The 57,671-nt window shown below is 38.2% G+C and carries 57 protein-coding genes and 1 riboswitch (1 of these 58 running past the window's edge); of the genes, 25 read left to right on the top strand and 32 right to left on the bottom strand.

Annotated elements, in window-relative coordinates:
* Positions 1-200 precede the first annotated feature (200 nt).
* The 6 genes from EXE09_RS12635 to EXE09_RS12660 all read left to right on the top strand — a co-directional run bounded on the left by EXE09_RS12635 (position 201) and on the right by EXE09_RS12660 (position 4,984).
* Positions 201-1,160, top strand: a complete 960-nt coding sequence (locus tag EXE09_RS12635) for a VacJ family lipoprotein (protein ID WP_130117522.1) — start codon at positions 201-203, stop codon at positions 1,158-1,160.
* A gap of 124 nt (positions 1,161-1,284) precedes the next feature.
* The gene (gene gigA, locus EXE09_RS12640; RefSeq protein WP_068973326.1) at positions 1,285-2,253 is read left to right on the top strand and encodes an RsbU family protein phosphatase GigA; all 969 of its coding nucleotides are present in this window, start codon (positions 1,285-1,287) and stop codon (positions 2,251-2,253) included.
* 113 nt (positions 2,254-2,366) lie between these two features.
* Positions 2,367-2,891 carry an anti-anti-sigma factor GigB gene (gene gigB / locus EXE09_RS12645; protein ID WP_068973325.1) on the top strand — a complete coding sequence of 175 codons (525 nt, stop codon included), beginning with the start codon at positions 2,367-2,369 and terminating at the stop codon, positions 2,889-2,891.
* Positions 2,892-2,927: 36 nt separating this feature from the next.
* A complete protein-coding gene (locus tag EXE09_RS12650) occupies positions 2,928-3,752 on the top strand; it encodes a carbon-nitrogen hydrolase family protein (RefSeq protein WP_130117523.1) in 825 nt (274 codons plus the stop codon).
* 107 nt (positions 3,753-3,859) lie between these two features.
* Entirely contained in the window at positions 3,860-4,447 is a 588-nt protein-coding gene (locus EXE09_RS12655; RefSeq protein ID WP_130117524.1) for a hypothetical protein, read from the top strand.
* Between the two features lie 111 nt (positions 4,448-4,558).
* Entirely contained in the window at positions 4,559-4,984 is a 426-nt protein-coding gene (locus EXE09_RS12660; RefSeq protein ID WP_130117525.1) for an organic hydroperoxide resistance protein, read from the top strand.
* 154 nt (positions 4,985-5,138) lie between these two features.
* Here EXE09_RS12660 and EXE09_RS12665 read toward each other — a convergent pair whose 3' ends face one another.
* The 4 genes from EXE09_RS12665 to gspE all read right to left on the bottom strand — a co-directional run bounded on the left by EXE09_RS12665 (position 5,139) and on the right by gspE (position 8,618).
* The gene (locus EXE09_RS12665; RefSeq protein ID WP_130117526.1) at positions 5,139-5,888 is read right to left on the bottom strand and encodes a hypothetical protein; all 750 of its coding nucleotides are present in this window, start codon (positions 5,886-5,888) and stop codon (positions 5,139-5,141) included.
* Positions 5,889-6,347, bottom strand: a complete 459-nt coding sequence (locus EXE09_RS12670; RefSeq protein WP_130117527.1) for a hypothetical protein — start codon at positions 6,345-6,347, stop codon at positions 5,889-5,891.
* Positions 6,348-6,349: 2 nt separating this feature from the next.
* Positions 6,350-6,850 (bottom strand): nickel transporter, encoded by a 501-nt coding sequence (locus EXE09_RS12675; RefSeq protein WP_130117528.1) that lies wholly within the window; start codon positions 6,848-6,850, stop codon positions 6,350-6,352.
* Positions 6,851-7,130: 280 nt separating this feature from the next.
* Positions 7,131-8,618, bottom strand: a complete 1,488-nt coding sequence (gspE, locus tag EXE09_RS12680) for a type II secretion system ATPase GspE (RefSeq protein WP_130117529.1) — start codon at positions 8,616-8,618, stop codon at positions 7,131-7,133.
* 134 nt (positions 8,619-8,752) lie between these two features.
* On the opposite strand from gspE, the gene EXE09_RS12685 reads away from it, so the two are divergent.
* From EXE09_RS12685 to EXE09_RS12700, 4 genes are all read left to right on the top strand, one after another.
* A complete protein-coding gene (locus tag EXE09_RS12685; RefSeq protein WP_068973317.1) occupies positions 8,753-9,574 on the top strand; it encodes a hypothetical protein in 822 nt (273 codons plus the stop codon).
* Positions 9,575-9,589: 15 nt separating this feature from the next.
* The gene (locus EXE09_RS12690; protein ID WP_068973316.1) at positions 9,590-10,525 is read left to right on the top strand and encodes a mechanosensitive ion channel family protein; all 936 of its coding nucleotides are present in this window, start codon (positions 9,590-9,592) and stop codon (positions 10,523-10,525) included.
* Between the two features lie 517 nt (positions 10,526-11,042).
* Entirely contained in the window at positions 11,043-11,489 is a 447-nt protein-coding gene (locus EXE09_RS12695) for a VOC family protein (RefSeq protein WP_087554132.1), read from the top strand.
* Between the two features lie 100 nt (positions 11,490-11,589).
* On the top strand, positions 11,590-12,210 hold the full coding sequence (locus EXE09_RS12700; RefSeq protein ID WP_087554133.1) for a rhomboid family intramembrane serine protease: 621 nt from the start codon (positions 11,590-11,592) through the stop codon (positions 12,208-12,210).
* Here the strand turns inward: EXE09_RS12700 and EXE09_RS12705 are convergent.
* The 11 genes from EXE09_RS12705 to EXE09_RS12755 all read right to left on the bottom strand — a co-directional run bounded on the left by EXE09_RS12705 (position 12,202) and on the right by EXE09_RS12755 (position 24,114).
* Positions 12,202-13,443 carry a hypothetical protein gene (locus tag EXE09_RS12705; protein ID WP_165382068.1) on the bottom strand — a complete coding sequence of 414 codons (1,242 nt, stop codon included), beginning with the start codon at positions 13,441-13,443 and terminating at the stop codon, positions 12,202-12,204. The two genes, EXE09_RS12700 and EXE09_RS12705, sit on opposite strands and share 9 nt — an antisense overlap.
* A gap of 291 nt (positions 13,444-13,734) precedes the next feature.
* Positions 13,735-14,088, bottom strand: a complete 354-nt coding sequence (locus EXE09_RS12710) for a DMT family transporter (protein WP_068973313.1) — start codon at positions 14,086-14,088, stop codon at positions 13,735-13,737.
* Between the two features lie 185 nt (positions 14,089-14,273).
* Entirely contained in the window at positions 14,274-15,140 is an 867-nt protein-coding gene (ygiD, locus tag EXE09_RS12715) for a 4,5-DOPA dioxygenase extradiol (protein ID WP_130117572.1), read from the bottom strand.
* A 165-nt stretch (positions 15,141-15,305) separates the two neighbouring features.
* Entirely contained in the window at positions 15,306-16,292 is a 987-nt protein-coding gene (locus EXE09_RS12720; RefSeq protein WP_068973311.1) for a diaminopimelate dehydrogenase, read from the bottom strand.
* A 278-nt stretch (positions 16,293-16,570) separates the two neighbouring features.
* Positions 16,571-17,056 carry a DUF934 domain-containing protein gene (locus EXE09_RS12725; protein WP_068973310.1) on the bottom strand — a complete coding sequence of 162 codons (486 nt, stop codon included), beginning with the start codon at positions 17,054-17,056 and terminating at the stop codon, positions 16,571-16,573.
* Positions 17,049-18,692 (bottom strand): nitrite/sulfite reductase, encoded by a 1,644-nt coding sequence (locus EXE09_RS12730; RefSeq protein WP_130117531.1) that lies wholly within the window; start codon positions 18,690-18,692, stop codon positions 17,049-17,051. The genes EXE09_RS12725 and EXE09_RS12730 overlap by 8 nt, the downstream gene beginning before the upstream one ends.
* A 228-nt stretch (positions 18,693-18,920) precedes the next feature.
* Positions 18,921-19,430 carry a DUF1543 domain-containing protein gene (locus tag EXE09_RS12735; protein ID WP_130117573.1) on the bottom strand — a complete coding sequence of 170 codons (510 nt, stop codon included), beginning with the start codon at positions 19,428-19,430 and terminating at the stop codon, positions 18,921-18,923.
* Between the two features lie 324 nt (positions 19,431-19,754).
* Positions 19,755-20,981, bottom strand: a complete 1,227-nt coding sequence (gene trpB, locus EXE09_RS12740; protein WP_087554139.1) for a tryptophan synthase subunit beta — start codon at positions 20,979-20,981, stop codon at positions 19,755-19,757.
* Positions 20,965-21,615 (bottom strand): phosphoribosylanthranilate isomerase, encoded by a 651-nt coding sequence (locus tag EXE09_RS12745; protein ID WP_130117532.1) that lies wholly within the window; start codon positions 21,613-21,615, stop codon positions 20,965-20,967. Before EXE09_RS12745 ends, trpB begins: the two co-directional genes overlap by 17 nt.
* A gap of 86 nt (positions 21,616-21,701) precedes the next feature.
* Positions 21,702-22,157 (bottom strand): GNAT family N-acetyltransferase, encoded by a 456-nt coding sequence (locus EXE09_RS12750; protein WP_087554141.1) that lies wholly within the window; start codon positions 22,155-22,157, stop codon positions 21,702-21,704.
* 109 nt (positions 22,158-22,266) lie between these two features.
* Positions 22,267-24,114 carry a TonB-dependent receptor domain-containing protein gene (locus EXE09_RS12755; protein WP_130117533.1) on the bottom strand — a complete coding sequence of 616 codons (1,848 nt, stop codon included), beginning with the start codon at positions 24,112-24,114 and terminating at the stop codon, positions 22,267-22,269.
* Positions 24,115-24,222: 108 nt separating this feature from the next.
* A riboswitch (cobalamin riboswitch) is annotated at positions 24,223-24,383 on the bottom strand.
* Positions 24,384-24,488: 105 nt separating this feature from the next.
* Here EXE09_RS12755 and EXE09_RS12760 point away from each other — a divergent pair.
* The 5 genes from EXE09_RS12760 to EXE09_RS12780 all read left to right on the top strand — a co-directional run bounded on the left by EXE09_RS12760 (position 24,489) and on the right by EXE09_RS12780 (position 29,477).
* Positions 24,489-25,067: a cob(I)yrinic acid a,c-diamide adenosyltransferase gene (locus EXE09_RS12760; protein ID WP_130113676.1), complete on the top strand. Its 579-nt coding sequence runs from the start codon at positions 24,489-24,491 to the stop codon at positions 25,065-25,067.
* A 180-nt stretch (positions 25,068-25,247) separates the two neighbouring features.
* Entirely contained in the window at positions 25,248-25,970 is a 723-nt protein-coding gene (locus EXE09_RS12765) for a glycerophosphodiester phosphodiesterase (RefSeq protein WP_130117534.1), read from the top strand.
* 309 nt (positions 25,971-26,279) lie between these two features.
* Positions 26,280-27,443: an acyl-CoA desaturase gene (locus EXE09_RS12770; protein WP_068973303.1), complete on the top strand. Its 1,164-nt coding sequence runs from the start codon at positions 26,280-26,282 to the stop codon at positions 27,441-27,443.
* 180 nt (positions 27,444-27,623) lie between these two features.
* Positions 27,624-27,953, top strand: a complete 330-nt coding sequence (locus EXE09_RS12775) for a DHCW motif cupin fold protein (protein ID WP_130117535.1) — start codon at positions 27,624-27,626, stop codon at positions 27,951-27,953.
* Between the two features lie 81 nt (positions 27,954-28,034).
* Complete coding sequence (locus EXE09_RS12780) at positions 28,035-29,477, top strand: protein adenylyltransferase SelO (protein ID WP_130117536.1); 1,443 nt, start codon at positions 28,035-28,037, stop codon at positions 29,475-29,477.
* A 62-nt stretch (positions 29,478-29,539) separates the two neighbouring features.
* Here the strand turns inward: EXE09_RS12780 and EXE09_RS18940 are convergent, their stop codons facing one another.
* Positions 29,540-30,541 carry a hypothetical protein gene (locus EXE09_RS18940; RefSeq protein WP_323052797.1) on the bottom strand — a complete coding sequence of 334 codons (1,002 nt, stop codon included), beginning with the start codon at positions 30,539-30,541 and terminating at the stop codon, positions 29,540-29,542.
* A 121-nt stretch (positions 30,542-30,662) separates the two neighbouring features.
* On the bottom strand, positions 30,663-32,072 hold the full coding sequence (locus tag EXE09_RS12790) for a hypothetical protein (protein WP_130117537.1): 1,410 nt from the start codon (positions 32,070-32,072) through the stop codon (positions 30,663-30,665).
* A 516-nt stretch (positions 32,073-32,588) separates the two neighbouring features.
* Between EXE09_RS12790 and EXE09_RS12795 the strand changes: the two genes are divergently transcribed.
* Both EXE09_RS12795 and EXE09_RS12800 read left to right on the top strand, forming a co-directional pair.
* Entirely contained in the window at positions 32,589-33,188 is a 600-nt protein-coding gene (locus tag EXE09_RS12795; RefSeq protein WP_130117538.1) for a L,D-transpeptidase family protein, read from the top strand.
* Positions 33,189-33,215: 27 nt separating this feature from the next.
* The gene (locus EXE09_RS12800) at positions 33,216-33,593 is read left to right on the top strand and encodes an MmcQ/YjbR family DNA-binding protein (RefSeq protein ID WP_130117539.1); all 378 of its coding nucleotides are present in this window, start codon (positions 33,216-33,218) and stop codon (positions 33,591-33,593) included.
* A gap of 175 nt (positions 33,594-33,768) precedes the next feature.
* Here the strand turns inward: EXE09_RS12800 and EXE09_RS12805 are convergent, their stop codons facing one another.
* Both EXE09_RS12805 and baeS read right to left on the bottom strand, forming a co-directional pair.
* On the bottom strand, positions 33,769-34,455 hold the full coding sequence (locus EXE09_RS12805; protein ID WP_068973296.1) for a response regulator: 687 nt from the start codon (positions 34,453-34,455) through the stop codon (positions 33,769-33,771).
* Positions 34,456-34,470: 15 nt separating this feature from the next.
* Positions 34,471-36,210 carry a sensor histidine kinase efflux regulator BaeS gene (gene baeS / locus EXE09_RS12810; RefSeq protein ID WP_130117540.1) on the bottom strand — a complete coding sequence of 580 codons (1,740 nt, stop codon included), beginning with the start codon at positions 36,208-36,210 and terminating at the stop codon, positions 34,471-34,473.
* A 136-nt stretch (positions 36,211-36,346) separates the two neighbouring features.
* On the opposite strand from baeS, the gene EXE09_RS12815 reads away from it, so the two are divergent.
* On the top strand, positions 36,347-37,018 hold the full coding sequence (locus EXE09_RS12815; protein WP_130117541.1) for a hypothetical protein: 672 nt from the start codon (positions 36,347-36,349) through the stop codon (positions 37,016-37,018).
* A 75-nt stretch (positions 37,019-37,093) separates the two neighbouring features.
* Here the strand turns inward: EXE09_RS12815 and yjgA are convergent, their stop codons facing one another.
* The 9 genes from yjgA to mazG all read right to left on the bottom strand — a co-directional run bounded on the left by yjgA (position 37,094) and on the right by mazG (position 43,934).
* The gene (gene yjgA, locus EXE09_RS12820) at positions 37,094-37,633 is read right to left on the bottom strand and encodes a ribosome biogenesis factor YjgA (protein WP_130117542.1); all 540 of its coding nucleotides are present in this window, start codon (positions 37,631-37,633) and stop codon (positions 37,094-37,096) included.
* 2 nt (positions 37,634-37,635) lie between these two features.
* Complete coding sequence (locus tag EXE09_RS12825; protein ID WP_004725933.1) at positions 37,636-37,905, bottom strand: HPr family phosphocarrier protein; 270 nt, start codon at positions 37,903-37,905, stop codon at positions 37,636-37,638.
* Positions 37,902-38,753, bottom strand: a complete 852-nt coding sequence (rapZ, locus tag EXE09_RS12830) for an RNase adapter RapZ (RefSeq protein WP_068973292.1) — start codon at positions 38,751-38,753, stop codon at positions 37,902-37,904. Before rapZ ends, EXE09_RS12825 begins: the two co-directional genes overlap by 4 nt.
* A 55-nt stretch (positions 38,754-38,808) precedes the next feature.
* Positions 38,809-39,654 (bottom strand): pantoate--beta-alanine ligase, encoded by an 846-nt coding sequence (gene panC / locus EXE09_RS12835; RefSeq protein ID WP_068973291.1) that lies wholly within the window; start codon positions 39,652-39,654, stop codon positions 38,809-38,811.
* Positions 39,655-39,656: 2 nt separating this feature from the next.
* A complete protein-coding gene (gene panB / locus EXE09_RS12840; RefSeq protein WP_068973290.1) occupies positions 39,657-40,466 on the bottom strand; it encodes a 3-methyl-2-oxobutanoate hydroxymethyltransferase in 810 nt (269 codons plus the stop codon).
* A 60-nt stretch (positions 40,467-40,526) separates the two neighbouring features.
* The gene (gene folK, locus EXE09_RS12845) at positions 40,527-41,012 is read right to left on the bottom strand and encodes a 2-amino-4-hydroxy-6-hydroxymethyldihydropteridine diphosphokinase (RefSeq protein WP_130117543.1); all 486 of its coding nucleotides are present in this window, start codon (positions 41,010-41,012) and stop codon (positions 40,527-40,529) included.
* Positions 41,009-42,493, bottom strand: a complete 1,485-nt coding sequence (gene pcnB / locus EXE09_RS12850) for a polynucleotide adenylyltransferase PcnB (protein ID WP_087553559.1) — start codon at positions 42,491-42,493, stop codon at positions 41,009-41,011. Before pcnB ends, folK begins: the two co-directional genes overlap by 4 nt.
* Before the next feature lie 192 nt (positions 42,494-42,685).
* Positions 42,686-43,147: a ComEA family DNA-binding protein gene (locus EXE09_RS12855; protein WP_130117544.1), complete on the bottom strand. Its 462-nt coding sequence runs from the start codon at positions 43,145-43,147 to the stop codon at positions 42,686-42,688.
* Positions 43,122-43,934, bottom strand: coding sequence for a nucleoside triphosphate pyrophosphohydrolase (mazG, locus tag EXE09_RS12860; protein ID WP_130117545.1), 813 nt, complete (start codon positions 43,932-43,934; stop codon positions 43,122-43,124). The genes EXE09_RS12855 and mazG overlap by 26 nt, the downstream gene beginning before the upstream one ends.
* 106 nt (positions 43,935-44,040) lie before the next feature.
* Here mazG and EXE09_RS12865 point away from each other — a divergent pair, with 106 nt between their 5' ends.
* A complete protein-coding gene (locus EXE09_RS12865) occupies positions 44,041-44,814 on the top strand; it encodes an SDR family oxidoreductase (protein WP_130117546.1) in 774 nt (257 codons plus the stop codon).
* Positions 44,815-44,950: 136 nt separating this feature from the next.
* Entirely contained in the window at positions 44,951-45,373 is a 423-nt protein-coding gene (locus EXE09_RS12870) for a hypothetical protein (protein WP_130117547.1), read from the top strand.
* A 96-nt stretch (positions 45,374-45,469) separates the two neighbouring features.
* On the opposite strand, the gene EXE09_RS12875 is transcribed toward EXE09_RS12870, so the two are convergent.
* From EXE09_RS12875 to cysM, 4 genes are all read right to left on the bottom strand, one after another.
* Positions 45,470-47,776, bottom strand: a complete 2,307-nt coding sequence (locus EXE09_RS12875) for a RelA/SpoT family protein (protein WP_130113693.1) — start codon at positions 47,774-47,776, stop codon at positions 45,470-45,472.
* 27 nt (positions 47,777-47,803) lie between these two features.
* Positions 47,804-49,225 (bottom strand): 23S rRNA (uracil(1939)-C(5))-methyltransferase RlmD, encoded by a 1,422-nt coding sequence (rlmD, locus tag EXE09_RS12880; protein ID WP_130117548.1) that lies wholly within the window; start codon positions 49,223-49,225, stop codon positions 47,804-47,806.
* An 8-nt stretch (positions 49,226-49,233) separates the two neighbouring features.
* On the bottom strand, positions 49,234-50,055 hold the full coding sequence (locus EXE09_RS12885; RefSeq protein ID WP_087553565.1) for a 3'-5' exonuclease: 822 nt from the start codon (positions 50,053-50,055) through the stop codon (positions 49,234-49,236).
* An 82-nt stretch (positions 50,056-50,137) separates the two neighbouring features.
* Positions 50,138-51,052, bottom strand: a complete 915-nt coding sequence (gene cysM, locus EXE09_RS12890) for a cysteine synthase CysM (protein WP_130117549.1) — start codon at positions 51,050-51,052, stop codon at positions 50,138-50,140.
* A gap of 313 nt (positions 51,053-51,365) precedes the next feature.
* Between cysM and EXE09_RS12895 the strand changes: the two genes are divergently transcribed.
* From EXE09_RS12895 to rsfS, 5 genes are all read left to right on the top strand, one after another.
* Positions 51,366-54,173: an ATP-binding protein gene (locus tag EXE09_RS12895; protein ID WP_068973280.1), complete on the top strand. Its 2,808-nt coding sequence runs from the start codon at positions 51,366-51,368 to the stop codon at positions 54,171-54,173.
* Positions 54,174-54,332: 159 nt separating this feature from the next.
* The gene (locus EXE09_RS12900) at positions 54,333-55,121 is read left to right on the top strand and encodes a crotonase/enoyl-CoA hydratase family protein (protein ID WP_130117550.1); all 789 of its coding nucleotides are present in this window, start codon (positions 54,333-54,335) and stop codon (positions 55,119-55,121) included.
* 431 nt (positions 55,122-55,552) lie between these two features.
* Entirely contained in the window at positions 55,553-56,422 is an 870-nt protein-coding gene (locus EXE09_RS12905; RefSeq protein ID WP_130117551.1) for an NAD(P)-dependent oxidoreductase, read from the top strand.
* A gap of 105 nt (positions 56,423-56,527) precedes the next feature.
* The gene (locus EXE09_RS12910; RefSeq protein WP_130117552.1) at positions 56,528-57,322 is read left to right on the top strand and encodes a hydroxypyruvate isomerase family protein; all 795 of its coding nucleotides are present in this window, start codon (positions 56,528-56,530) and stop codon (positions 57,320-57,322) included.
* Positions 57,323-57,424: 102 nt separating this feature from the next.
* Positions 57,425-57,671, top strand: partial view of a ribosome silencing factor gene (gene rsfS / locus EXE09_RS12915; protein ID WP_068973276.1) — the 5' portion only. 155 nt of this gene lie beyond the right edge of the window; the window shows 247 of its 402 coding nt (coding positions 1-247); it begins with the start codon at positions 57,425-57,427; its stop codon lies off the right edge, out of view.

A 57,671-nucleotide genomic window follows, 5' to 3' on the forward strand; every position in this document is an offset into this window, starting at 1 on the left:
ACATCCAACACAAGCCCCTTTTCCATTTTTTTATAAAAAAGTGTGTTGCCTGTTTATTTTTCATCCATAAATCATATTTATTCACATTTTTTGATCAAATTTGTTCTAATACAAATCGAATAACTCTTGTTAGAATATAATTAGCCGTCTTTAATTTGATTATTGACTCATTTTATTTTCAAAATACTTCAAGGAATCGTATGCGTCCTTATCATACACTTTGGGCTTGTTTACTCAGCATTGGCTTAACGAGCCATGTATTTGCTCAAGAAGAGTCATCTACTCAAGAAAATGCAAACAATGCTTTGTCTACAGCGTCTGTTTCGGATGATAAGCCTGCTATAGATGACACAACAACTACAGCAACGTCAAAACATCCGAGATTGACAGCGTTAAAAGAACTTAAGCATGTTACTAAAAATGATCTCAAGGTAAATGCAAATGCGGCTCAACCTGATGCTGTAAAAGACCCATTACAACCCTTAAACCGTGAAGTTTATGCATTTAACGATATGTTAGATCGTAATATTTTCAGACCTATTGCGGTTCAATATAAAGAGAAGACTCCAGAAGATGTTCGCTCTTCTTATAGTTTATTCCGTAAAAATCTAAGTGAACCATGGAATGCAGTAAACCAACTCGCTCAAGGTCGATTTAGTCGTGCAGCAAAATCTTTAGGTCGCTTTACAATTAATACTGTTACTTCTTTAGGTATGGCTGATCCAGCGACACGTCTAGGTTTAGCGACTGAAGAAGAAAGCTTAGGTATGACTTTAGGCTATTATGGTGTTCCAAGTGGTCCTTATTTGATGCTTCCTATTTTAGGACCAAGTACCATTCGTCACGTCGGTGACTATGTTGCTGAAGGTTATGCAAATCCAATTACTTATCCAATGGATGACAATGGTCAAACAGGTTTAATCTGGGGAAATCGTGTTTTAGGCGGTATCAATACACGTGCTAAACTTCTCGATGTTGAAAGCGTATTACAAGGTGATCGCTATGCAGCAATTCGTGACATCTATTTACAACGTTTGGCTTTCCAAATTGCTGAGAAGAAAGGTAAAGGTGAGGAAGCTGTTGCCTTTGTAGATGACGAAGACGAAAGTGGTGATGTTACGAGCCCAGATGAGAGTACTGACTCTAACACTCAGCAATAAGCTTAATATTTTGTTAAACTTCATTGCTAGACATTCTTATCGTTTCGCTAGCAATGTCGTGTCATCTATAGTAAATCTATTAAATCACGCTGTTTATCCCCATTAAAGGTCATTCATTTCATTCATGTATTTCATTCAGCCAAGTCGCCAAATTTCAAATCTTGAACAAGTGTTAAATACACTTCCGAGTTTGCAAATGATTACGATTGAAGATATTCATCTTTATGACCCGACCCGAATTGCGATTGCCGATGTGCATGATTTTTTACAACATCAATGGGCACTACCCACTATTGTTATTGCGCAAGAAAATGAAGGTGCTGAATTGTCTCAAGCATGGGAATTGGGTGCTTTAGCAGGTTGGATTTGGACAAAATTACCCATCAATCTAGAGGGTTCACTGTTAAAAATTGATGCGCAATATAAGCGAAATCAAGACAGTCGTGATCTTCCCTCTGCTGCTGAATTACAAAAGAAACTATTACCAAACCCAATTGAACTACAAAATTATAAGGTTGAGACGTTATTTCAACCTTCTGCATATTTGTCTGGTGATTGGTACGATTATTGGAAAATTAGCGATAAAGAAATCATGTTCTATCTCGCAGATGTCTCTGGTCATGGGGTAACAAGCTCATTACTAACCTCTTGGATGGCAGCATTCCATGGTCGCTCTAAAACACCGAGAGAATTAATCAAAAAACTTAATGGGATGCTCGTTCAAGAAAATATTGAAAAGCACATCACTATGGTTGCTGGTATTCTAAACTTAGAAACCCATGCTTTAAAATGGTCGAGTGCAGGACACTATCCTCCACCGATTATTTTAGAACCGAATCAAGCTCCTCGCGTTTTAAATACCAGTAGTTTTCCTTTAGGGCTGACAGAAGATCTAGAAGTTGAAGAATTCCAATGCACATTAACCAAACATGCTCGGTTTATTATTTGTTCAGATGGTGCGCTTGAACCTTATAAAGGTGGTTTGAACGAACAGTTCGCTCAATTGGTCTATGATTTGCAAAATCAATCATTCCGCGCGCCAGATCACGTCGCAGATGATATTGCCATCCTCAGTCTCCGAAGAATGAATTAACTTTACAATCAATCACATATGACAAATTAGACTAATAAGCTATACGCAAATGCTTGAGTATAGAGTTGCGCTATGTGATAATTTTCCTATCCTTCTCTGCAAATGGCATTTATATGTCAACAGGTCATGTTGAATATGCAAGCTTGGATGGAACGCATATCTTCAAACTCATTGGTGAAGTGCGAGCCCAATCTTGTATAAGCTTAGACAAACTTTTGGCGAGGATTGAACAGCAAAAAAACGTCACTGGCGCAATTGTTGATTTAACCCAAACCACATTTATAGACAGTACAGTTCTTGGAATACTTGCCAAGCTTGGCTTAAAGCTGAAACAAGTACACCACATCCAAGCCGTGATGCTGTCCACAAATCCAGATATTACCACTCTAGCCAATAGCATGGGCTTGGGGCAGGTTTTTGTCATTTTAAATTATTGTGGCGACCCTCAGGTCTGCACCAAAGCTTTGATTGACGACAATGTGAATCATAGCACCATGTTGTGTACCGTTCTCGATGCACACAAAACGCTGATGAAGCTCAATGAAAACAACCAAAATATGTTTGAGCCATTGGTTAAACAACTTGAGAAACAGCAAGATACGATGGACTGTGTATCTTCAGATCAGCAAAACGCTTAATCTTTCCAAGTTTGTCATCATTTAAAGGGATTGCACATGACTTTACTTTCTGTTGTTCAAATGAATTCTCAAAATGACATTGAAGCAAACTTCAGTGTGATTGAGTCGTTGACACAACAAAGTAAAGCGGATGGCGCATCGTTGATTGTTTTCCCTGAAAATTTTGTCTGTTTCGCGGCAGGTAAACAGCGTGAAACGGCTGCTCGTTTTGAAGAAATTCAACAGCGTCTGGAAAATTTAGCCCATCAATATCAAATTTGGATTGTTGCAGGGACTTTGCCTTGCCCTTTCCGTCCTGATGGTTCGATCATTGAAGATGGTCGTGTGCGTACCGTCAGCTTGTGTATCAGCCCTGAGCGTACCGAAGCACGTTATGACAAAATTCACTTGTTTGATGTGCAAGTCGGTGATGCTGTAGGTGGTTATCAGGAATCTAAGTTTTTTGAGCCTGGTACCGATGTAGTTGTTGCGAAAACACCGTTTGGCAATATCGGTTTGATGGTGTGTTATGACTTACGTTTTCCTGAACTCGCTTTAACACTACGTGCTCAAGGTGCAAATATCTTGACTGCGCCTGCTGCTTTTACTTATACCACAGGTGAAATGCATTGGCAGTTGCTTCTTCAAGCACGTGCGATGGACAGTCAATGTCAAGTTTTGGGTGCTGCACAACAAGGTTGGCATGGTGAAAAGCGTCAGACTTGGGGACATGCAGGTGCGAGCAATAGCCGTGGGCAAATTTTACAAATTACAGATCAAGAAGGTGCACAACTTTTAACTGTACCTTTTGATTTAGCAGAACAAGAAGCAATTCGTGCGTCTATGCCTTTGATGCAACATCGTAAGCTGGTTAATTTTTAAATTTTTAGTTTAATTCTCAATATTACTTCTAAGAAATTACATCTATTGAATGGCATGAATATTTCGTTTCTAATAGCTTAATTTTTCAATATAAATCAAACAAAATAATGCGCAAAATTCTACTCTTAACTGCCCTATTCTCAGCATTCATTCATAGTCCTGTTTTGGCAAAAGATAATCCACAATATACTAAAGCCAAGCAAAACTTTGAAAAAGAATGTGTTCGTGGACTCGCAACACCTGTTTTACTGAAAAATAAAGTGCAAAAACACAGTTTTCAAATTCAATATACAACAGATGATTTTCCGTTAATCTACGGTTTAGAAACAGCGCAATTGGAAAATGGTCAATCCATTCGGCTTGAAAATGTCGGCTGTGAATCTTATGGTTTTGATATTCAATTGATTTTAAATGCACAAAACATTGAGAAAGATCATAAGCTTTGCCAAAGCTGTTTAATTCAAGAGTTAAAGCGAATTGCTGTATATTTTCAAACTGATGATCGTGGTTTTTATCTTTATGGAATTAAAGCCTTAGAGCAACAATTTTCAAAATATAAAACGTTTAAGGTCAATGCAGAATACCAACTCAAAGGTTCTGAAGAAATGCCTCAAGCTTTTACTTTTGGCAAAATTGCGAAACAAAAAAATGGACAATATCTGGTGAGTTTTTTAAATAGCGTAGGTCCGCTTTAAGCCACAACAATATCTCGCTTAAATTTACAAAAACACTGCTTATTCTTTCGGCATTTTCAGACAGGATGTTTATTCCAATTAAAATTTGTAAGCCATAACAGGGAAATAATCATGTCTTTAGAAAAAGTCGTTTATACAGCACATGCCAAAGCAACAGGTGGTCGTGATGGTCGTGCAACCTCTTCGGATAATATATTAGATGTAAAGTTAGCAGTGCCAACAGAAATGGGCGGTGCGGGTGGTGGGACAAATCCTGAACAGCTTTTTGCTGCCGGTTATTCTGCGTGTTTCTTGGGTGCGATGATGTTTGTTGCTAACCGCGATCATTTAAATATTACACCTGATGCATATATTGAAGGTGAAGTCGGTATTGGTCCAATTCCAACGGGTTTTGGGATTGAAGTGAAGTTAAATATTCATTTGGAAGGTTTGGAACAAGCTGAAGCGCAAAAATTGGTAGATGCTGCACATATCGTTTGCCCTTACTCAAATGCAACACGTGGCAATATTGATGTGACGTTAAATGTGATTGTTTGATTTTTTAAGAAATAATTGATCAAAAGCCGATTTTTCTAATCGGCTTTTAAGAATAGCGGCCTTTAAAAACAGCTTAATTAATTGAAAATAAAAATTATTTCACCCTTTAACTTCACATAATTTTCACTATATTATGAGGTATAAATACATAAAATTAATCTGATTTGTTTTCAATTTGTTTTGTCGTATCTCCATTGTTTGCAATTTGGAAATTTTCTAAATGACTTTGTATAAATTTTTGACCATTTTGAGTCAAAGAACTAATATTATGATTTAAGGCTTTTATATCACCTTCTAATTCAATTAAAAAATTGGATGCTGCTTGTATAATACTGGCTAATTTAGCATCAACTGCGTTAATTAATATATCTTTCATTCTCTCATTTGAAGCAAACTTTTCTTCAATAGATAGTAGTTGCATTGCCGCTTGTGCTATAGCCTTATCTTGTATTTCATTATATTTATAAGTTTTATCCAAAATTAATTCCTGAGCTTTATCTCTTAAACTTAGTTCCATCAATCCTATAGCCTCAATTGATTTCAAGTTAAGCTGAGTCAATTGAGTTTGATAATGCATAATAGCCTCAGAAACTTTCTTCATTCTTTCAAACTGTTGATCTTTTTGCCATTCTTCAGCCTCTTTATTTATTTTATTTATTTCAGTTTCTCTTTTTATAAGAAGTTCATTTTCTAATATACTTTCTTCTCTTTTTATTTTTGATTCTTCTCTAATTCTCGCATTAGCAAGATTAATCTGTCTGTCTACATCATTGTCTTTTGCACTTTCATTTCTATCATGTTCCCATTTTTTTAAAGGCTCTTTGCCCCATTCATTAATAGTGTCGGCAATATATCCGATAGGTCCTAATACGAGCTTAGATATTTTATCTGTAAAAAATGACATTTAACTATCCTCTAAATTATGAAATAGTCGATTAAATAAAGCCTCATCTTTAGACATTTGTAACTTTAGTTTATTTAACCGATATTCATTAATATTTTCAAAATTAATTAGTGATTCCATCATACTAACTTTATTAATTAACAATTCTGAAACAAGCTTACTTTCTGCTGAATTTTCTGAAATATAAAAATTTAAATTTTTCTGCACTAAGGTTGAAAGCTTCAAAATGCATAAGCTACCAACCTCATTAGATATTTGAAAACCACTGTCAATTTGCTGATTTATCCAAAGACAAATGGATTGATCTAGAGCAATTCGACAAATTTCAATTGATTTTTCATATCGAAAGCTTTTTTCTAATAACTCAGTTAATTCAAGATTAATTATTTGATTTATTAGTGATCGTCTATGTTCTTTCATCAATTGAGTAACTTGCAGACGCTCCATTGCAGAGACCATGTTTATTCACCAGAAATTGTATGCAAACTATTTTTTGCAGATGACCTAAGCTGACTAAGAACTTCTAATATTTGGTCTTTTGCTAATTCTGCTGAAATATTTAGACTATGAGTATATGTTGAAACGAGTTCACTCAACCATAAGTCTATTACGCTTGAATCCATATTTATTTCAGTTAAGGTCTGATGCACATCTTTAAGGACATCTGAGAAAAAATTTGCCCTTTCTTTTCTAACATCTTCTTGTAAGTTCGCTGCAAATTTAATTTCTTCTTTATACTCCTTAGTCAAATCTAAATATTTTTTTTCATATTCATAGATTATTTCTAAACGCTCTCGAAGAAGATTATTAGATAGATTTTGATCCAAATGATCTACAATTTTAACAATATCCTTAGCTGGTATAGATTTTTTCCCATGAACAGGGTCTTCACCATCTTCCAAAACTTCAAATTTACGAATTGAATTTTCTATAATACTTTTCATGTCAATAACTTTAGTCATTTGAAACTCTGATGATCATAAATATAATTAATAATATGATTTTACTACATTTAATTTTAAAAAAGTACTTATATTAACAGTATGGCTCATTAAATTTAGAACCCCTTAACATAATATACTTAATGTTAAGGGGTTCTAAATTAATTTTAATGTTTAAATAAGTTGTGATTAAAAAAATCCGACTCATTCAATTTGTTGGGCTTTTATTGATTACTCATCTTTCACGGCTAGATTTCAATAATTGTTCCACAATTTTAATTAGATTCCACAAACAAACTCATCACTCCGCAGCTTCATTGGTGACGCGTAAAACCTCTTCCATTGTAGTTTTACCTGCCAAAACTTTACGTAAACCATCGTCACGAATCGAACCTGCATCACGGCGTGCATATTCCTCAAGCTCATACTCAGCAGCATTCCCATGAATCAAACGGCGCATTTGCTCATCTATCGGAACAATTTCATAAATCGCAGTACGACCCATAAACCCAGTATGCGAACAATGATCACAGCCATTTGGCACAGGAAGTTTTAAATCTACTGCATTCGAAACAGGTTTAAATACTTCCTTCTCAAAATCATCTGCTTCACGCCACGTATGACAATGCGAACAAATCGTTCTCACCAAACGCTGTGCAATCACACCAATCAAAGAACTGGATAATAAGAAAGGTTCTATTCCCATATCTTTTAAACGCGTCACCGCACCAATCGCAGTATTGGTATGCAGTGTTGATAACACCAAGTGACCTGTAAGCGAAGCCTGAACTGCAATTTCCGCAGTTTCAAGATCACGAATCTCACCCACCATCACCACATCAGGATCTTGACGAAGCATAGCTTTTAAGGCACGGGCAAAGGTCATATCGACTTTGGTATTCACCTGTGTCTGACCAATTCCTTCAAGTTGATACTCAATCGGGTCTTCGGCAGTCAGAATATTTTTAGAACCATCATTCAAGTCAGAAAGTGCTGCATAAAGTGTCGTGGTTTTACCCGAGCCTGTAGGACCTGTAACGAGGATAATGCCATGCGGACGATGTACCAAAGTAGTTAAACGATCATAATCACTTTGCATCAATCCCAAATGGGTCATGTTCAAACGCCCAGCTTGCTTATCAAGCAACCGCATCACCACACGCTCACCATGTGAAGATGGCAAAGTCGATACACGGACATCCACTTCACGCCCTGCAAGACGTAAAGAAATACGACCATCTTGCGGAACACGCTTTTCAGCAATATCCAGTTTTGCCATAACTTTAATACGTGACACCAACAAGGGTGCAAGTTCACGGCGTGGCTGTACGATCTCACGTAACTGACCATCAACACGCAAACGTACCGATAATTTCTTTTCAAAAGCTTCAATATGAATATCAGACGCACCGACACGGATGGCTTCTGATAATAAGGCATTGATCAAACGGACAATCGGGGCATCATCTTCCTGATCCATCAAATCTTCAGTTTCAGGCACTTGATCGGCAAGACTCAATAAGTCTGGATGATCTTCCAAACCTGCGGCAACCTGTTGAGATTCCCCAGTTTCCCCTGCATAACTGGAACTGAGCATTTGATTGAACTCAGTTTCAGAACATAACTGATGTTGCGCAACGCGTCCTAAATAGCGACGTGCTTCCTGTATCGCAATTTGTGCGGTATCCTGACGACGAACAATAAAAACTTGATCGCCCTCGTAGCGCAATAACACGCCATGTCGCTTTGCAAAACTATAGGGTATTTGTAATTGTTTAAGGACTTGCATTACAACTTATATTAATGATTTAAATTGCTTTGAGTGTACTCTATGCGCATGACAGCGTGAAGTCTGTTTTTTAAAGAATTGATGATTTGCAAAGCCTATTTTTTAATGATCATTTATGTACGGGATAAACACATTTGTCAAAGAAGAATGAACATCTAGAACCTGAACTTCCCGACCTTAAATGGTGGGGAGAACAACAGTTTGAACTGCATCAATCTAAGGCATGGCAGTTTGGCTCTATGATTATGCGCATGACGCGTGGCTTGCAAGAGTGGCGTTTAGAATATTATCGCCCACAGTTTCAATATGACTATGAACAGCAATGGCATTGTATCCACGATGTGAATTTTGGCTTTCCAGAGCCTTTGCATGTTGAACGCTACATGTTCAGAGAAACCCATAAAACCTTTCAACTGATGCCACGTTTAGCTGATCGTTCTGTAGTGATTCGTCCTGTAGACCCGATTTATATTCCCGCGGGGCAACGTGGCACACTCTATATCAGTACACCGCTTTGGGTTTCAGGTTTTGTTCAAGCGCAAAAAGAGCCACTGTTTGATATTCCTGTGATTCAACCCAAAGATACATGGTTCGGTCCAGATCACCGTTTTGGTGAAATGTGCTATGCCACATCTGTGGATGGACGTACTGAATTAAACTTATTACGTCCTCGCGCTTTTCGTGCTGTGACGCCGATTGATTTTCACAATGTCAGTAATCATCAACTTCGTTTTGATCGTATGAATGTGCCTGTTCCTGCCTTACCACTTTTCTATAGTGAAAGCACGGGGCGTTTATGGACATCACAAATCAAAGTCATTTATGAGGGGAATGATCGCCCTGCACGAGTAAAAATTGAAAATCGCACCCCACCGCTGGCAGGTGAAGTGGTCTATGTGCATCCGCCTCGTTCACCAGGTGGTGCATTGTTTAATATGTTTGATTCATTTTTCTAATGGGATGAGGTAAATATGGCTGATTCCAACATCCCCAAAGACATCGCTCAAAGCCTAAAAGGCATTTTTACCAATATCAATGTCGATCGTTTAAGCGAAATTGCGGTTGCACTGGTTCTCGGTTTTGTCGGTTTTATACTGGCTCGTGTGGTGTCCAATACCTTTATCCGAACCATCGGTGTACGTTTTAATGCACATCAACGCTTGGTTTGGCGACGCGGTATTTTTTACTTTATTTTCATGATTTTTGTCATGGCAAGCTTAAAAGAAGCTGGCTTTAAACTCAGTGTCTTTTTAGGTGCAGCAGGGATTTTAACGGTTGCCTTGGGTTTTGCCTCGCAGACTTCTGCTTCTAACTTGATCAGTGGTTTATTCTTGATTGGTGAAGGTTCATTTGAAATTGGCGATACCATTCAGATTACCCTAATTCGTGGACATACCATTGAGGGTGAAGTCATCTCGATTGATTTACTCTCAGTCAAACTGCTGACCATGGACAATGTTTATGTACGCTTACCCAATGAGCAATTGATCCGAGCACCTGTACATAACCTATCTAAATTTCCAATACGGCGACTTTCCATCACAGTAGCAATCAACTTTACCGAAGACATTAATAAAGTCCGTGAAGTTTTAATCGAACTCGCCAATGATTATTCACTGGTACTCGCTGACCCTAAACCACGTGTCACCGTGTCTTCCTTTGCTGAATCCTCTATTGAGATTCTTTTTGCACTATGGTGTAAACAAAGTAACTATCTACAAGTCAAAGATGAAATTCATGAATTGATTCAAAATCGTTTTGTGGAAAATCAGATCGAAATCCCTGTACCAAAAATTGGTTTTGTAGATCGCCCTGAAGCCCAAAGCCCTTCTCGCAATGAAGACTTAGATGAATATGCCAATGCGCAAGACTTAAAGCTCGAAAAGAAACAAGATAAATCTTTGTAATTAATGTTACTAAGTAGCATCAAAATCGAATTTTACACCTCGAAAAAGTTAGATACGCGGAAACGTCATCCGCAACGTGTTTGAGGCATGAGCCAGTTATGGCGCAAGATCTATAAGTTAATGTTTCTGCGATGTATTAATCAAGAGGCGGTGGTCGACGAGTTTTGCGGTGAGGATCCTCAAAATATATTTTGAGTCCGCAAGATGGTTTCCTTACGCAGTTTCACTGCTCATTTTGCCAAAACAAAAGTAAGGCGAGCCGCAGGCTAGTCCGAAAATCAAAACTTTTCCATGTAAGACTCTGCTAAGGGGAATTAAAAAAATTTTAAATATAGATGACTCTTTTCAACCACGTAACATTAGATTGTAATTCAAATTTTCAACAGCAATTACTGTTGTGCTCATTGAGTGCAATAAAAAATAGCTAAAATGATTCAATAAACAACAAAATTTTCATCAAGCTTTAAGTATTCAACTGCTAAATTAATCAGATCTAAGTAACAAAATGGATTTGATCATGCAACTCAATCATTACTTAAACTTTCAAGGAACAGCCGAAGCCGCATTTAACTTTTATAAATCTGTCTTTGGTGGAGAGTTTAGCTACTTGACCCGTTATGGCGAACTGCCACAAGAAGATGGCGTGACATTTTCAGAACAAGAAAAAAATTATATTTTACATATTTCACTACCGATCAATGATTTCACCGTGCTGATGGCTTCCGATGTGAATGACCAATTTTGTGCACCTAACAGCATTTTTAGCCAAGGGACAAATCACTACATTTCGATCAACTTAGAATCACATGAAGAAAAAGAAGCACGACGTTTGTATGCAGAACTGTCCGTCAATGGACAAATTGAAATGCCTTTGGACAATACTTTTTGGGGTGCGTTATATGGTGCGTTTACAGATCAATTCGGGATTAAATGGATGATCAACTGCCAACTCAGTGAAGCATAAACTTAGCATCACGATTAATACGTTCTGCAATATAGCCTATTGAATTACATTAAGATCGGTTATATTGCATCCAATCTATAATGAATGTGTTTATAACAATATGATCACAGGTCTTACTCATACCGTTCTGATTATTCTCATCACCATTGGGATTTCAATGGTGGCATGGCAACAACGCAATGTGATGAATCGTTTGATTTTCAATATTTCAGCGATTAAACATGGTCAATATGATCGCTTTTTGACGCACGGTTTTATTCACAATGATGGTATGCATTTATTTTTTAACATGTTTACCCTGTATTTCTTTGGGCGAAATGTTGAGTTCTTTTTTCGTGGTTATCTGAGTGGTATGGGCTTTGTCCTGTTCTACTGTAGCGCCATTATTATTGCGGCAATTCCAAGTTATTTACATAATCGTAATCTTAACTCTTATCGTAGTTTAGGTGCGTCTGGTGCGGTCAATGCTGTCTTATTCAGTGCGGTGCTGTTTAACCCTTGGGGTATCTTATATCTTTACTTCATTCCGATTCCTGCAATTATTTTTGCCACAATTTATCTCTGCTATAGCTTCTATGCCATACGTTCAGGACGCTCACCGTTGATTGACCATCGTGCACATATTGCAGGTGCTGTGTATGGTTTCTTATTTCCTATCATTTTAGAACCATCACTTGGTACAGCTTTCTTCTATAAATTTTTAAATACACCGTTATTTTAAATAAGATTTAAGCAAATGCTTAACAGTGTCTTTTTCAAAAATATTAGGATAACTCTGAATAAATGCAGGCAGTAAAGTTTGCATTTCCACTTTTTGCGTAGACGTCCACTGTTCACTATAAGTTGCATAACCTAAATAATGTAATTGTTGAGCAATATGTAAATCAAAAACAATTTTATCATTATCTGTTTGAATGAACTTTGAACTGATGACAAACCAATACAATTGCTCCCATATACCATAACCATCTACCAAGCTTAATCGTTGTTTAATCGTGATTGGAGAGTTTACTAAAGATAAATATCCCACGAGTTCACTTAAAGTAATTTGTTTCTGCGTTGCTTGTTTAAGCTTTGAGATATGAAAAAAATCAAGTTTCTGCTGAGTAGCATGGTAATAATCTAAACATTTTTCAATAGTTATATATTGTTGTCTCAGCGCTAAAAAAATAATTGCGTTTGTCGTTTTTAGGGAGTCAATCTGCTTGAGAATATTAAAAAAAATTGAATGATCTCCCTTTAACAGTATCCACTGTTTTGCCCTAATTTTTGCCTCAAATAAAGTTAATTGATTAATAGGATATTCTTGAAAATATTGATCAAAATTAAATTTTTCCTGTCTTAAAGCAAAATATGCATAATCCATAATTGAAGCGAATTTACTTTGCCAAAAATAGATGAAGTCCTCTGTATTCAAACCATTGCGCTGATATAAATAATCAAATAAACGATACTGAACATCCCTATATATACTTCGTTTTAATTCATCAACCAATTCTTTTTCAGAGCGATGCTGAATAATAAAATTTAACCAATATTTACGAACCGTTTGATCTTTTGCCAAACGACACATCTCTAACAACTCACTCTCATGAATCCACTGATATTCGATGATAAATTTTAAAATAACTCGTGGTAGCTTTCCTTGTCTTGATGTTAAAGTTTTCGAGAGATACGTTGTATTACTTGCAACCTCTTTCAATAATAATGCTAAACAACCTTGATCTGTTCTATCTCGATATCTCAATGCAGCAATGTCTAAAAAATTGTTGAGGCATAATTCTGAAAACTCTGGGCGTTTACTCCATTGAATGATATGTTTTACTGCCAATTGGCGGTTTGATGGCACATAATCACTTAAACGGTATAATAAATGCGGAAAAAATTCAGCATCAAAACATGATGCTAACTTTTCCAACATAATTTGCCTTAAAAATCCATCATAACTCTTCAATCTCAACATTGAAATTTCAAACTCAGTTAAGTCTCTATGACTAAAGCCATATTCAAAATTATCTTGATCTTCAAATGCAATTGGGCTTTCTAATTGTTGAACATAATCATGTGCTTTAACTGGAGAGATTCTTGGCTGATTTAGAGAATCTGAGATATTAATATTTTCTTTAATTTGATCAACTTCAATCTTCTTATTTGAAAAAAGATGTTTTAGGAATTCCCACATAAATTAATTATTCAAAATTTTTAATTGCCTAGTAATAGCATAAGTTTGACATTGAAGCATCTGTTACACATCAATATTGGAAAACTGCGCAATAATGGTTAACCCGATAGTAATAAAGGCAATCCCCACCCAGCCAGCCAAATCAATATTCTGTCCAAGAAAAGCTTTGGCTAAAAGTGCCGTCGCAATCACGCCCAACCCAGACCATAAAACATAGAGAATCCCCGCTTGCATAAATTTCAAAGCATAGGCTGCACAGGCAAATGAAATAATATATAAAACCAAAGCAATCCCTTGATCGAGTTTATTGACCAAACCATTGCCTTTAGCAGAATAAAAAGTAGAAAGGACATCTGTCGCAATCGCGATCAACAACCAGAACACCCCAGGATTAATTTTTGCAAACAATTCAGACATTATCTTTATAGTTCAAATTTTAGTGACCGAAGTTTAGCCTGAGTTTCAGATTAGGAATAGTATGATCATCATTTTCAATAAAACAAAGTCGTCGCAAAAGACTCAGCAAGAATCATAGTTCAATTAAAAAACAAAAAGGCGAATTATTATTCACCTTTTCATTCAGCAGTTTTAGGTATTGAAAATTAACGCTGATCCAATCTAAAAGAAGTCATGGTCAATGAACCACCAACTGCACGATCATTGAAAATCGACAATTCATCCTTCTCTTCTTGTAAACCTAATGCATACAGCATTGGATAATAATGATCAGGTGTTGGAATCGACAATAAGAAATCTTGCCCTTGTTTATCCCAATCAATCAATGCCTGGTGATTATGATCGAGCAAAAAGTTCTTCATTTTGGCATCGGCTTCTAAAGCCCAGTCATAACCAAACTCATCATTGATTTTATCAAATGCAACCTGTCTCAGGTTATGTACCATATTACCACTTGCAACGATCAATACACCTTTACGACGTAATTGAGCAAGTTCTTTAGCCAAATCATAGTGATATTGCGCACCTTGGCTATAGTCGATACTGAGTTGTACCACTGGAATATTGGCATCTGGAAATACATGACAAAGCACCGCCCAAGTGCCGTGGTCTAACCCCCAGTCATGATCATGATGCACATGGATACTTTGAATCGCTTCAGTGGTCGCGTCTACTAATGCTTTATTCCCCGATGCAGGATATTGCATATCAAATAAAGCTTGTGGAAAACCTCCAAAATCATGAATAGTTTTCGGCTGTTGCATTGCAGTCACTGCTGTTCCACCCTGCGTGAGCCAATGTGCTGAAATACACAAGATCGCAGTGGGTTGAGTTTCCATTTCAGCACCAATGCTATTCCATGAACGGGTAAAGTCATTGCTTTGAATAGCATTCATCGGTGAGCCATGTCCAAGAAACAGCACAGGCATCACTTCCGTATTGGGCAGCGTTGCATTCCAACCTTTCAGTAAGGATAAATCACCTGTTGTTTGATGTAACATTTCATTCACCATGAAAATAGACTTTGCTTTATTATGCAAAGATTCTGATCATGAACATAGCTGCTTTTACGACATACAACATTGCAAAAATGAAACGATGGCTGAGAAATAGAATGACGCTGAGGAAATAAAAAAGCCGAATTTTCATTCGGCTTTCTGTTCATTTTTCAATGATGCTTAGAGTAATTCTTTGCGCAATTGCTCAGGCGATTTCATTGACAATAAACCTGGTGCAACATCAAATGCTGTTTTCGCACCATACTGTTGCATCTGATTTAAGCGATAACATGCACGTGCATAAGCCACTAAAACACTCGCTGTAAATTCAGGATTACTGTCAAGTTTTAATGAAAATTCAATCACTTGATTCTGTTCATCACTGGTATTTCCACTACGAATCACAAAACCACCATGTGGCATTTTTTGATGATCTTTTTTCAATGTTTCTTCATCAATGAAATTTACAGTGGTGTTGTAATCTGCAAAATAATCCGGCATGGTCACGATCGCTTGCTCAACCGCTTTTGCATCTGCACCCTCTGCAAGAACGACATAACATTCACGTTGATGCTTTTCTTTGGTTGTCAACGTTGGACGTGCGCCACTACGAACTTTTTCAATCGCATCCGTCGATGGAATGGTGTATTGCACACCAGCTTTCACCCCCTCTACACGGCGAATCGCATCAGAATGACCTTGGCTTAAACCTTTACCCCAAAAAGTATAAGTTTCACCATCAGGTAATAATGCTTCACCAAATAAACGGTTAATCGAGAACATGCCTGGATCCCAACCAATCGAAATCATCGCAGTTTTCTTGTTTGCCAAAGCAGGTGCATCCACCGCAGCAAAATATTCAGGAATACGTGCATGGGTATCGAAACTATCTACGGTATTGAATTGGCTTGCCAAGATTGGACCTTGCTGTGGCAAATCATCTTTCGAGCCACCACATAAAATCAATACATCAATTTTATCTTGGAAATCACTTAACGAATCCATTGCATAAACTTGAGTTTCAGCAAAGCATGGAGAAACTGTTGCAGGATCACGACGGCTGAAAATACCAACCAATTGTAAATCAGGATTTTTCTGAATCGCAGTTTCAACACCACGCCCAAGGTTGCCATAACCCGCTATACCGACACGAATAGAATTTTGCATAAAAACAAGGTCACTTTTAAATAAAAACTAAAAATAAAAGGGCTAGAAATAAAAGACTGAAAATAAAAGTGAATGCCCAAGATTTTAAATTAGATATTCACTTTTATTTTGAATATTCCGAAAACGATAAACCTATAGTCTTAAACTTAGGTGACCTTATTCTACATGACTATGCACTAAAATAGAGCATTGTTAACTCTATAAAATATATAAATTTATGATCAATTTTTAAAAATAAAAAAGCCTGCTTAATGCAGGCTCTTGAGTGTCAAATAGGCTTAAGCACCTGTTTGATAACTTGCTTGTGCAACCGCAGTCGACGCTTGGTAAGGGTTGGTAAAATCCCCCAAACCTGCCGCTGCTTCAGTAATATCTTTACCTTCTTTAATCACGAAAGTATCGAAACCTGAACGCTTCATGTAATTTAAAACATCTTTAAATACATCACCTGTGGCACGAAGCTCGCCTTGATAGCCTTGGCGACGTAACAACGCAGCAAATGAATAACCACGACCATCATTAAAGCCTGCAAAATCAATAAAAATTGCATCTAACTGATCAAGTGGAAATTGATTCACTTCAGGAGAAGTATCCACAGTGATGAATAGGGCTTTTTTACCTGAAACATTGCCAATTTGATCCAATTGCTCAACAGTCAGAAGCACATCACCTTGTGGTAATACACCATCTTCACCAATGATTTGATAAGTATTATCTGCAATTGTGCCATCTTTAGAGAGGACTTGAAGTGCTGTATTAAGCATATGCACGCTCCTTAAATGGTTGAATGCCGACACGACGATAAGTTTCGATAAACTCTTCACCTTCATTACGAAGATCAAGATACGTATTCAAAATTTCATCTACAATATCAGGAATCACTTCTGCTGAGAATGATGGTCCTAAGATGTCACCAAGTGAAGCATCGTGGTCTGCATTTCCACCTAAAGAGATTTGGTAGAATTCAGCGCCTTTTTTATCTACACCCAAAATACCAATGTTACCCACATGGTGGTGACCACAGGCATTCATACAACCTGAAATATTGAGATCAATTTTACCCAAGTTATAAATGGTATCTAAGTCATCAAAACGACGTGAAATCGCTTCTGAAATTGGAATAGATTTCGCATTTGCCAATGAACAGAAATCACCGCCTGGGCAGCAAATAATATCGGTAATAAAACCAATATGCGCGCGAGCAAGGTTATTTTTTTCAAGGATTTGCCACAATTCAAACAAGTCTTTTTGTGGTACATCGACCAAAGAAATGTTTTGTTCGTGTGTCGTACGAAGTTCACCAAACGTGTATTTGTCTGCAAGATCAGCAATCAAATTCATTTCTTCAGTGGTCATATCACCCGGTGCAACACCCGCACGTTTCAGAGAAATCGTCACGATACGATAGCCTGCAATTTTGTGTGCATTGGTGTTGATATTGAACCATTGCTTGAATTTTGGATGCTCTGCAAATTGTGCAGTGAAATCTTCATCTGCATAATCTTGATACGTAAATGGTGTGAATTCCTCATCCATTTTCTTCAACGTATCTGCATCAACTTTTAATGTTTTGATGGTTTCAGCAAATTCAGCTTCAACTTTTTCAGCAAATACCGCAGGGGTTAATGCTTTTACTAAAATTTTAATACGTGCTTTATATTTGTTATCACGGCGACCATGTAAGTTATACACACGAAGAACTGCTTCAAGATAAGCGATTAAATCTTCACGTGGTAACCATTCACGAATCATAGAACCAATAATTGGGGTACGACCTAAGCCACCACCAACTTTGATTTTATAACCGAGTTCACCCGCTTCATTGCGTGTTAGATATACACCAATATCGTGGAATGAAGTCGCTGCACGATCCACTTCCTCAAGTGCAGACACTGCAATCTTGAATTTACGTGGTAAGAATGCAAATTCTGGATGGAAAGTTGACCATTGACGGATCAATTCACAAGTAGGACGTGGGTCAGCAATTTCACCTGCAACCACACCTGCATATTGGTCAGTGGTGGTATTACGGATACAGTTACCTGAGGTTTGGATCGCATGCATCTGAACTGTTGCCAACTCTTGCAACATATCAGGCACATTTTCCAATGCAGGCCAGTTAAATTGAATATTCTGACGTGTAGAAACGTGTGCATAGCCACGGTCAAATTCCTGAGCCAATTCAGCAACTTTACGTAATTGCTTGGAATTCATTAAACCATAAGGCACAGCGATACGTAACATCGGCGCATAGCGCTGTACGTATAAACCGTTTTGTAGACGTAATGGACGATACTCATCTTCAGTGAGTTTACCCGCTAAATAACGTTCCGTTTGGTCACGGAATTGTGCAACACGTTCATTGATCAATTGTTGATCGAAATCAGTATATAAATACATGGCGTACAGCTAGTAGATTCATTATAACGATGCACAATATAACGAGATTTGATCTATCAGCGAAATGCTTTTTTTACATATTTCATAGCGATTTTATTGATAAGCCTTGTTGAAAGCATGAATAACTAAGGCTTTGCGAGTTTTTATCACATTTATTACGATATTGATGATTTTCTAAGATACTTATCTTATTAAGTGATAAGAAACCAAATTTCTTACCCACTCATTTTAAAGGGTTAAATAAGTATTGCCCCATTGCCCTTGCGCAAATTCACCCTCGATTAATTGAACATAACGTCCATGCACATGATCAATGGCTATACAATCATCCACATCCAAGACACGATCGGTATGTGGTTTTTGCCAATGTTGAGCAAATTGTTGTTTGCCTTTCATTTTAGCCTCAACCGAATCATGAGCAACAACTAGAACATAGCGATGCAATTCACCAAATTCACGGACATCATAACCACCTAAATTAATCAGCCATAACTTCGCTTCTGAAATTTTCGGTTGTGCATCGGTAAAATGGATTTGATACTTCTTATTTTCAAACTCCAAACCATGTAGCTGATGCCATGCGTCAATATGTAAACCTTGCTGTTCACCAAACCATGCATGTTTCAGTTGTGGTGTAATTTCTTCTAAAGAATCACCCACTGCCAAAACAACATCATGGACTTCGGTATTGGCACGTGCGTGGCGACCACCAAGCATGACAATAAACAAACTCGACATTTCTACACCAAATGTTAAATGCAATGTAAATCCTTAAAATTTACATCCTATAAATATAGCTGTTCTCACAGAATCGGACGTCAAATAGAATCGTGCTATCGCGTTAGGCGACATGGATGTCGCCTTTGAGTCGGGGTTCTAGGATGAACCCCTGACGAAACAAAAGGGTTTTGTTACTTTTGCCCAGTCAAAAGTAAGGCATCGCCTACGCAAATTTATTTGATTACTCAGCATAATTTAGGGCTGTGCTTGCCATTTGACTTTAATTAAATGATATGAAAATAAAGCCCCTTCAAGGAGCTTTATTTATGATTTTATTGAGAATTACATCTCAACCATTTCTACACCATCAATACGAGCAACTGTCATCAAATCTTTATCACCACGACCAGAAACAGTCGCAATGATGATTTGATCTTTATCCATGGTTGGTGCAAGTTTAGTCACGTACGCCATCGCATGTGAGCTTTCAAGCGCAGGAATAATCCCTTCGATATGGGTCAAATCACGGAAACCTTGTAACGCTTCAGTATCATTGATTGGCACATAGTTCACACGATGCATATCTTTTAAGAAACTGTGCTCAGGACCTACACCAGGATAATCCAGACCCGCTGAAATCGAATGGGTTTCAATAATCTGACCTTGATCATCAGACATTAAATAAGTACGGTTACCATGAAGTACGCCGACGTGACCTGCGTTTAATGGTGCAGAATGTTTACCTGTTTCAATGCCGTAGCCTGCTGCTTCAACACCGTACATTTTCACATCTTCATCATTCAAGAATGGATAGAACAAGCCCATTGCATTTGAACCACCGCCTACACAGGCAACCAATGCATCAGGAAGACGGCCAGCTTGCTCCTGGATTTGTTTACGTGCTTCACGACCAATGATCGATTGGAAATCACGTACCAATTGCGGATAAGGATGTGGACCTGCAACTGTACCAATCACATAATACGTTGAATCAACATTAGTCACCCAGTCACGCATCGCTTCGTTCATGGCATCTTTTAGTGTTTTTGAACCGCTTTCTACAGGTACAACGGTCGCACCCAATAAACGCATACGATACACATTCATGGCTTGACGTTTCACGTCTTCAGCACCCATGAATACCACACATTCAAGACCCAAACGTGCTGCAATCGTAGCCGTCGCAACACCGTGCTGACCTGCACCAGTTTCTGCGATAATTCGTTTTTTACCTGACAATTTTGCCAATAAAGCTTGACCGATGGTGTTATTCACCTTGTGAGAACCCGTATGATTTAAGTCTTCACGTTTTAAGTAAATTTGCGCACCACCCAACTCTTTCGACCATCGCTCAGCATAATATAGCGGACTTGGACGTCCGACATAGTAGGCTAAATCACGGTCGAATTCTGCCAAAAACTGAGCATCATCTTTCATACGGAAATAGAGTTTTTCTAAATCTTCCAATGCTGCCATTAAAGTTTCTGACACAAAACGTCCGCCATGGATACCGAAATGCCCGTTTTGATCTGGGAATTGGGTATAGTCAATCTTACTTTGTTGATCCACGTTGGACTCCTTGCATAAATCTTTCTATGAGTTGTTGGTCTTTAATACCTTTTGCGGATTCTACGCCTCCGCTGACATCGACTGCATACGCTTGAGTCGTTTGTATCGCATCTTCAATATTCTCAGGTTTTAAACCACCTGCCAATATTAAAGGAATATCGAGTTTGGGGAACTGTGACCAGTCAAAACTATGCCCTGTTCCACCTTTCAGTTCAGGATGCCATGCATCCAATAGCATAGCACTCGCACCAGCCTGTTGATATTGCTGAATTGTCGAAATAATTTCTGTATCTGTTGCATCTGGTTTTACTTGAATCGCTTTGTACCAACGACGTTTATTGTATTGTGCAATCTGTTGGCATTGTTCAGCGCTTTCATCACCATGAAATTGAATCACATCAAGCGGAACTTGCTCTAAAACTTGGGCAATGTCTTCTGCTGTTGCATTGACAAACAGCCCCACAATATTGACATAAGGAGGAATGAGTTTTGCCAATTGTTGTGCCAATTCTACATTTACATAACGTGGACTCGGTTCAAAAAATACCAGACCAATCGCATCCACACCTGCTTGAACAGCAGCTTGAATATCTTGTGGTCGGGTAATTCCGCAAATTTTGGCACGGGTACGCATAGTATTAACTCGGATGTATTCTTTATTTTCAATACAAATTTAAATATTGAAGGCGAATCATTGTAAAGCAATTTAATCAAAAGTGCTTAAACCTGTTTATGTAAATAAATAAAATCCAACTCATCATGAATTTTTTCAGTTCTGAATTGCTGATAACCAAGCTTCTCATAGAGCCTTATATTTTCTATACTTTTATGACCTGTAAATAATTCATAACGCTGACTTTCAGAATCGTTCTCTATTTTCAGCAACAATTGGCTTCCAATTCCTTGTTTTTGAAAATCAGGATGAACGATTAAACGACCAATATGTAGAGTACCCTGATCTACATAGCCCCTTACTGAACCAACAATTTCATCATTAAAGGTTGCGACAATAATTTTATGATTTTCAAACTCAAGTTGTAATTGTTGTAGCGTTTGAAGTAACGGTGGAATATTCCAGTCTTGATATAATTCAGCCTCACTTTGATATGCAATTTTCTGTAGTTCTAAAATATCTTCAGCTTCAGACATAATTGCCTGCTTAATGATTATTTCCATTTTACTTAGTTTTCTTTTATGTAAAGTTAAACCCTAACTTAATTCTCAAGTATTTAAAACTGTAAAATAAAAAGCCCTGAAATTTCAGGGCTTTTTCTGCATTTACAAATTATTTCATTGCATAACGTAAAGTCACCCAAGCAGTACGACCGTCTTGGTTATATCCTTGCGAAGTTTGATATTGCTTATCAAACATATTAGCTAATTTTGCCTGAATAGAAAACTCTGGTGTTGCTTGGTAAGTCACACGCGTATCGGCTGTTGCAAAACTTGGTAAAGAAGCTGTATTTAAACCATCGGTATCGATATAACGTTTATCTTCTGCATGTACAGATCCACCAATTGTCCATTTATCCATTGTATAGTCAGCAGATGCGTTAAATAACTGTTTTGCACGATAGCTAATTTGTTTACCTTTGGCAGCACCCTCACTACGATTTTCTGGATCTTGGTAGGTATAATTTACGTTCCATTTCCAGTTTTCTAGCGTTTGACCTAAGCTTAATTCAGCACCACGAATACGTGCTTTGTCGATTTGGCTCGCATACCAATTCCATGAACCAGGTGCATCTGGACGCCATACAATCAAATCATCAATTTCATTATAAAAACCATTCAACTCCCAATCGAGAGTTTTCAACTGACCTTTTAAGCCAATTTCATAGTTTTTAGATTCCTCTGGCTCTAAATCAAGAACACCACCATAAGGACTGTATAAATCATTGAACGTTGGTGCTTTAAATGCTGTGCCATAGCTTGCATAAACCATTGCCTGATCAAAATGATAACCTAAAGTTGCATTACCAGTGGTATGCGTACCAAACTGTTCATTATCATCTACACGAAGTGCTGCTTGTAATTCAACTTGGTTATAGTTACCAAGATATTGCGCAAAATAACCATGATTATCACGTGCTTTTTCTACATATTCTTTGACACCAGAGCCTTTCACTTCATCATTTAAATAATCATAACCCAACAATAAAGTATTATTTTTATTAAATTTTAATGTATTTAACCAAGAAACCGTATCTCTTGTAGTGTTATAAACCGACTGCGATTTTTTATTACTACGTGAATCTTCTTTATCTTCTGCTCGCCCTAATTTAACTTGGGTAGACCAAAGATCATTCACATCATAAGTTGCGCCAAGACCATACACATTTTGCTGAATTTCTTGTTCTGGATTAACTGCATAACTATTGTCATATTCAGTTGTACCATCAACATGAAGTACATTCATATCCACAGCCAGTTTATCTGTAATTTGATGCCCTGCTTTTAATGAAACTGAATAGTTTTTATAACCATCATGATCACGTTCGGTCTGTGTATCTGTCGAATCAATTCCTTGAGTATGTGTACCCGCAACACTTAAAGTTGCCCAACTATTGTCGGTTTTGATATTGACGCCCGCATTTGCATCATAGCTTTCATGAGAGCCATACGTAAATGATGCAAAAGGTTTTACCCCATTTTCAGTCCCTTTACGTGTATAAATTTGAATCACACCACCAATCGCTTCAGAACCATATAAGCTTGAACGAGGGCCACGCACAACTTCCACACGTTCAATTTGATCAATTGGAAGGAATTGAAATGCGGCTTGACCTGTAGTTGCAGAACCAATTTTTTGACCATCAACCAAGACTAAAATTGCATTAGCATTAGTACCACGTAAACTAAGTGATGTTGCTTTACCTGCACCACCACTATTCTTCATGGAAACACCTGGGAGTGTTTTTAAGAGATCTTCTACAGAGTTATATTGCTTACGTTCAATTTCAGCACGATCAATGACCGTAACCGCAGCCATGGTTTTTTGGTTATCTTGTTCAACCAAATTTGCGACTGTGTTAATCGTTGGAAGTTGAACAACATTTTCAGAAGCGATAGCTACTGATAAAGGAGATAAAGTAAAAAAAGAGCTAACTAAAGCTTTTGAAATAATACGCATAAAATTACGTCCCCATTCGCACCGCCCGTGCGAAACAAACTATGGATTATGCAAATGTTGATTGCGCTATATCGATTTCATCAACAACGAATAATAAACAATTGCATATTAATTAGGTCTGTATCAGGCCGGTCTCCGGACTTAAGAGCAATCATTTCAAAAAATGGTTGAACTCTATTCACCGTTGCGGGGGCAGTGTCAGATTAGGAATTTCTACTGACTTCCCAGTTTCACTTCTGAATTGAAGCACCTGAAACGTTCGCAGATTATGTTCTGACCATGTTGAAGTCAAGCTTAATTTTTAAAGTATATTCTTATCGTCATCGAAATCTTTTATGCTTATATAGACACTGAAATTTTCGCAAGGAATCCAAATGGGACATCGTTTAAGTAAAATTTACACACGTACAGGTGATGCAGGAACAACAGGGCTTGGTGATGGCTCACGTGTAGCCAAAGATGATCTACGCATTGCTGCACTGGGTGATGTTGATGAACTTAACTCGATTGTCGGTGTATTACGTTCACAAATTGCAGTGAGTACAATTGAAGATAAGGCGACTTGGGATAAATCTTTAAGCTTGATCCAACACTGGTTGTTCGATTTGGGTGGTGAAGTGTGTATTCCAAACTACAACCTACTACAACCTGTTTGCGTTGAGTTTCTTGAACAAGAAATTGACCGTATGAATGAAGACTTACCGATGCTGAAAGACTTCATTCTTCCATCTGGAACAATTGTTTGCAGTTATACCCATCAAGCACGTGCTGTTTGCCGTCGTGCAGAACGTAGTTTAATGACCGTACATACACGTGACCAAAATATCCAAGCCACTGCATTGCAACTTCTCAATCGTTTATCTGATTGGTTCTTCGTTGCTTCACGTACGTTGCAACGCGCTGAAGGCGGTAGCGAAGTACTTTGGCAAAAGAATATTAATGAAACGATTTGATGTGCTTTACCAAGAAACAAAAAAATAGAAATTTCACAATCAAATAAAATCCCACCTAACCTCCCTTTAAAAAAAGGGAGGAACTTCTCGCCATAAAATTCATCTAACATTTCAATACAATATGCAGTTATATTCAGCTTATACTTTTAATCAGAAAGGAAAATCAAAACAGAGTTCATCATGAGAATCATTGGTCATCGTGGCGCACGTGGGGAAGCCCCTGAAAATACTTTAGCAGGGTTCCAATACATCCGTGACTTAGGCATTCGTGCAGTCGAATTTGATGTACGACAGCTCAAAGATGATGAACTGATCATTATGCACGATGACAACTTTCTTCGAACTACAGGAACAAATCAAAAACTCTATGATCTAAAAAGCACAGAACTCAAAGCCTACAACCAAGCCAATATTTGGATGGATTGGGAAAAACAAATCACACCAACTTTGCGTCAAAGCCTGAATATCATGCAAGACTTTGAACATATCGAGGTTGAAGTCAAAGCGGTTGAAACAGAAGAACATGCTGAAAAACTCGTTATTGAATTAGAAAAACAGCTTAAAGGCTTTGAAAATACTGCAGTAATCACCAGTTTCGATCTAAAAATCCACCAAGCTTTGATTCAACAAAATAGTCATTTCAAGCACGGTTTACTCATTGAAGATGACATTCAAGACAAAGCCATCGAACAAGCTTTAGCACTGAAATGTTGTCAAATTGGATGGATGAACCAATTAGCCACAGATCAACTACTCAAAGCAACACAAGATGCCAATTTAGCCATCAGTATTTGGACCGTAAACGATATTGAACGTGCAAAAAAATTACGTGATTTAGGAATTGATGGTTTGATTACCGATTTTCCTAAAATGATGCAAGTAGCACTGAATCAAACTAAATAATCATCAAGGATTCAGCTTGTTTTACTTGATTATCAACAGTCTAAACGACGACTTTTGCCAGAAAGCTATGACTAAAATTTGTATGCTTTTTTGACAAAAAAATCATACTTTTGAATCATTCATTTTTTTCGATTAAATCTTTAAAATTCATGTTTTATTCTGTTACTGTTTTATACAATACAGATGTACACTAATGCTAGTGAACACATGTTCGCCCATGATAGAATCCATGAATGTATAGCCTAGAAAAATACTGAAGCTATGCTTTCAACTTTAACCTAATTAAGGTTCTTAGGAGTGCTGTTGGAGATGAATGCTCCCCTACCCAAAGCCCCAATAAACTGGATCGGTGTTTTTGCATTGGTATTTTTACCTATAGTTGCAATGATCGCGATCCCTTTATACGCCTATCATCATGATTTTAGTGCGGCAGCTTGGATTAGTTTATTCGTTTTACTCGGTCTCAGTAGTTTAGGTATTACTGCTGGTTATCATCGTTTATGGGCGCATCGTGCCTATGAGGCGACTTTACCACTCAAAATCATTTTGATGATTATGGGTACTTTTGCTGTACAAAACAGTATTTTATTCTGGGCTTCTGGTCACCGTACCCATCACCGTCATGTTGATGATGTCGATCAAGACCCATATTCAATCAACAACGGTTTTTGGTTCGCGCACATTGGTTGGATGTTACGTAACTATCCATCTTCTGAAGCCAACTATAAAAACGCACCAGATTTATTAAACGATAAAGTCGTGATGTTCCAAGACAAATACTACATTCCATTGGTCATTGCAGTTCATGCCGGTATTTTATTGCCAATCGGCTGGGCTGTAGGTGACATGTGGGGCGTATTATTATTGGGTGGCTTACTTCGCTTGATTTTTAGCCATCATGTGACGTTCTTCATCAACTCACTATGCCATATGTGGGGCAAGCGTCCTTATACAGACGAAAATACAGCACGTGATAACTTTATCCTTGCGATTGCGACTTGGGGCGAGGGCTATCATAACTATCACCATATTTTCCAATACGACTACCGTAATGGTGTGAAATGGTGGCAGTACGATCCGACAAAATGGCTCATTTGGTCATGCTCTAAAGTTGGTTTGGCAAAAAATCTTCGCCGTATTCCAAGCTTTAATATTAAAAAAGCTGAATTGGCAATGAAGTTTAAATATGCTGAACAAGATCTTGCGATCTATGGTCACGATGTGAACTCAGATATTGCAGCGATGAAGCAGAAAGTCTCTCAAGAATATGAAGCATTTACCCATACTTTAAATGATTGGGCTGCTTTAAAAGAGCAAGAAATTCAAGCGAAAAAAGCGGCTGTTGCTGAAAAAATTCATCAAATGGATGCCAAACTTAAAGTTGATTTCCAATTGGTTGAACAAAAACTTGCTTTTCACCGTGAGCGTTTAGAAACCTTAATGCGTGGTATTAAAAAGAACGTTGTTTCTTAATCAAATTTGCATCAATTGAAAAGCTCCGAAATGGGGCTTTTCTTTTAGCATTAAAAATCCTCTTTCTCCCTCTGGGAGATGAAGATCCTCAGAAGTCATTCTGAGTCTGCAAGGAGAGGCTTATCCAATAAAATACCCTTGAACGAATAGAACAAAACAACATTAAATAAGAGAATCAAAATGAATCTAAATAACATCCCCTTCAGCACAACCGATTGGGCAGAAATTCCAACTACTCGTCATGAGGGGGAACAAGGTTATGCACTATGGCGTACACAACAGTTTGATAACATCCGTGTACGCATTGTCGAATATTCAGAAAATTATTTAGCAGACCATTGGTGCTCTAAGGGACATATTTTACTTTGCTTAGAAGGTGAATTACATACCGAACTTGAAGATGGTCGAACTTTTACACTCAGCACTGGTATGAGCTATCAAGTGGCAGACAATGCCGAGGCTCATCGCTCATCAACGACACATGGAGCGAAGTTGTTTATTGTAGATTAAGTTGACTAAATTACTAGGGATTAATCCCATACTTCATCAAACTTTGTTATAGTTTAACCAAAGCCCTTTTGATGTTTTGTTATGAAATTCAATCCTCGCTATCCATCTCTCAATCCAAAATTCTACCATGAACAAATGCCTGCCCCACTTAAAGGTGCAAAAGTAGGACATTTCAATGTAGCTTTAGCAGATGAGTTGCAATGGTCAGAACAAGAAAAAACTGAATGGATTGAAATTTGTAGCGGGCAAAAAACCTTTCCCGAGTTTCACCCTTTGGCGATGGTCTATGCAGGACATCAATTTGGACAATGGGCAGGACAATTGGGTGATGGTCGTGGCTTACTCATCGCACAGGTTTTGAATAAGCAAGGACAAACCATTGATCTACACTTAAAAGGTGCAGGCTCGACTCCCTACTCTCGTATGGGTGATGGTCGCGCAGTTCTACGTTCTGTGATCCGTGAATATCTCGCAGGACATGCCCTCAATGCTTTAGGCGTACCATCAAGTAATTCAGTCGGTTTTACAACTTCGGAACAAGGCGTACAACGTGAAAAGTTAGAACTTGGCGCAATGATGCTACGCACCTCAGACTGTCATATTCGTTTAGGACATTTTGAATGGATCAACCAATATCAGCCCGAATTACTCAAAGAGTTTACTGAGAAATGTATTGAATGGCACTATCCAGAATATTTAGAAACTGAAAATCCAATTTTAGCCTTTGCCACCAAAGTCATTCAAAACACCGCAGTGATGATTGCCAAATGGCAATTAGTTGGTTTTGCTCACGGCGTAATGAATACCGATAACTTAAATATTACGGGTTCAACACTGGACTTTGGACCTTACGGTTTTATGGAACGTTTCCGTCCAAATTGGATCAATAATCACAGTGATTATAATGGTCGTTATACCTACCAAAATCAACCAAGTATCGCACACTGGAATCTTTGGAATTGGTTGAATAATCTCATTCCACTGGCAACGCCCGAGAATAAAGAACAATTTAAAAAAGATCTTGCCGATTGCTTAGAACATTTTGAACCGACATTTTTAGAACATTACACGCATGGTTTATGTCAAAAAATGGGCTTACCTAGTTTTCACAAAGACAGTTTTGACTGCGCAATGGCATTTTTACGAATTTTGCAAAGCGAGCAATTAGACTACACCAACAGTTTTATTCGTTTGCAGAATAAACAATATGAAGCCATTAAAGATGATTGCCTTGACCGTAGACAGTTTGAAAGCTTCTTATCACAATTTGAAAGTATCCGAGAAAACCAAGATATTGACGCCTTAGATGCTGAAATGCCGAAAGCCAATCCCATCTATATTTTACGTAATCACATGGCACAAAAAGCGATTGAGCTGGCTGATCACAATGATTTTTCAGAAGTCGATCGTTTATTTAAATTACTTAGTCGACCATTCACGAAGCAGTCTGAGTTAGAACGAGCGGAAGATTTAGCACCATTGCCAAGTGATGCTCCTGAAGTGATGGTAAGTTGTTCGTCTTAAAAATAAAGCGGAGTTTATACTCCGCACTCTTTACCCATAAAGCTTACATTCAGAATGATGAATTACCAAAAATATTGCGCATATAAATATGTACTAAAACGATGCGCATCATTGGTCGCTAAATCATCTGTTAAATATTTCAAACCAAAGTTTTTATGCTGTACAGACACGCCTAAAGATTGAGTCTGTGGTTCAATGTGTACCCCATATTTGAGTGAAGCATACTGCCAAAAACCATTCATCTGTACCAAAGTAAGATACTGATTTGAAAAACTTGTTAAGCTTAAACTCCATGGTTGATCATTACGAGAATAAGTAATTTCAGAACTGATTTTATAAGGTAACTTTTGGGTGTATTGCTTGGTCTTACTTAATTGTCCTGCCAAGTCCATACGTGGACGGCTATTCTGATCGTAACGAATACTATATTTTGTAAATGGTGCATTGTCCCAATATAAATAACTGAAAATATCTTCTGCTTGTACAGCAATATCCCAATTTTTAGCTAATTTACCCTTCACACCCAGATCTAAGGCATAACCATAACCTTTATTGGTTTGACCATTCCAACCAAGTTCATCTTCTTTTAATGCAGGTTCATCATAACTATAGTTTAAATGACCATTTAACCACTTAACCCGATCCATCAGTTCAGGCATGTTGCTTGTTTGACCTTGTGCTTGAAACTCACCATCTACATAATGCCGACCGATCAAAGCGGTTAATCCTGTCACGATCTTCCAATCAGAGTTTATATCCCAATCATAGCCAAATCTTGCACCTACAGTATCGACATGTTGAGCTTCTAGCTCCAAAGCATAATTTGAATTTGCATCAATAAGCTGATCATTTTTAATTTGATAATATAGCTTCGCCATATCCTCACTAAACCGTAATTGATAGTCATACGACCAAACCCATCCCATCGTCCAATGATCATGCTGAGTTTCAAGTTTCATTTTACCTGAAGCAAAAGCATTCTTTCCTTTTTCCAAACGTGGGCTATCCCAATCATTCAAAAAAGCATGTACAGAAACAGGATCACTATATAATTCGGCATTCAATGAAAATTTCGCTGATTGTTCAGCAAAACAGAATGACGGTAAAAGCATTAAAAATATTAGGTTTTTATTCATTTAATATAAAAGAAGACAGCGCATGCTGTCTTCTTCTCACTCGTTAAAATTAAGGTGTAATGTAAACAATAGTATTATCAGTGAACTTAACAGCGTATTGACCTGAAGACGTTTTAGTAATCGTTCCATAACTTGTCGTACCGACTTTTACGTCAGCCTGTTGGAAATTTCGAATATCATTAATTTGCACAAAAGCACCATTTTTATGCTTAATCAAACTGTCAATCACAGGTTTTTCGACAGTAATATCTTGTGATTCAAATGCAATATCCAAAGCATTTTTATCTACAGCAACCGCTACATTTGCAATGCCTTTTAAATATTCAGCACGTTTCGCAGTCACATCGATACTAAATGGTGTAGGAGCAGCATTGGCACCTTTTAATTTACCAGATAACTTAACTGCCAAGTCTGCATTGATAAAGTTCAGTTTAGTTTCACCTTGGCTAATATCAATCACTTTAGTTAAATCATTATTTAATTTAATGCTAGCATCTAAATCTAATACTTCTTGCAGATATGCAACTTGCCCCTTCAATGTCAAATTATATGGAATAAGTTGTTCATTGGTCGATTGACCATTGCTAAATTTAACTGCTTTAGCGTCAAAAGAAACTTCGCTTAACGTTGCTTTCACATCTGCACTTTCAAAGACTAAACCTTTAAGCTGTAAAGACGCTTGATTTAGTTCCGCCTCTTGGTTTTCCAAAGTGTCAGTTACTGGATATACCAACTTAGCAGTACTGTCAGCAGTAAAGCTAAATTTAGCTTTTTGCTGTGCTGAATTGGTCACTTCAATTGAGCCACCATTTGCAATTTTGAAATTATAAGTACTTTGACTTGCAACAAAAGGGGCTTCAACTACAAAATTTGTCACATTTACTTTTGCTTGATTGGCGTAAATAAAGTTGTCTTTATTGGTATACCAGTCAGGATTTCCCCATTCCCAATTATCTAAATCTTTAAAATCATCCCAGTAGGCAACATCCGCAGAACCAGTAACTTTGACAGAATTAGCACTTACTTGTATCTGTAATGTGCTATTTTTTATGTCGTACCCAAGTGGATAATCATTTTGGATGGCATCATTTTTTAATAATAATTCCAACTCTGCGGCATTATATTGTTTTGTCTGACCTTTTGAATCTTCTTGTGCTAGTTCTGCTAAAGTAAGCACAATGTCAGCACCACGACTTAAATCCGAAGCTGTATTATTAATCACTTCAACAGGTGTCTTATAGTTATCTGCAATATCTTGAAAACCATCGTAATATGAAATAATTGCTTTTGTTGTTTCAATTAATTGTTTTGCTTTATCTAAATCCGAAGCCGGTGTAGTAACACTACCACCGCCTGTTCCACCACTACTGTTTGAATTTTCATTTGATGATCCTCCCCCTCCACACGCCACCAAAGCCGAGCTACACATCAACACAAGCAATGTTTTTTTCAATAACATGAGATATCCTTTTTATGAACGGATTCAAAAGTAATTTTTTGTAAATATAAAACTTTTTAAAAATATCTTTTTATGCTTGAAATTTCAACATAATTTAGACAAAAATATTAATATTTTGATAATAATAAAATACTTATTCAAAATACCTAATAAGTATGCAAACCTAAAATAAAATCGTCACACAAAATAAGCAGCCAAAATTTATTACATAAATAAACATTTAACACATAAAATATTCATTAAAAATAAAAGTTAAATTTCCATCATTCAAAATAAACAAGAAAATCCATTACTGTTTGAAAATTTCTTTGATGCGAATAATCAATAATGAAACTAAATCCAAAGCAAAGTGAAATAAAATAGCATTAATTATCCATCAAACTTACCCACAAATTCTGTGGATAACCATGTGCTTATCCACAGGATAAATCCACAATCACAAAACAACCACAGCTTTCGCATTTAAAATGAATAAAATTTAGACAATACATAGTTTTACATTGTTTATAACTCAAAATGAATAAAAACTTTATCTTTCTCATTATCGTGATTTGCTTATTCAGCATTGCAGGTACGTTTGCCTATCAAAAATATCAGAAATACCTGCCGACAACTCAAACTGAAATTACAGTCCATAATCTATCAGAACAAGAAATTGCGCAGATTCGCCAAAATACTCCGATTACAGAAGTTAAAGTCTATAAAACAGATCGTGTAGTCAAACTCATGCACCGGAGTCAAATTATTCAAACCTATCCAATGCGTTTAGGTTTTGATCCAATTGGGCATAAAGTCAAAGAAGGTGATGGCAAGACTCCAGAAGGGCAATATATTTTGGATTGGCGCAATCCAAAAAGTGCATTTTATAAATCACTCCATGTCAGTTATCCAAATGCGGAGGATAAGGCAAAAGCCAAACAACTCGGTGTTTCCCCAGGGGGTGACATTATGATTCATGGCTCGGCGACGACTTCACAAATTGAAAAACTGCCGAACCTCATGACCTATTTACCCCGAAATGATTGGACGTGGGGCTGCATTGCAGTTAGAAATGTAGATATGGACGAAATTTGGAAATTGGTCGATGATGGTACACTCATCAGTATTTTTCCATAATGATCGATTTTTAAATGTGAGGGTGAGATGACAGGCAATGATATTCAAGCGTTTGCTTTAAAAATAGCAGCACAATTACCCAAAGCCGAGTTAGATTACCCTTTTGGCGAAGACATCCATGTGTATAAAATTATGGGCAAAGTCTTCATGCTGTTTTTTGATTTAAATGGCAAAGAAATGGTGAATCTCAAAGTGCAACCTGAACATAGTGAAATGCTGAGAGATGTGTATGAATCTATCCATACAGGCTATCACATGAATAAACGACATTGGATCTCAATCTATGAGGGTGAACAAATTACAAAGGAACTGATCGAAGACCTTGTCCAAAACTCGTATGCCTTAGTCGTGAAAACTTTAACTAAAGCACAAAAACAAGTTTTAGCGATCCATAGCCAAGTTTAGGTGAATAAATCCAGTTTGACTCAAAATTTATTATTCCAAATGAGAATATATACTTTAAATATTATTTATATGTTTTATTTCTGAGCTATTAAATTACAAGTTATAAACATTTACCCACAAAAACTGTGGATAAACCTGTGTTTATCCACAAAACATATTTCAAATTGTAAATTTTTTAATCTTCTGGATACTCGAAGCGATAGCCTACTCCGTAAACAGCTTGTACCCATTCATGACGGTTTCCAGTTTCGGCTGCTTCCGAAATTTTACGACGTAAGTTCTTGATATGACTATCAATAACACGGTCTGCAACATCAAAACTGTCTGGGTTGATATGGTCTAAAAGTTGCGCACGCGAATAGACTTGACCTAAATGTTCGAGGAAAAGCTCTAAAAGACGAAATTCAGTTGGCGTTAAATTCAACGATTTTTGTTGATACCAGATACGTTGTTGTGCTTTATCGATACGGAATAAATCATTGGCTTCAGGTTCAGCCTTGCGTTCTAAACGACGCAACACCGCTTGAACACGTGCCACCAATTCTTTAGGACTAAACGGTTTACAGACATAATCATCTGCACCCATATTTAAGCCCAATACACGATCGATTTCCTCAGTTCGCGCAGTCACCATAATGATCGGTAAGTCAGTTTGCTCACGGACTTTACGGCAAATGGTTAAACCATCCATCCGAGGTACCATCAAATCCAAAACCATCAAACTTGGTTTACGCTGTAAATAACTGTCATATGCTTCCTGACCATCATGAAACATACTGACCTCAAAGCCTGCTGCTTCTAGATAATCTCGCACCAACTGCGCAAGTTCAACTTCATCTTCTACCAGCATGATATGCTTCATGTTGTGCTTTTCCTTTTAAACTTTTGTATGTTTTGAAAATGTCAGTTTGCAACGCAAACCACCGAGTGGTGAATGATCAAACGTCAATTGACCACCTAAAGCTTGGGCAATTTTACCCGATAACGCCAAACCTAAACCTGTTCCACCTGTGCTACGTGTACGTGAATCATCCACACGATAGAAACGTTCACCCAAACGCGCAATCTGCTCATCACTTAAGCCCAGTGGACTATCATCCACGATCACAGTCCATGAATCTGCATCTTGAATGGTATGCACTTGAACTTCTCCACCTGCTTCAGTGTAGCGAATGCTATTACCCAACAAGTTGACCATAATTTGCTTAAAGCGATCTATATCTAATTGTAATTTTACATGTTCACCTGTTGCTGAAATTGTTAAATCCGCCTGTTCAAACTTCGGTTTAAAGTTTTCAACCTCTTGCAAAACCACAGCCCAAGGATCAATTTCAGCAAAATAACATTTCAATTGCTGTGCTTCAGCTTGCGCTAAATCGGCTAAATCCTGCGTCAATTTTTTTAGACTGGTGACTTGACGTAACATCGCTTCAAAATGCTCAGGTGTTGGTTTACGAATTCCGTCTTGCATCGCTTCAATCTGTGCTTGCAATACTGCCAATGGTGTTTTAAATTCATGCGAAGTATCCGCAACCCATTGACGACGTGAAGTTTCATGTTGATCAAGAATTGTGGCTAATTCATTAATCTCATTGGATAAATCCCCCAACTCATCATTACGCTTTACAGTCACTTGATGTTGAAAATTGCCTTTGGTTAATTCTCTTGTTGCGTTCAATAAACGTTGAATTGGCTGTTTAAAATAGGTTGCCAATAATAATGCCGCCACCAAGCTAGTCAAAAAGCTCAGAATATAAATGAGAACCAAATAGCGCGTTTGATTACTAAAAAAGTTAATACTGAGTGCATCATCTTGATCTAAAACTGGTTTTAAACCTAAATAACCCACCACTTTATTATTCACTGTGATCGGACGGTAAGATACTTGCTCACTCGATGGTTCGCCCAAAATAAACTGATGATTGACATCATAAAGTGAAAGTCGTGAACTTAATCCGAGCCGATCAGGCATGGCAATGAACATTTTTTTGCCTTTTTGAGAATCACCAGTAGTCCGCATGGTATCAGGGGGTGGCAACTCTTTAGATGGCGGATTATCACTTTGTGGGCGAGGCTGTGACGAATTTTGTGATGTATTCTGTGATGAGTTCTTACGATCCGCAGGTGGTCTAAATAAATTTTGATTGGCACTTAAAGGGAATCGAAGACCTTCAAAAGGCTGGTATTGTGAAGGTAAATTTTCTTCAAGTATTTTTAGCTCAGTTTGATCAAGTTGCCCCTGTCCGACATTTGCATTGGCAACGACAGAATTAACAACTGTATGTTCTTTAAAATATTTTTGCTGTAACGAAATATCATACTGACGACGTAACCACCAACGAGAAAGCTTGTCGTAGTCATCAGGCGCTGCTTCACCCTCAATTTGTAAAATTTGTGCTTGAACAGCATTCCCCCAGTCTTGATAGACACCATAGACCCCTGCCAAATTTTCAATCAAATGATCGAGTTTCTGCATCTCAACATCTGCAACATATTTGGCAAAATTCTTCTGCATCGTCCAATGCAATACCCCCAAACTCACAGTTGTAATTAACAAGGTCGTTAATAAAACTGTGAGGAATAAGCGTAATGCAATGGGGACTCGGCGTATTTTCAAAACTGATCTCGCATTTTTCTTCTCATTTCAACATTGTACCCAACACTTGTTTAAAATACTCTCCATTGTTTCTACATCATTATTATTTAATCTTTACTGATCGACAAAACATAGAACATTCATTGGAGTAGCAACAATGAAAGCAATGACAAAAATCGCTTTAGTATCCGCAAGTGTTTTAGCAATGGGGGCTTTAACCGCTTGTCAGTCCAACCCTAGTCCTAAAGAAGGGCACGATGGTCGTGGCATGATGCATGGTGATAAACATCATAGAATGTCACCAGAACAACGTGAGCAAATGAAACAAATGCGTGCTGAACGTCATGAGTTTAAGAAATTAGCGCAAACTGCCTGTGACAATAAAGCCGTCGGTTCTACAGTTTCATTCAAAGTCAACGAAAAGTCTGTTGAAGGTACTTGTGCAATCAACTTCCATCCAGATCGTGGTGCAATGAAAGCCTTACGTGATACAGATCGTGTCAAAGATCATGATAATCGCCATGACCGTCATCACTTTAAGCGTGGTCAAGAATTAACAGCAGATCAAAAAGCACAGTTCGAACAACAACGTGCTGAACGTAAAGCTCAATTTGAACAAAAGCGTGCTGAACGCCAAGCAAAATGGGACGCAATCCAAAGCGCATGCAATGGACAAACGAATGGTAAGCAAATTCAAGCCAAAGTTGATGACAAATTAATTGCGGGCACCTGCGTAGTACATTTCAAACCGAATGCACGTCCAGACATGATGGGGAAACCTATGCATGCACCTGCACCAGTTGATGCACCTGTGCCACCCAAAGCATAAGCGCGTGATGATTTAAATTGCAGACATAAAAAAACGACCATATTTGGTCGTTTTTTCTATGCAACAGAGATGCAATTACTTTGAATTATCAGAAATTAAAGCCACTTGTTGCGCATAATTCAGCAATTTTAACTTAGATGCTTCTAATTCTTCAGCAGAAACTTGTTTTGTAATATCACGATGAATACGCAAAACATGCTGACGTAAAGAATGACTTTCTGCAGCATTATACGATTTACAAAATTCTTTAATCGCAGGATCACGTTGTTCAATCATACGATCCACCCAACGATCCAATTGCGCTAATTTCTTGGCACCTTGCTTTGGCGTTAAATAAGACAAAATTATTGCCTCATCTTCATTACGCAGCAATTTACCAATACGCTGAAACTGACGACGACGTGCTTCAAAAGATGTAATGAATTGTACATCTAATAGAGCTTCGATCAAACGCTCTTCAACAGGTAAAGCTTCGATTTGCTTCTTTGACAACTCAGCGAGTTGCTCACCTAAAGCAGCCATGCGTTGCACAGCTTTCTTCTGTTCGGTTTTACTTGCACGCCCTTCTAAAGAATCAAAATCATCTTCAGTAAAACGTTGCGGACGACGTGCCACGATTATTCTGCCTCGTAAAATTTATCTGCGAATAATGCTTGAACTTCAGACAAAGCTTTTTCTTCATCTGCACCATCAATCACTAGACGCAAAGTTGTTCCTTTACCTGCTCCGAGCATGAGTAAAGAAAGGATATTCTTGGCATCGACCAATTTATCACCCTTACCAATTTGAATAGAACATTTAAACTTGGTAGTGACTTCGATTAGTTTTCCAGATGCACGCGCATGTAACCCTAATTTATTAATTACGTCAACAGTTGTGTCGATCATGACCAGTGCTTCATTTCTCTATGTAATACTTGAATGGGCCATTTCGACTCAAGAGCCTGCTTCAACCGATCCACAATATAAACCGAACGATGTTGACCACCCGTACAGCCGATTGACACCGTAATATAGTGACGATGTCCTTCTGCAAAAGCAGGCAACCACTTATTTAAAAACGCATAGATGTCTAGATACATCTCATTTGCTTGTTCGCTGGCTTCTAAAAACTTACGCACAGGTTCATCTAAACCTGAAAATTTACGCAATTCTAAATCCCAATGAGGATTCGGCAAATGCCTGACATCAAAAACAAAATCTGCATCTAATGGAATACCATGTTTATATCCAAAAGATTGCAAAATTAAAATGAGTTTATCGGACTGTCCGAGTTTGGACAATAAGGTATCTTTTAAATCATGTACACTTTTATCTGTTGTATCTATATGTACTGTTGCGCGAAGTTGAATTGGCAACAGTAAATTTTTTTCTTCTTGAATACATTCATTCAAACTTTGAAAACGATTGGACAATGGATGTGGACGACGTGACGCACTAAACCGTGAAATCAGTTCCTGATCACGTGTAGTCAAATAAATAACATCAACACTACCGTGTCTTTGGATTTGCTGAAAAACCTGATCAAAACCCTGTAAATCTTCACGAGCACTACGCACATCGACACCGAGTGCGAGTAAATCTAAATTATTTTCTTTATCTAATTTTTCAACAATTTCAGGAAGCAATGCCAAAGGCAAATTATCAATACAGTAATAACCCAAATCTTCAAGCACCTGCAATGCAGATGATTTACCTGAACCAGATTGTCCTGTCACGATAAGTATGCGCTTCATGGCATGGCGATTCCTAATACATAGCTAAACTAAATCACTGAATGAGCAAATAAAGTTAAGCAGAATGTTTGACTTGTAAATTGTCGATCAAGCGAGTTTTGCCCAATTTTGCTGCGATAAACAATACAACATCTTGGTCAAATTGTTCAACCTTTTGTAGCATTGGACTGCGTGCTTCCACATAATCCACCACCAAACCCGCACCAGTTAGACTTGTACGAATTTGCGACAAGGTATCAAGCAATGATTTCCCTGCGTGTAGATCTTGTTCCGCAGTTTTCAAGGTCTTGTAAATCACAGGTGCCGTTTGACGATCTTGTTCAGACAAATACCCATTACGCGAGCTTAAAGCGAGACCATCTTCTGCACGTGCGATTGGCACGCCTATCACTTCAATTGACATATTCAAATCTTGAACCAACTGTTTAATCACAGCCAATTGTTGATAATCTTTTTGCCCAAAGAATGCAAAATTGGGTTGAACAATATTAAATAATTTTGTCACGACAACAGCGACGCCATCAAAATGACCAGGGCGCTGTAAGCCACATAAATCATTGGTAATATCACTCACGCTAATATTGGTTAAACGTGGATGCTTACCATACATTTGTTCAACTGAGGGTGCAAAAACGATGTCGCACCCAACTTCTGCAAGCAAATGACTGTCTTGCTCTAAAGTACGTGGATAGTTATCGAAATCTTCATTTGGACCAAATTGAATGGGATTCACGAAAATACTAACCACCACAACATCACATAATTTACGAGCTTCACGAACAAGGTTTAAATGCCCTTGATGTAAATTACCCATCGTGGGAACAAAGCCGATGATTTTACGTGCCGCTCGAGCAGGATTAAGTGATGCTGTTAATCCTTGGATGGTAGTTTCTGTTTTCATGTTTACAGCTCGACTTGGAAAGTATGTTCTTTCGCAGGGAATGATTGATCTAGCACCGCAGCATGAAATGCCTTAAATGCATCAACAATTGCTGTTTCGCCTGCTTGTTCTTTCATAAAATTACGCACAAAACGTGCCACTTTACCAAAAGTCAGTCCTAGCATATCTTGAACCACGAGGACTTGACCATCAGTCTCTACACCTGCACCAATACCAATCACAGGTACATGCGGGAATAATTCAGTGATTTCTTTACCCATTTGAGCAGGAACGCATTCAAGCAATAACATTGCTGCGCCAGCTTCAACCACAGCTTTACAATCAGCAATCAGTTGATCCGCAGCTTCACGTGTTTTGGCTTGTAGTTTATAACCACCAAACACATGTACAGATTGCGGTGTTAAACCTAAGTGTACACAAACAGGAATACCGTTTCGTGTCAAAACTTTAACTGTTTCAGCCAGCCACTCACCACCCTCAATTTTCACCATTTGAGCACCCGCTTGCATCACGGTTTTAGAATTGACCAACGCATCATTCAGCGTTGCATAACTCATAAATGGTAAATCACAAAGAATAAAAGAATGTTGATTGGCACGACGTACAGCAGCTGTATGGTATGCCATATCTGCAACGGTCACAGGCAAAGTGGAATCATGCCCTTGGATTGTCATCCCTAAAGAATCGCCAATTAAAATAGTATCAATTTCTGCGACTTCCATGCCACGCGCCATACTTGCATCATAGCAAGTCAAGCATGAAAATTTACGTCCTTGAGTTTTGAATTGTCTTAAATCGCTTAGACTAATCATGACAATATTCCTCTATCAATGAGAGTTCTTTCAATGAAAGTGTTGTGTACATTCAACAGTTCAGTCTGCCCAAGCCTGATCTGCAAGCACGGTCAATGTTGAATGTGATACAAGTTCTAAATTTTGTAATAATTGTCCATTTACTCGAAGCTCAGCATCTAAGTCCAATAAAGGAATCACCACAAAATCACGCTCTAAGATACCAACATGTGGCACTGTGAGTCGCTCATTTATAATGTTTTTTTCAGCATAAAGCAAAAGGTCAAGATCTAAAGTTCGCTCTCCCCAACGACGTAAACGAACACGACCTGATTCATTTTCAATGCGTTGCAACTCATCTAACAAATCTAAAGGGGCTAAATGAGTGTTTAATTCTACAACAGCATTGTGATAATTCGGTTGATCTTGAGGTCCCATCGGAGGGCTTTGATACAGCTTAGAGACACTGACCTTACCCAATTTTCTAAGTTGCTCTACGGCTTCTCGTAAAATCTGCTTAGAATCCCCTAAATTACTACCTAAACCAACGTAGGTCTTATTTATCATTGCGTTGGCCCAAAGATCACTTTGGTCAAATCACGTTGTACACGGCGACGTTTGGTGATCGGATGATCTGCTGTAATTTCACCCGTATTGACTGTAGTTTTTGCTGATCTAAAATCACCAGATGATGCAGACGAATTTGGCTTACTGCGTGAGCGACGACTACGTGATTCTTGCTCTTTTACCAATGGCTCAATGTGTGTCGAAACCGCTTTATTTTCGTCCACAACAGCCTTATCACCTGTTACAGGGTCTGCGACTTTTTTACGACTCTTAGCACGTTGACGATTGTAGCTGCTAATCGCACGCTCTTTCTCGTCCGTTGACATATTTTGATAAGCATCCCACCACGCGCCCATCCCATTGGTGGTAGTATCGCCTGATTTTTCTCTTAACAATAAAAAGTCGAAACCTGCACGAAAGCGTGCATGACTTGAAAGTGCTTCAATTTGCTGAGGTTTAGGGCTAAGTAAACGACTTTGCATTTCCCAAACTTCACGAATAAAGGTTTCAGCAAAACGAGGAATAATGGTTCGAGTCGCTTGACGTTTTAATACATCAAGCCCTGCTTGCGCACGTGCTTCAGCAGCAACCACGCCTTTGCCTTGATAAAACTCACAACGTGCTTGGAAGTTATTCCACAACAATACCGCATAGAAAAATGCAGGGTTGATGGTTTTACCAATTTGAATACGTTGATCGGTATTTTTTGCAGCACGCTCAATGAATTGAGTAATTTCAGGGGTGATGTCAGCAAACAATTGCTTCCAAATACCAAACTCAATCAGCATCGGCATCACACGATGCAAATGCCCCATGGTAAATAATTTTTGTGACTCATCGTATAAGCGATGTGGTGATACATCACGTAACAGATTAGTCATTTCAGGGGTAAAGATTTTTAAAATTTCAGGATCAATACTGAAATTCAACTTCGCTGCGAAACGCAAAGTACGCAACATCCGTACAGGATCTTCTTCAAAACGTAAGGTTGGATCCCCCAAAAGACGTAATTTTTTATCTTTTATATCGTCATAAGCATGGCAAAAATCAAGTACTTCATCTTTACGTGGTTGATAGTACATGGCATTAATCGAGAAATCACGACGTGCAAAGTCTTGCTCAATCGTGCCCCAATTATTATCACGTAAGATCATGCCTTGCGCAGAAGTAATCGCCTTTTTCGGAGGCGCACGGAATGTTGCTACTTCAATCAACTCACGACCAGAATAGACATGTGCCAATTCAAAACGTCGTCCGATAATTCGGCAACGGCGACCAAACACTTCTTTAACCTGTGATGGTGTTGCATTGGTGACTGCATCGAAATCTTTCGGATTTAAGCCAAGCATTAAATCACGCACACCACCACCGACTATATAAGCTTCATAGCCAGCTTTGGTTAAAGAATCAATAACATCTAAAATGGAAGAAGGTAATTGAGCGGTGGATAAGCCACACTTTGACGCACGCAAAGTTTGCAAAAGACACTGTCTCCTACGTCAGGACGTAAAAATCATAATTGTGCTAATCATATCGCTTACACAACTAAAGGGCAATTTGAATCTCGAATTCTTCATAGTAAATTCAAAAAATGAATAGTGCTTTCGATGCGATTTAATCACACCCCTCCCTTCCAAAAATTATGATATAAATCAATAATAAATATTAGTTTACTATAAACTTAATTGGCTTTTATTTTTTTCTAACAGCTTAAGGCCTATTCCTTTTACCTTTTGCAAATCATCAATACTATTAAATTTTCCATTCTGATTACGATAATCAATGATCGCCTGCGCTTTCTTCGCACCCACACCATTCAGCTGTTGCAATTGCTCTAAATTTGCAGAATTTAAGCTAATTTTAGAACCAGAACTCAGCTGTGAAATCTGCTTTGAAGATGAAGGCTGATTTGAACGGCTTGAAGATGTCGATAAACTTGGTTTTGACAAATAATAGTTATCGTCTTGCTTTTTTAACTTAGCATCCTGCGCTTGCTGTTCAGCTTTCCATTTTAAATAGGCATGATCAAATTGTTGTGCATACACATTCGACGACATCCCCAACAATAGAAGCCATAGAATGGCGAATATATTTAATTTTTCTAAATGATTATTTCGCAACACCTGAATTTTCATGGATAACCTGTTGTTTTAGTTTTAGCTTTGCTTGATCCCAAAGTTGATCCATTTCTTCTAAAGTACAATCTTCTAATTGTTTATTTTTAAAATTGATTTGTTCTTCAATATAAGCAAAGCGAGTTTTAAATTTATGAATAGTGCCTAAAAGCGCCATTTCACTTGATATGCCTAGTTTACGTCCAACATTAATTAAAGAAAATAAACAATCACCAAATTCATCCAACATTTCATCGGATTTTCCAGACTCCATCGCTTCTTCAAACTCAGCTAATTCTTCTTTGACTTTTTCATAAGCTTGAACTGCTTCAGGAAAATCAAATCCAATCTTCGCAACATTCTTTTGAATATCTTCAGCTTGCGACAAGGCAGGACCATGTTTTACCGTATCTAAACGTGATTGGAGTTTGCCCTGCTTGGCTTTTTGTTGCTTCTCTTGATGCTTAATGTCTTGCCATAAAGATGAGACTTGTTCAGGGGTTAATTGCTCAAACTTTTCTTTTTCAAATACATGCGGATGACGACGAATTAGCTTTTGACAAATCGCATCAACCACATCATCAAAGTTAAAAGCACCTTGTTCACTATACATTTGTGACTGAAACACCACTTGTAGTAGTAAATCGCCCAATTCATTTTTCACTTCTTCAACATCGCCAATACGAACAGCTTCTTCGACCTCATACGCTTCTTCAATCGCATAACGCGTCAAACTTTCAGGGCTTTGCTCTCGATCCCAAGGACATTCTGCACGTAACTGCTTCATAATGCTTAATAACTGTTCCATTTTATATCCTTTAAGATCAATCACAAATGACGCTTTAGAACTTGTGATCATTGTTCATTTATGTTCAACTCAATTCAATCTAAATAAAACAAAAACGGAGATTGCCATGAGTCAAAGCATTTTTATCAGTGGTTCAGCGCAAGGGATTGGCGCTGCGATTGCTCGCCTATTCTATCAACAAGGCTATAAAGTTGGTATTTATGATATCAATGAAACTCAGGCGCAGGCTTTGGCTGATCAATTGGGACACAATGCAAAAGCTGGAAAACTCGATGTCAGTGACTATGCACAATGGCAAACTGCACTAGAGGAGTTTTCTCAATGGGCAGGCGAACTCAATATTTTAGTCAATAATGCGGGTATTCTCTATTCAGGGGATTTTGAAAAAACCGACATTTCAGCCCATCATCGAACAATTGCTATTAATGTTAATGGTGTATTGAATGGGTGCCATGCCGCATTACCTTATTTGCGAAAAGCCAAATTTGCACGGATCATCAATCTTTCTTCGGCATCTGCAATTTATGGACAGGCAGATTTAGTATCTTATTCTGCCAGTAAGTTTGCTGTCCGTGGCATCACAGAAGGCTTAGATACAGAGTGGCAAAAATATGGCATTCGCGTTTTAGATGTCATGCCACTGTTTGTGCAAACTGCGATGGTTAAAAATATGGATGCAGGTACGATTCAAAAAATAGGGGTTGATCTAAACCCACAAGATGTTGCCGAGCAAATTCTGACTTTAGCCAAAGCCAAAGGGACAATTCTTACTACAACTCACACACTCATCGGTTTCAAAACCAAAATTTTGTATCAACTGTCCAATATTAGCCCGCAGATTATCAACCGCTTGACTAATCTCATTATTTCAAAAAAGTAAAAACAATAAAAAGTCACATTATTGAAATATCTTTTATATTTCATCACAAAATTGTGGCTTTTTTTTAATACTTGTTTAATATATCTGCACCTCCAGAGGGTAATTATAAATTTAAACTTAAAAGTGAATAACTAACATGAAAAAAATCATTGTATTAGCAACTTCTGTAATGCTTTCTGCAACTACTTTTGCTGCAGAATCTACTTCTCAAAAATTAAGCACTTCTGAACTTAAAGCTATGGATTGTGCAACACTTTCTGTTGAAAAATCTAATGCGCAACAATCTTTAGAAGCTGCTGATAAAAACCTTGCAAACATCAATGCAAAAGCTCAAGACCCTTCTGCTAAAGTTAGCAAATGGGCAGGTATTGCTAGTGGTGCGCTAAGTGCATTTGGTAAAGGTGACTCTAAAGCTGGACAACTTGCAAACTCAGTTGCTGGTCAACAAGATACTTCTGATGCAAGCAATCCTGATATTCAACAAAAGCTTAAAGCAGATTCACAAGCAAATCTGAATAACATTGCTGTTTACCAAAAGTCTAAAAAATGCAAAATCTAATCAATTAGATCAAGCATAAAAAAAACCTGCATTTAGCAGGTTTTTTTACGGTTCGGATTTTAAATATATAGCGCTTTGAAATAGCCTAGAAAATCGTTAATTCCCTTGAACCAAACGACGTGCGCTAATAATGCCAGGTTGTTGCTCTAGACGTGCCAATAGACGTGACAATTGGGCTAATCCTTTGACCTCAATCAATAATTTCATATTCGCGATACCATCTGATTCAGATATCGTATTCACTTGGCGAATATTAATTTGGTCAGAGAAAATCACTTGGGTCAAATCTTTAAGCAAACCACGGCGATCATAAGCCTCCACCACGATTTGTACACTTTGACCACGTGTTGGCTGCATTTCCCAGTCCGCTTCTACCGCACGATCAGGCTCATTTTTGATCATGCGTAGATAATCTGGACATGCAACTTTATGAATACTGACACCACGGTTCAGCGTAATATAACCCGCAATTGACTCGCCATGGACAGGCTGACAACATTGTGCAATATGCAATTCAACATTATCCAAACCATCAATCAAAATGCCATGTGCAGACAGTGTATGACTGGCACGTGGATTCAATGTCGGTTTTAAAACCAGTTCAGGTTCGTCTTGATCCAAGTGCATGTGGCGATTCACTTGATTAATCAAGGCATGCAAGCTAATGTCGCCACTCACCAATGAAACCAGAATATCATCACCAGATTTCACATTGAAATGATTGCAATAATCACTTAAATCAATACTTTTTGGGTGAATTGCTAAACGTGAAAGCTCTTTATTGAGTAACTCACGCCCAACTTCCAAATTCTTGCTACGATCCTGCTGTCTGAACCAATGACGTAATTTGTCACGTGCACGTGCAGTTTTGATATAACCCAGTGAGTTCACCAACCAATCACGGTTCGGTTCACGATCTTTCTTGGTTAAAATCTCAACTTGTTCACCTGTTTTTAAGGTATAAGTCAGTGGCACATAACGTTGGTTAACACGTGCCGCATAGCACTTATTCCCGACTTCAGTATGTACATGATAGGCGAAATCTAAAACCGTTGAACCACGTGGTAATTCTTTAATATCACCATCACGGCTGAACACATAGATTTTTTCAAAACCTTCAAAATCTTGAATTTGCTCAAAATCTTCAGGCTCATCTTCGTTCGGATGCGCACTGGTTTCTGTACGTTCTTGATAATGCTCAAGTACTGCACGTAAAGAATGCAAACGATGATTAAATGAGTAATCTGTGGTTTTTGAGCCTTCTTTATAGTTGAAGTGCGAACATACGCCCAACTCGGCTTCTTCATGCATTTCTTTGGTACGAATCTGAATTTCCAAAGATTTATTTTCAGCAATTACCGCTGTATGCAATGAACGATAGCCATTGGCTTTCGGATTGGTAATATAGTCATCAAACTGATGCGGAATATGTCGCCAAATTTGATGTACAATCCCTAAAGCGTGATAACACTCTGCAACGGATTTCACCAAAACACGTAATGCGCGAATATCATAAAGCTGATCAAAACTTAGATTTTTACTCTTCATTTTGCGATAGATCGAATAAATATGTTTTACTCGACCTGAAATTTCCGCCTCAATATCATGATCAGCCAACTCACCCTTGAGTTTTTCAACCACAAATTGAATATATTGTTCGCGCTCAAGACGCTTCTCATTCAACAATGAGGCAATTTCTTTATAGCGTTCAGGGGCTAAGTAACGGAAAGCTAAATCTTCAAGCTCCCATTTTAACTGCGCAATCCCTAAACGATGTGCTAAAGGCGAATAAATCGTGAGAATTTCTCGTGCCACACGCTCTTGACGTTCTTTCGGTGAATGCGCCAATTCACGCAAAGCAAAAGTACGCTCCGCCAACTTGATCAATACAACTCGAACATCTTCAGTGACTGAAATCAACATCTTATAGATGCCAGTCAAATGCTCACGTTGATTATTATTGAAGTGATCTTCTAAGCGTTTATTTTTTTCAATCAGCTCAGAAAGTTTACCCATTGCCAAAGTACCTTTGACAAGGTTGTAAACTTGTTCACCGAATTCTTGTTGAATTTCCTCTAAAGTGGTTAAACCTTCACGCACACTTCGATACAGCACTGCTGCTGCCAGCGTATCTTCATCGACATGTAAATGCGCAAGGATGTCTGCCATCCCAATACCTGTGGTAAAAGTATTGGTTCGCGAATTTACCGTGGTCGCCAATTCTTTTTGTAATACGAGTTGCGCGACTTGTTCTAACTGTTTAAGTTCAGCACCGTCTAAAATTCCACGCACACGATCTAGCCAAGTCGCCAGAGCATGTTGCGCTTCAGCGGCATGTTCTACAGTCGCTTCCTCTGACAACTCATTTAGTTGATCAGGAAGTTGCTCACGTACTGTGACCATACCCTACTCCTATAACTCTATACTTCATTATAAATCGTTTATCTCTGTTTTCTTTTCAAATAAAGCAATGGATTCAACATGCCCCGTATGAGTAAACATGTCCATCACACCTGCTTTTTTTAGCTGATAACCGTGTTGCACCAAAATCCCAGCATCTCTTGCCAAAGTCGCTGGATTACACGACACATAAACGATTCTTTGTGCACCAAACTTGGGCACATAATGCATAATCTCTTCCGCACCCGCACGAGGAGGATCAATCAATAATGCATCAAATCCTTGATTTGCCCAAGAATAATGCGAAAAGTCTTTTGTTAAATCTTGTGAATGAAATTTAACATTGGTGATGCTGTTTTTCAGTGCGTTTTCTGTACCGCGCTTCACCATCTCTTCACTACCCTCAACTGCAACGACTTTTCCTGTGACACCAACACATCTGGCGAGAGGAAGTGAAAAATTTCCCAATCCACAAAACAGATCTAGAACTTTTTCACCATGTTGCAATTCAAGCAAATCACATGCCAGCTTGACCATTTGAGGATTTACAGTCGGATTGACCTGAGTAAAATCTGTGGGATTGAACGCAAAATCGACGTTAAAATCTTCTAATCGGTAATGTAAATGCATTGCTGCTTGCGCATCATCCACGCGATGTACACTGTCTACACCTGCGGGTTGCAAATACAACTGCCATTGTTTCTGTAACGCGTATTGTTGCAATAGGTTGACATCATGCTCTTTTAATTTTTCAGTATGACGTACCAATAAAGAGATTTCACAATCTCCTTTGGCTAATTCTATATGACCAATGCTACTTTTGCCTTTTAGACTTTCGAGTAATAGCTTAATTTCTGGAAGTGCTTGATCAAGTTCAGCATCGAGAATTTTACAGGTCTGAATTTCAGTTAAATGATTGCTTTGCGCCTCACGAAAACCCATGAGTAATTTATTTTGTTTTGGTAAATAACGTACGCCAATTCGTGCTTTATGACGATAATCGACACGCGTTGAACGTAACGGCGCTAGCCATTGCTCAGGCGCTAAACCCGCAAAATGACTGAGGTGTGATTTTAAAACGTCATGCTTTAAACGGATCTGCTCATCGGGATGAATATGTTGCATATTACACCCACCACAGCTTCCAAAATGCGGGCAAATCGGTTGGATACGATGAGGATTTGGCTCACTGAGCAATTCGATACAATCTGCTTCTTCAAGTTTAGACACTTGTTTAGTGATTTGAGCCTTAACGATTTCACCAGGCAAAGCATAGCGAATAAACACTTTTTTACCGTGCTTTTCACTCGGATGTTTTGTACCACGAACATCTGCCAAATGTTCTGTGGTATTTGAATAGTGCGCAATCCCTCGCCCTTCGTGTGACAATCGTTCAACTTTAAAAATATATTGTGGAAGTTGAGATGGTCGAGGTTTGGCTCTATGTTTCAAAGGAATACCTAATCGGGTGTGGAGGGAAAATCTGCTCGAGTAAACTCAGTCTGCTGTGAAGTTTCACGCCAAACATCTAAGAACTCTTTTTGTTGCGGTTGACCTTGTAAATAATGAATCGACGCTTGAATCCATAAACGATGATCTTCTCGACTGATTTGACCTTTGAGTAAAGACCAACGTAGATAGATCAACCATGTATTCAATACATCACCTTCGCAATAGCTGGTCAGTTTGAGCCACTGCTGGTTTTTTACATATTCAGGTATAAAATAACCTGAAATACCACGTTTACCAGGATAGCCGAGTAAATGTGCTGCATCATCTAACTTCTGAAAATGACGACCATTAAACATCGCCATCACATCCATCAAATCAACATGACGGTTGTGGTATCGGTTCTGATAGTTATTATACCTTTTTTGCGTATCAATCTCACCCTGATCGAACAAACTTGGCGCAGATAATCCATGATACATGGCACGGAATAAAATCACTGGAATATCAAACTGTGAACCATTCCAACTCACCAATGTCGGATGACGCTTATCAAAGATAGATAAAAATTTTTGTAAAATTTCAGCTTCAGAATGATGTTCACGGCTAAATGAAAACAGTTTCATTGCCCCATTTTCATCAATCCATAGCCCAGAGATACAGACAATTTCATGTAAAGGCAAACGCTGAAAATCCATACCAGACTCTTGACGACGCAGCTTCGCTAACGCTTGCTCAAGATCTTCTTGCGGTAAATCCAAGCCATATAAATGCGCCCCAGATTTCAAATCTGTCAGGGTTTCAATATCAAAAACTAAAACAGGAAGACGCATAAAAAGCTTTACTCAATTATCAGCTCGCCATCATGAAACAAATGAACACCATGAAGCAACCATTCTTGGTGAAGAATAATAATTAATCCTCAACCGAAAACAAACCTGTAGACAAATAACGATCACCACGATCACACACGATACATACAATCACAGCATCTGGGTTTTCTTCAGCAATTTTAATTGATGCCCACACTGCACCACCAGAAGAAACACCCGCGCTAATCCCTTCTTGACGTGCTAAACGACGTGCAGTTTTTTCCGCTTCAATTTGCGGAATGTCCATAATACGGTCGACACGTTTAGGATCAAAAATCGTCGGTAAATATTCTTGTGGCCAACGACGAATCCCTGCAATATTTGAACCTTCCGACGGTTGCAAACCAATAATTTGAATATCAGGATTTTGTTCTTTTAAATATTTAGAAATTCCCATAATCGTACCCGTCGTTCCCATAGAGCTGACGAAATGGGTAATTTTACCGCCTGTTTGTTGCCAAATTTCTGGACCTGTGGTCAAGTAATGTGCTTCAACATTATCAGGATTACCAAACTGATTTAAAACCAAGCCTTTACCTTCACTTTGCATTTGCAAAGCCATATCACGCGCTTGTTCCATATTTTCAGATTCAATCAATTCAGCACCATAAGCACGCATGGCATCTTTACGCTCTTGACTTGAACCTGCTGGCATGATGAGTTTCATCTTATAACCACGCATTGCCGCCACCATCGCCAATGCAATCCCTGTATTTCCACTGGTCGCTTCAATCAAAGTATCGCCTAGTTTGATCTGCCCACGCTGTTCAGCTTTCATAATCATATTATATGCTGGACGATCTTTTACAGAACCTGCTGGATTATTGCCTTCAAGTTTTGCCAATACTGTTGCTTGAGTATGACTCGCCAAACGCTGTAGACGCACCAAAGGCGTTTTACCTACATAATGGTCTAACAAAAAATCATCAGCTAAAAAATCAGGTTGTGTATTACTCATGGATTGCACCTATATCGAGGTGCGCATATTGTATGAAAAAATAAATGCTACTGCACAACTTTCCTAGCGATTTTGAAAGGAATGATCAAACTAAATCCAGATTATATTCAACTAAATAAAATCAATTTAAATTGTTTATTGAATAAAATTAAACACATATATAAATGCAAGAATACTTTAGAATTAGAAATGATAAAGTTATCTATAAAACAGCATAACAATGCTCAAAGTTGCAAGAATTTTAATCATATTGTCATGCAGGATGAATAAAGCATGTTAATATTCTTCGCATGAGCAATGAGTTGCTGGAACCATGTCGAATTTCAATAAAAAACTCTTTAAACGCTTAAAACTGAATCACGCTTATGGTCAACTGATTGCGTTAATTTTCGTGCCAATTATGGTTTTGGCATGTGTAGGCACTGCGCTCGTCCTTTCTGAAACGTCCTCGGCTGCAAAATCAAAACAACGTTTTCAAGCGATTGCCATTCTCAGCCGTTACCAATACACCGCAGAAAAACTCACAGCGGTCATGGAAATTAATAAAACACAGCATATTAAAGCTGAAAATATTTTACAAAAAATGTTCAATGAGAAACATTTACTCAGTGCAGCTGTGATTGATGCAAATAATATCAATCATTTAAGTATTGGTTATCAAAGCAAGCGAACTTGGCCTCAAATTCCGAAATCAGGTACTTTTTTTGGTCCAATCCAAAGTAAAACCAATAATATTTATGGCATAAAACTCAATCCAATCAACAGCACAGAAAATATGTGGTTGGTGATTGAAATGGATAACCAGCCCTTAGAAATCGCTCATTACCGCGTCATGATTGTACTGATCACGACAGCGCTATTTACCCTATTGTTACTTTTATTATGTTTGAATTTTTATTCACGGCGTTGGATTGCACCGATGTACGAAATTCGGATGCAATTACAACGTTTAAATGCCGATACGCTCGATCAACACATGGTCATTAACAGCACAGGGGAATTGCGTTTACTACAACGTGATATTGCCAATGTGGTGAAGCGTTTACATTTCAGTTTTCTTGAACTAAAAGAACATACTGAGCAGACTGAAGATGACCTACGTCGTACTTTAGATACTTTAGAAGTTCAAAACATTACTTATAAACAAGCACGTGACCAAGCGATTTTATCGAATCAGTCTAAATCGGTTTTTTTGGCGAATATCAGTCATGAATTACGCACACCGCTCAACAGTATTGATGGTTTTATTCACCTGATGTTGCGTCAAGATAATTTGAGCAATGATCAAAGCCTATATTTACAAACTATTCGTAAATCTTCTGCGCATCTTTTGGCATTAATTAATGATGTACTGGATTTTTCAAAAATTGATGCAGGAAAATTAGAGCTTGAAACTGCTCCATTCGATCTTGAAGAAGCAATTTTTGATGTGATGGATATGTTGTCACCATTGGCAGCACAGAAACATATCGAAATGGCGTTTTATTTTGCAGACAATGTACCGAAATACGTGATTGGAGATGCTTTACGTTTCAAACAAATTTTGACCAATTTAATTTCCAATGCGATTAAATTCACCCCAGATGGTGAAATTATTGTCCGTGCCCGTATGGAGCATGATGATATTGGACAATGCTTATTACACTTTAGTGTTCAAGACAGTGGTATTGGTCTAAGTGGTACAGATCGCAAAAAACTATTCGAGTCATTCTCTCAAGGGGATGCATCGGTTACTCGTCAATTCGGCGGTACAGGCTTAGGTCTAGCCATTTCCAAACAGCTTGTGCATCTCATGCATGGGCAAATTGGTTTTGAGGATAACCAAGAACGCGCACCGACTGAAAAAGGCTCGACTTTCTGGTTTACTGCGATGCTTGCAGTCAATGAAGATGAAGATATTGTTCATCCATCATTTAGTGAACAAAAAGTGGTGTCGTACTTGGCACACCCTGCGACTGCAAATGTATTGCGCCATTATCTTGAAGATTATCAAGTTCAGCACAATGAAGCGCAGTCGATCCTCGATTTGTTTAGTCGCTTAAATAGCTTAGGACAGGATACAGATAATACATGGTTGATCGTCGATCATAGTGGCGATACCGAAGCATTACTGAAAGAAATTCGTGGGCGTTATCAAGGGCATTTGGCTGTTTATGGCTATCAAATGTCACTTGATCCAAATATGCTCAGTGAATATAAAGCACGCCCCTTGTATCAACCTTTAAGTCGTAGCTCAGTCATTCAACTTCTCAGCAATAAACCTGTCTTTGAGCAAGAACAACACAAAGACTTTAAAGGACAAGATTTACATATCTTGGCAGTTGATGATCATTTACCAAACCTGATTGTGCTTGAAGCTTTATTGGGTGAATTGAATGTCAAAACCACTAAAGCACAAAGTGGGCAAGAAGCCTTAACCATTATCCAACAAGGCATTGAACAAGGTTCAAAACCGTATGATTTAGTGTTTATGGATATTCAAATGCCTGTAATGTCAGGGATTGATACCACCCGTGCGATTCGCTCTTTGGAATCAACATTAGATGGTATGCGTATGCCAATTATTGCACTTACTGCACATGCTTTAGCGGATGAAAAGCAAAAATTATTGAAAGTAGGTATGGATGATTACGTCACTAAACCAATTCAAATTGAACAAATCATTCAAATCCTCACCAATTGGACATCTGATAAATTTATCCAACAGAAACAACAAACCAATGAAAATAAAGTCTATATCGAAGCATTTAATACCGATATTTTAGATTGGAAACAAAGTCTTGCTTTAGCTGCCAATAAAGAAGACTTGGCACAAGATTTATTAAAAATGTTGGTCGATAGTTTTCCAACGGAACTGGATGAGATAGAACAACTGATCGAGTTGGAAGACTTCCCGCAACTTGAGCACGTCTTACATCGTTTATACGGCGCAACCCGTTATGTGGGTACACCAAAATTACAACGAGTCACTGGTGAATTTGAACAGTTCATTTCCACACTCCGCAAAGAACGTCGCAAAGCAGATGAAAACTTTATTCAAGAAGTTCTACGTCGTTTAGATGATTTACAAGTGGCTATTCGTGAAGTAGAAACAGCAGCACAGCAAATTTTACCGAATTAGATTTCGATCAGTTCAATTGAGCAGTTTAAATTTTTTAAATTGCTTCAACTGTTTTTAGCATCGTCAATGGATAGATTTAAAATTTTCTGTGACTCTCCTGTCATGTAACTCTGCCATGCTCATGCTATGCTGATGACCAAGGAAAAAAGAGTCTAGATCATGGCACTATTACATATTGAAAAAAATAACGGCATCGCAACAGTTTCACTAAACCGTCCAGATAAACGTAATGCAATGAGCTTTGCTTTACTCAAAGAACTGGTCAAAACTGCTGAAAAAATCAAAAAAGATCGTAGTATCCGCGTGGTGATTTTAACTGGTGAAGCGAATGTATTTAGTGCTGGGATTGATCTCGCAGATTTGAATAGTCCGAACAATAGAGCTTTTGCAGCATGGGAATTGATTAAACCAGGACAAAGCTTATTTCAAAAAGCTTTTCTAATTTGGCAAGAACTACCTGTACCTGTGATTGCTGCAATTGAAGGTTTCTGTTTTGGTGCTGGGATGCAATTAGCTTTAGCTGCGGATATTCGTATTGCACATCCAGAAACTAAAATGTCGATTATGGAAAGTCGTTGGGGCTTAGTGCCTGATATGGGCTTAACTCGCTCAATCAAAGGTGTAATTGGCATTGACCTAGCCAAAGAACTCACTTTAACAGCACGAATTTTTGATGGTAATTATGCCAAAGAGATTGGACTCATTACGCATATAGATGAATCGCCATTAACCAAAGCCCAAGCTATTGCCGAAGAAATGCTACAGCGCTCTCCTGACGCACTAGCGGCAGCAAAACGTGTCTTAGATGCTATGGAACATGAACCGAAAAAATCTTTACGCTTAGAAAAAATTTGGCAACTCAAATTACTCTTAGGTAAAAATAGTCAAATTGCACGTAAAAAGGATAAACATCCTGAAATTGAATTTCTGCCTCGTCAATATAAATAAGCGAGCATAGATCACCTGCATAAATGAATAAGTGATGTTGCGTAGTAACATAAAATTTTTGTTTCATGATAAAAATGGATACGCGATAACGTCATCCGCAACGTGTTTGAGGCAGGGCTACTTTTAATCAGATATGTTTCTACAACATATCCGATATTTTGACAGAAGTTGACGAGTTTTGCGGTGAGGAGCAACGCTCCGCAAGGTGGTTTCTTGCGAAGCTTCGCTTCTCATTTGCCGAAACAAAAGTACCTCGAGCCTGAGCGAGTTAAAGCACTGCTTTAACGATGCGCAAGACGCAGTGGCTAATCCTGAAATTAAAACTTATGATGTAAGACTCCGCCAAAGAAACTTAACAATCTTTAATGTATGAATACGTCTTTAATCAATAAGTCATCTTGAAACACGATTCAAAATGGTTGGGTAATAAAATGAATTTTGACCATCATAGTAAAATTGCATTCCTCGGTATGGGCTTAATGGGAAGCCGTATGGCAACCCGATTAATCCAAGCAGGTTTTCACGTTGCCGTATGGAACAGAACAGCAACTGCCTGTGAAACATTGATTGATATGGGTGCTCACCCATTGAAGATTGAAAATATTTCAGAATATCCAATTATTTTAACCTGTCTCGCAGATGATCAAGCTGTGCAAAGTGTCTATGACTTGATTGAACCATACTTAACGAACAATCAAGTGATTGTGGATTTCTCTAGCCTTTCAGTCGATAAAACCAAACAACTTGCAGAGCAAGCAAAAGTCAAACAAGTGACTTGGATTGATTCTCCTGTTTCAGGCGGAACAGCAGGCGCTGAAAATGGCACACTCGTCATCTTTGCAGGTGGTGATGCGGAAACGATTCAAGATCTGAGCATTGTTTACAACATACTTTCTCAACGTGTGACTTGCATGGGTGGAACAGGTACAGGACAAGCAACGAAAATCTGTAACCAATTAATTGTGGCTGCAAATAGTACACTCATTGCAGAAGCGGTGGCACTTGCAGATCAAGCAGGTGTGGATACCACATTACTTGCACCCGCACTTGCAGGCGGCTTCGCTGATTCAAAGCCCTTCCAAATCCTTGCACCACGCATGGCGACCCATACTTTTGAACCAGTACAATGGAAAGTTCAAACCTTATCCAAAGATTTAAACAACGCTGTCCAACTTGCACAGCAATTCAATTTAAATATCCCAGTCGCGCAACTCGCTTTAAGTCGACTACAAGACCATCAAAATAATGGCTTTGCTGAATCTGACTTAGCGACAGTGATTCAACATGTCGAAGTAAAATAGGCGATGTATTTAAGATATATACGACTTCAGCATAAACATATTGAAAAATAGTCCATTGCCAACTACATTGGAGATGAAAGCCCATTCACGCAAGGAGCAATTATCATGACTAAACTCGCAGTAAATCTCTCGATGATCTTTACTGAAGTCCCACTCATTGAGCGTTTTGCTTTAGCGCATAAACATGGTTTTCACAATGTTGAGATTCAATTCCCCTATGAATTAAGCATCGAAGAGATTCAAGCTCAACTGGAACTACATGATTTACATATTTGCCTAATCAATGTTCCAGCGGGTGACTTAATGCAAGGTGGTGATGGTCTAGCAGGTATTCCAGGACGTGAAGTCGAATTTCATCAGGCACTCACACTTGCGATTGAATACGCAGATGCTTTGAATGTGCCGAGTGTGAATATTCTCGCTGGAAAGCAACCAACTGACGCTGACTTACTTCCCTGCCTAAATACTCTAGCCAATAATTTAAAACTCGCATCCCACATGTTGTCTGATCATGATATTCAACCAGTTTTTGAAATGATCAATGGTACAGATATGCCTCGTTTCTTGGTTCAAAATATCGCCCAAGCACAAGAAATGCTTGAAGCAGTACAACATCCAGCCTTAAAAATGCAATTTGATTGCTACCACATGGCAATGATGGGTGAAGAGGTATTAGCAGCATTACAAGAAAATATAGACTGGATTGGGCATATTCAATTTGCAGACTGCCCAGGTCGCCATGAACCAGACACCGCACAAATTGATTATTTATCTATTTTTACATGGCTAAAACAAAGCACCTATACAGGCTACATTGCTGCGGAATATCGCCCACAATCTCATTCCAATCAATCATTTGCGTGGATGGATAAATATTTCTCTAACAACCATAGCTACTAAACAAACATTTTTATCGAACTAGAGATGCGTTCTAAAATTTGTATTTTTTAGCCAAAAGCGCTATATTAGAAGGTGAGATATTGTTTGGAAAACACACTTTATATGAATTTAGAACCATCGCCCAGCGCTTCTAATTCTCACGAACTTGCAATGAACACTCGCAATCAAGACCTAAAGACTTGTTTAAAAGTTGTACAAGAAGCCCTACTTGATGTAAAAGCAAAAGATATTCTTGAACTTGATGTAAGCTCAATCAGCAATGTTGCAGATGCAATTGTAATTGCAAGCGGTACATCAACTCGTCATGTTAAAGCACTTGCTGACAACGTTGCTGAAGAAGCACGTAAAG

Origin of the sequence: Acinetobacter sp. WCHAc060025 (assembly GCF_004209355.1) — a bacterium.
Classification (GTDB): Bacteria; Pseudomonadota; Gammaproteobacteria; order Pseudomonadales; family Moraxellaceae; genus Acinetobacter; species Acinetobacter wuhouensis.

Coding starts and splice junctions, on each gene's coding strand:
- EXE09_RS12765 (WP_130117534.1), top strand. CDS start 25,248: ATGAGAATCATTGGTCATCGTGGCGCACGTGGGGAAGCCCCTGAAAAT.
- EXE09_RS12795 (WP_130117538.1), top strand. CDS start 32,589: ATGAATAAAAACTTTATCTTTCTCATTATCGTGATTTGCTTATTCAGC.
- EXE09_RS12780 (WP_130117536.1), top strand. CDS start 28,035: ATGAAATTCAATCCTCGCTATCCATCTCTCAATCCAAAATTCTACCAT.
- EXE09_RS12675 (WP_130117528.1), bottom strand. CDS start 6,850: ATGACTAAAGTTATTGACATGAAAAGTATTATAGAAAATTCAATTCGT.
- cysM (WP_130117549.1), bottom strand. CDS start 51,052: ATGAGTAATACACAACCTGATTTTTTAGCTGATGATTTTTTGTTAGAC.
- EXE09_RS12895 (WP_068973280.1), top strand. CDS start 51,366: ATGTCGAATTTCAATAAAAAACTCTTTAAACGCTTAAAACTGAATCAC.
- EXE09_RS12710 (WP_068973313.1), bottom strand. CDS start 14,088: ATGTCTGAATTGTTTGCAAAAATTAATCCTGGGGTGTTCTGGTTGTTG.
- rapZ (WP_068973292.1), bottom strand. CDS start 38,753: ATGAAGCGCATACTTATCGTGACAGGACAATCTGGTTCAGGTAAATCA.
- EXE09_RS12885 (WP_087553565.1), bottom strand. CDS start 50,055: ATGCGTCTTCCTGTTTTAGTTTTTGATATTGAAACCCTGACAGATTTG.
- EXE09_RS12745 (WP_130117532.1), bottom strand. CDS start 21,615: ATGCGTACCCGTGCCAAAATTTGCGGAATTACCCGACCACAAGATATT.
- EXE09_RS12855 (WP_130117544.1), bottom strand. CDS start 43,147: ATGAAAATTCAGGTGTTGCGAAATAATCATTTAGAAAAATTAAATATA.
- mazG (WP_130117545.1), bottom strand. CDS start 43,934: ATGGAACAGTTATTAAGCATTATGAAGCAGTTACGTGCAGAATGTCCT.
- folK (WP_130117543.1), bottom strand. CDS start 41,012: ATGATAAATAAGACCTACGTTGGTTTAGGTAGTAATTTAGGGGATTCT.
- EXE09_RS12875 (WP_130113693.1), bottom strand. CDS start 47,776: ATGGTCACAGTACGTGAGCAACTTCCTGATCAACTAAATGAGTTGTCA.
- panB (WP_068973290.1), bottom strand. CDS start 40,466: ATGATTAGTCTAAGCGATTTAAGACAATTCAAAACTCAAGGACGTAAA.
- EXE09_RS12725 (WP_068973310.1), bottom strand. CDS start 17,056: ATGCTTAATACAGCACTTCAAGTCCTCTCTAAAGATGGCACAATTGCA.
- panC (WP_068973291.1), bottom strand. CDS start 39,654: ATGAAAACAGAAACTACCATCCAAGGATTAACAGCATCACTTAATCCT.
- EXE09_RS12805 (WP_068973296.1), bottom strand. CDS start 34,455: ATGAAGCATATCATGCTGGTAGAAGATGAAGTTGAACTTGCGCAGTTG.
- EXE09_RS12660 (WP_130117525.1), top strand. CDS start 4,559: ATGTCTTTAGAAAAAGTCGTTTATACAGCACATGCCAAAGCAACAGGT.
- EXE09_RS12690 (WP_068973316.1), top strand. CDS start 9,590: ATGGCTGATTCCAACATCCCCAAAGACATCGCTCAAAGCCTAAAAGGC.
- EXE09_RS12695 (WP_087554132.1), top strand. CDS start 11,043: ATGCAACTCAATCATTACTTAAACTTTCAAGGAACAGCCGAAGCCGCA.
- EXE09_RS12755 (WP_130117533.1), bottom strand. CDS start 24,114: ATGCGTATTATTTCAAAAGCTTTAGTTAGCTCTTTTTTTACTTTATCT.
- EXE09_RS12815 (WP_130117541.1), top strand. CDS start 36,347: ATGAAAGCAATGACAAAAATCGCTTTAGTATCCGCAAGTGTTTTAGCA.
- EXE09_RS12770 (WP_068973303.1), top strand. CDS start 26,280: ATGAATGCTCCCCTACCCAAAGCCCCAATAAACTGGATCGGTGTTTTT.
- gspE (WP_130117529.1), bottom strand. CDS start 8,618: ATGCAAGTCCTTAAACAATTACAAATACCCTATAGTTTTGCAAAGCGA.
- EXE09_RS12750 (WP_087554141.1), bottom strand. CDS start 22,157: ATGGAAATAATCATTAAGCAGGCAATTATGTCTGAAGCTGAAGATATT.
- EXE09_RS12790 (WP_130117537.1), bottom strand. CDS start 32,072: ATGTTATTGAAAAAAACATTGCTTGTGTTGATGTGTAGCTCGGCTTTG.
- EXE09_RS12775 (WP_130117535.1), top strand. CDS start 27,624: ATGAATCTAAATAACATCCCCTTCAGCACAACCGATTGGGCAGAAATT.
- gigB (WP_068973325.1), top strand. CDS start 2,367: ATGTCAACAGGTCATGTTGAATATGCAAGCTTGGATGGAACGCATATC.
- EXE09_RS12865 (WP_130117546.1), top strand. CDS start 44,041: ATGAGTCAAAGCATTTTTATCAGTGGTTCAGCGCAAGGGATTGGCGCT.
- EXE09_RS12870 (WP_130117547.1), top strand. CDS start 44,951: ATGAAAAAAATCATTGTATTAGCAACTTCTGTAATGCTTTCTGCAACT.
- EXE09_RS12650 (WP_130117523.1), top strand. CDS start 2,928: ATGACTTTACTTTCTGTTGTTCAAATGAATTCTCAAAATGACATTGAA.
- EXE09_RS12905 (WP_130117551.1), top strand. CDS start 55,553: ATGAATTTTGACCATCATAGTAAAATTGCATTCCTCGGTATGGGCTTA.
- gigA (WP_068973326.1), top strand. CDS start 1,285: ATGTATTTCATTCAGCCAAGTCGCCAAATTTCAAATCTTGAACAAGTG.
- EXE09_RS12670 (WP_130117527.1), bottom strand. CDS start 6,347: ATGGTCTCTGCAATGGAGCGTCTGCAAGTTACTCAATTGATGAAAGAA.
- EXE09_RS12635 (WP_130117522.1), top strand. CDS start 201: ATGCGTCCTTATCATACACTTTGGGCTTGTTTACTCAGCATTGGCTTA.
- EXE09_RS12910 (WP_130117552.1), top strand. CDS start 56,528: ATGACTAAACTCGCAGTAAATCTCTCGATGATCTTTACTGAAGTCCCA.
- EXE09_RS12665 (WP_130117526.1), bottom strand. CDS start 5,888: ATGTCATTTTTTACAGATAAAATATCTAAGCTCGTATTAGGACCTATC.
- EXE09_RS12720 (WP_068973311.1), bottom strand. CDS start 16,292: ATGCAAAATTCTATTCGTGTCGGTATAGCGGGTTATGGCAACCTTGGG.
- EXE09_RS12655 (WP_130117524.1), top strand. CDS start 3,860: ATGCGCAAAATTCTACTCTTAACTGCCCTATTCTCAGCATTCATTCAT.
- EXE09_RS12760 (WP_130113676.1), top strand. CDS start 24,489: ATGGGACATCGTTTAAGTAAAATTTACACACGTACAGGTGATGCAGGA.
- EXE09_RS12735 (WP_130117573.1), bottom strand. CDS start 19,430: ATGTCGAGTTTGTTTATTGTCATGCTTGGTGGTCGCCACGCACGTGCC.
- EXE09_RS12900 (WP_130117550.1), top strand. CDS start 54,333: ATGGCACTATTACATATTGAAAAAAATAACGGCATCGCAACAGTTTCA.
- EXE09_RS12700 (WP_087554133.1), top strand. CDS start 11,590: ATGATCACAGGTCTTACTCATACCGTTCTGATTATTCTCATCACCATT.
- EXE09_RS12730 (WP_130117531.1), bottom strand. CDS start 18,692: ATGTATTTATATACTGATTTCGATCAACAATTGATCAATGAACGTGTT.
- EXE09_RS12800 (WP_130117539.1), top strand. CDS start 33,216: ATGACAGGCAATGATATTCAAGCGTTTGCTTTAAAAATAGCAGCACAA.
- EXE09_RS12825 (WP_004725933.1), bottom strand. CDS start 37,905: ATGATCGACACAACTGTTGACGTAATTAATAAATTAGGGTTACATGCG.
- ygiD (WP_130117572.1), bottom strand. CDS start 15,140: ATGGTGAATGAAATGTTACATCAAACAACAGGTGATTTATCCTTACTG.